Source organism: Leisingera sp. ANG-M1 (assembly GCF_000813745.1).
Lineage (GTDB): Bacteria > Pseudomonadota > Alphaproteobacteria > Rhodobacterales > Rhodobacteraceae > Leisingera.
Genome location: NZ_JWLC01000019.1, coordinates 1 through 57,371 on the forward strand (window position 1 = coordinate 1; position 57,371 = coordinate 57,371).

51 protein-coding genes (1 of these 51 running past the window's edge) are annotated in these 57,371 nt (G+C 62.9%); 39 read left to right on the forward strand and 12 right to left on the reverse strand.

The window, feature by feature from the left end; genetic code table 11:
• Positions 1-361 precede the first annotated feature (361 nt).
• The 10 genes from RA19_RS16045 (at position 362) to RA19_RS16090 (ending at position 9,680) form a co-directional block, all read left to right on the forward strand.
• Complete coding sequence (locus RA19_RS16045; protein ID WP_039164415.1) at positions 362-1,636, forward strand: flavin-containing monooxygenase; 1,275 nt, start codon at positions 362-364, stop codon at positions 1,634-1,636.
• A gap of 182 nt (positions 1,637-1,818) precedes the next feature.
• Positions 1,819-2,235 (forward strand): RidA family protein, encoded by a 417-nt coding sequence (locus RA19_RS16050; RefSeq protein WP_039135172.1) that lies wholly within the window; start codon positions 1,819-1,821, stop codon positions 2,233-2,235.
• A 107-nt stretch (positions 2,236-2,342) separates the two neighbouring features.
• Positions 2,343-3,017 (forward strand): DUF1028 domain-containing protein, encoded by a 675-nt coding sequence (locus RA19_RS16055; RefSeq protein ID WP_039164418.1) that lies wholly within the window; start codon positions 2,343-2,345, stop codon positions 3,015-3,017.
• 24 nt (positions 3,018-3,041) lie between these two features.
• On the forward strand, positions 3,042-4,538 hold the full coding sequence (locus tag RA19_RS16060; protein WP_039164421.1) for an aldehyde dehydrogenase: 1,497 nt from the start codon (positions 3,042-3,044) through the stop codon (positions 4,536-4,538).
• Between the two features lie 26 nt (positions 4,539-4,564).
• Positions 4,565-5,506, forward strand: coding sequence for a LysR substrate-binding domain-containing protein (locus RA19_RS16065; protein WP_039164425.1), 942 nt, complete (start codon positions 4,565-4,567; stop codon positions 5,504-5,506).
• A 103-nt stretch (positions 5,507-5,609) separates the two neighbouring features.
• Complete coding sequence (locus RA19_RS16070; RefSeq protein ID WP_039164428.1) at positions 5,610-7,679, forward strand: oxidoreductase; 2,070 nt, start codon at positions 5,610-5,612, stop codon at positions 7,677-7,679.
• An 11-nt stretch (positions 7,680-7,690) separates the two neighbouring features.
• Positions 7,691-7,897 (forward strand): dodecin, encoded by a 207-nt coding sequence (locus tag RA19_RS16075; RefSeq protein WP_039164429.1) that lies wholly within the window; start codon positions 7,691-7,693, stop codon positions 7,895-7,897.
• 4 nt (positions 7,898-7,901) lie between these two features.
• The gene (argE, locus tag RA19_RS16080; RefSeq protein WP_039164431.1) at positions 7,902-9,038 is read left to right on the forward strand and encodes an acetylornithine deacetylase; all 1,137 of its coding nucleotides are present in this window, start codon (positions 7,902-7,904) and stop codon (positions 9,036-9,038) included.
• A 10-nt stretch (positions 9,039-9,048) separates the two neighbouring features.
• Positions 9,049-9,429, forward strand: coding sequence for a cupin domain-containing protein (locus RA19_RS16085; RefSeq protein ID WP_039164433.1), 381 nt, complete (start codon positions 9,049-9,051; stop codon positions 9,427-9,429).
• The gene (locus RA19_RS16090) at positions 9,426-9,680 is read left to right on the forward strand and encodes a CBU_0592 family membrane protein (protein WP_052261828.1); all 255 of its coding nucleotides are present in this window, start codon (positions 9,426-9,428) and stop codon (positions 9,678-9,680) included. The genes RA19_RS16085 and RA19_RS16090 overlap by 4 nt, the downstream gene beginning before the upstream one ends.
• On the opposite strand, the gene RA19_RS16095 is transcribed toward RA19_RS16090, so the two are convergent.
• A complete protein-coding gene (locus tag RA19_RS16095) occupies positions 9,677-11,077 on the reverse strand; it encodes an aspartate ammonia-lyase (RefSeq protein ID WP_039164434.1) in 1,401 nt (466 codons plus the stop codon). The genes RA19_RS16090 and RA19_RS16095 overlap by 4 nt on opposite strands.
• A gap of 308 nt (positions 11,078-11,385) precedes the next feature.
• Here RA19_RS16095 and RA19_RS16100 point away from each other — a divergent pair, with 308 nt between their 5' ends.
• The 4 genes from RA19_RS16100 to RA19_RS16115 are packed head-to-tail and all read left to right on the forward strand — an operon-like array spanning position 11,386 to position 15,265.
• Positions 11,386-12,465, forward strand: coding sequence for an ABC transporter ATP-binding protein (locus tag RA19_RS16100; RefSeq protein WP_039164435.1), 1,080 nt, complete (start codon positions 11,386-11,388; stop codon positions 12,463-12,465).
• On the forward strand, positions 12,465-13,394 hold the full coding sequence (locus RA19_RS16105; RefSeq protein WP_039164436.1) for an ABC transporter permease: 930 nt from the start codon (positions 12,465-12,467) through the stop codon (positions 13,392-13,394). The genes RA19_RS16100 and RA19_RS16105 overlap by 1 nt, the downstream gene beginning before the upstream one ends.
• A 3-nt stretch (positions 13,395-13,397) precedes the next feature.
• Positions 13,398-14,207 (forward strand): ABC transporter permease, encoded by an 810-nt coding sequence (locus RA19_RS16110; protein WP_039130583.1) that lies wholly within the window; start codon positions 13,398-13,400, stop codon positions 14,205-14,207.
• Between the two features lie 23 nt (positions 14,208-14,230).
• Positions 14,231-15,265, forward strand: a complete 1,035-nt coding sequence (locus RA19_RS16115; protein ID WP_039164443.1) for an extracellular solute-binding protein — start codon at positions 14,231-14,233, stop codon at positions 15,263-15,265.
• Positions 15,266-15,331: 66 nt separating this feature from the next.
• On the opposite strand, the gene RA19_RS26615 is transcribed toward RA19_RS16115, so the two are convergent.
• Positions 15,332-16,384 carry a helix-turn-helix transcriptional regulator gene (locus tag RA19_RS26615; RefSeq protein ID WP_039164444.1) on the reverse strand — a complete coding sequence of 351 codons (1,053 nt, stop codon included), beginning with the start codon at positions 16,382-16,384 and terminating at the stop codon, positions 15,332-15,334.
• A gap of 126 nt (positions 16,385-16,510) precedes the next feature.
• Here RA19_RS26615 and RA19_RS16125 point away from each other — a divergent pair, with 126 nt between their 5' ends.
• Positions 16,511-18,559: an oxidoreductase gene (locus tag RA19_RS16125; protein WP_039164445.1), complete on the forward strand. Its 2,049-nt coding sequence runs from the start codon at positions 16,511-16,513 to the stop codon at positions 18,557-18,559.
• A 60-nt stretch (positions 18,560-18,619) separates the two neighbouring features.
• Here RA19_RS16125 and RA19_RS16130 read toward each other — a convergent pair whose 3' ends face one another.
• The 3 genes from RA19_RS16130 to RA19_RS16140 all read right to left on the reverse strand — a co-directional run bounded on the left by RA19_RS16130 (position 18,620) and on the right by RA19_RS16140 (position 22,528).
• Entirely contained in the window at positions 18,620-19,933 is a 1,314-nt protein-coding gene (locus tag RA19_RS16130) for an aspartate aminotransferase family protein (protein ID WP_039164446.1), read from the reverse strand.
• A complete protein-coding gene (locus RA19_RS16135) occupies positions 19,930-21,462 on the reverse strand; it encodes a trimethylamine methyltransferase family protein (protein ID WP_039164447.1) in 1,533 nt (510 codons plus the stop codon). The genes RA19_RS16130 and RA19_RS16135 overlap by 4 nt, the downstream gene beginning before the upstream one ends.
• Before the next feature lie 100 nt (positions 21,463-21,562).
• Positions 21,563-22,528 carry a LysR family transcriptional regulator gene (locus RA19_RS16140; protein WP_052261829.1) on the reverse strand — a complete coding sequence of 322 codons (966 nt, stop codon included), beginning with the start codon at positions 22,526-22,528 and terminating at the stop codon, positions 21,563-21,565.
• Positions 22,529-22,627: 99 nt separating this feature from the next.
• On the opposite strand from RA19_RS16140, the gene RA19_RS16145 reads away from it, so the two are divergent.
• The 3 genes from RA19_RS16145 (at position 22,628) to RA19_RS16155 (ending at position 28,153) form a co-directional block, all read left to right on the forward strand.
• Positions 22,628-25,015, forward strand: a complete 2,388-nt coding sequence (locus tag RA19_RS16145) for a GcvT family protein (protein WP_039164448.1) — start codon at positions 22,628-22,630, stop codon at positions 25,013-25,015.
• Positions 25,012-27,426, forward strand: coding sequence for a GcvT family protein (locus RA19_RS16150; protein ID WP_039164450.1), 2,415 nt, complete (start codon positions 25,012-25,014; stop codon positions 27,424-27,426). The genes RA19_RS16145 and RA19_RS16150 overlap by 4 nt, the downstream gene beginning before the upstream one ends.
• 79 nt (positions 27,427-27,505) lie before the next feature.
• Complete coding sequence (locus RA19_RS16155; RefSeq protein ID WP_039164453.1) at positions 27,506-28,153, forward strand: GntR family transcriptional regulator; 648 nt, start codon at positions 27,506-27,508, stop codon at positions 28,151-28,153.
• Positions 28,154-28,155: 2 nt separating this feature from the next.
• Here RA19_RS16155 and RA19_RS16160 read toward each other — a convergent pair whose 3' ends face one another.
• From RA19_RS16160 to RA19_RS16170, 3 genes are read right to left on the reverse strand one after another with little or no spacing between them, the layout of a single operon-like run.
• On the reverse strand, positions 28,156-29,292 hold the full coding sequence (locus tag RA19_RS16160; protein ID WP_039164460.1) for a mandelate racemase/muconate lactonizing enzyme family protein: 1,137 nt from the start codon (positions 29,290-29,292) through the stop codon (positions 28,156-28,158).
• Positions 29,293-29,348: 56 nt separating this feature from the next.
• Positions 29,349-30,887 (reverse strand): BCCT family transporter, encoded by a 1,539-nt coding sequence (locus RA19_RS16165; protein WP_052261830.1) that lies wholly within the window; start codon positions 30,885-30,887, stop codon positions 29,349-29,351.
• A gap of 51 nt (positions 30,888-30,938) precedes the next feature.
• The gene (locus RA19_RS16170) at positions 30,939-32,303 is read right to left on the reverse strand and encodes an FAD-dependent oxidoreductase (RefSeq protein WP_052261831.1); all 1,365 of its coding nucleotides are present in this window, start codon (positions 32,301-32,303) and stop codon (positions 30,939-30,941) included.
• Between the two features lie 166 nt (positions 32,304-32,469).
• On the opposite strand from RA19_RS16170, the gene RA19_RS16175 reads away from it, so the two are divergent.
• The 20 genes from RA19_RS16175 (at position 32,470) to RA19_RS16270 (ending at position 52,598) form a co-directional block, all read left to right on the forward strand.
• Positions 32,470-33,612, forward strand: coding sequence for a mandelate racemase/muconate lactonizing enzyme family protein (locus RA19_RS16175; RefSeq protein ID WP_052261832.1), 1,143 nt, complete (start codon positions 32,470-32,472; stop codon positions 33,610-33,612).
• Between the two features lie 158 nt (positions 33,613-33,770).
• Positions 33,771-34,706 (forward strand): aminotransferase class IV, encoded by a 936-nt coding sequence (locus tag RA19_RS16180; RefSeq protein ID WP_039164462.1) that lies wholly within the window; start codon positions 33,771-33,773, stop codon positions 34,704-34,706.
• A 224-nt stretch (positions 34,707-34,930) separates the two neighbouring features.
• Positions 34,931-35,917, forward strand: coding sequence for an NADH-quinone oxidoreductase subunit NuoH (gene nuoH, locus RA19_RS16185; protein WP_039164463.1), 987 nt, complete (start codon positions 34,931-34,933; stop codon positions 35,915-35,917).
• A gap of 15 nt (positions 35,918-35,932) precedes the next feature.
• The gene (locus RA19_RS16190; protein ID WP_039164464.1) at positions 35,933-36,511 is read left to right on the forward strand and encodes a 4Fe-4S dicluster domain-containing protein; all 579 of its coding nucleotides are present in this window, start codon (positions 35,933-35,935) and stop codon (positions 36,509-36,511) included.
• 63 nt (positions 36,512-36,574) lie between these two features.
• Positions 36,575-37,018, forward strand: a complete 444-nt coding sequence (locus RA19_RS16195; protein WP_039164469.1) for a CBS domain-containing protein — start codon at positions 36,575-36,577, stop codon at positions 37,016-37,018.
• Positions 37,019-37,074: 56 nt separating this feature from the next.
• Positions 37,075-37,626 (forward strand): NADH-quinone oxidoreductase subunit J family protein, encoded by a 552-nt coding sequence (locus tag RA19_RS16200; protein ID WP_039164471.1) that lies wholly within the window; start codon positions 37,075-37,077, stop codon positions 37,624-37,626.
• Positions 37,623-37,925: an NADH-quinone oxidoreductase subunit NuoK gene (gene nuoK, locus RA19_RS16205; RefSeq protein ID WP_039164473.1), complete on the forward strand. Its 303-nt coding sequence runs from the start codon at positions 37,623-37,625 to the stop codon at positions 37,923-37,925. Before RA19_RS16200 ends, nuoK begins: the two co-directional genes overlap by 4 nt.
• Positions 37,926-37,944: 19 nt before the next feature.
• Positions 37,945-39,420, forward strand: a complete 1,476-nt coding sequence (locus RA19_RS16210; protein ID WP_206540280.1) for a monovalent cation/H+ antiporter subunit D family protein — start codon at positions 37,945-37,947, stop codon at positions 39,418-39,420.
• Between the two features lie 2 nt (positions 39,421-39,422).
• Positions 39,423-39,674, forward strand: a complete 252-nt coding sequence (locus RA19_RS16215; protein ID WP_039164477.1) for a hypothetical protein — start codon at positions 39,423-39,425, stop codon at positions 39,672-39,674.
• Positions 39,667-41,700: a Na(+)/H(+) antiporter subunit D gene (locus tag RA19_RS16220; protein WP_082020559.1), complete on the forward strand. Its 2,034-nt coding sequence runs from the start codon at positions 39,667-39,669 to the stop codon at positions 41,698-41,700. Before RA19_RS16215 ends, RA19_RS16220 begins: the two co-directional genes overlap by 8 nt.
• The gene (locus tag RA19_RS16225; RefSeq protein WP_052261833.1) at positions 41,697-43,196 is read left to right on the forward strand and encodes an NADH-quinone oxidoreductase subunit M; all 1,500 of its coding nucleotides are present in this window, start codon (positions 41,697-41,699) and stop codon (positions 43,194-43,196) included. The genes RA19_RS16220 and RA19_RS16225 overlap by 4 nt, the downstream gene beginning before the upstream one ends.
• The gene (locus tag RA19_RS16230) at positions 43,187-44,638 is read left to right on the forward strand and encodes an NADH-quinone oxidoreductase subunit N (RefSeq protein ID WP_206540281.1); all 1,452 of its coding nucleotides are present in this window, start codon (positions 43,187-43,189) and stop codon (positions 44,636-44,638) included. Before RA19_RS16225 ends, RA19_RS16230 begins: the two co-directional genes overlap by 10 nt.
• Before the next feature lie 225 nt (positions 44,639-44,863).
• Positions 44,864-45,226, forward strand: coding sequence for an NADH-quinone oxidoreductase subunit A (locus tag RA19_RS16235; RefSeq protein WP_039164479.1), 363 nt, complete (start codon positions 44,864-44,866; stop codon positions 45,224-45,226).
• On the forward strand, positions 45,214-45,723 hold the full coding sequence (locus RA19_RS16240) for a NuoB/complex I 20 kDa subunit family protein (RefSeq protein ID WP_039164481.1): 510 nt from the start codon (positions 45,214-45,216) through the stop codon (positions 45,721-45,723). Before RA19_RS16235 ends, RA19_RS16240 begins: the two co-directional genes overlap by 13 nt.
• 2 nt (positions 45,724-45,725) lie before the next feature.
• Entirely contained in the window at positions 45,726-46,229 is a 504-nt protein-coding gene (locus RA19_RS16245) for an NADH-quinone oxidoreductase subunit C (protein WP_052261834.1), read from the forward strand.
• Entirely contained in the window at positions 46,226-47,443 is a 1,218-nt protein-coding gene (nuoD, locus tag RA19_RS16250; protein WP_082020560.1) for an NADH dehydrogenase (quinone) subunit D, read from the forward strand. Before RA19_RS16245 ends, nuoD begins: the two co-directional genes overlap by 4 nt.
• Positions 47,440-47,949 carry a complex I 24 kDa subunit family protein gene (locus RA19_RS16255; protein WP_052261835.1) on the forward strand — a complete coding sequence of 170 codons (510 nt, stop codon included), beginning with the start codon at positions 47,440-47,442 and terminating at the stop codon, positions 47,947-47,949. The genes nuoD and RA19_RS16255 overlap by 4 nt, the downstream gene beginning before the upstream one ends.
• Positions 47,946-49,223: an NADH-quinone oxidoreductase subunit NuoF gene (gene nuoF / locus RA19_RS16260; protein ID WP_039164483.1), complete on the forward strand. Its 1,278-nt coding sequence runs from the start codon at positions 47,946-47,948 to the stop codon at positions 49,221-49,223. The genes RA19_RS16255 and nuoF overlap by 4 nt, the downstream gene beginning before the upstream one ends.
• Positions 49,217-51,604 (forward strand): NADH-quinone oxidoreductase subunit NuoG, encoded by a 2,388-nt coding sequence (nuoG, locus tag RA19_RS16265; protein ID WP_052261836.1) that lies wholly within the window; start codon positions 49,217-49,219, stop codon positions 51,602-51,604. The genes nuoF and nuoG overlap by 7 nt, the downstream gene beginning before the upstream one ends.
• Before the next feature lie 94 nt (positions 51,605-51,698).
• Positions 51,699-52,598, forward strand: coding sequence for a complex I NDUFA9 subunit family protein (locus tag RA19_RS16270; protein WP_039164485.1), 900 nt, complete (start codon positions 51,699-51,701; stop codon positions 52,596-52,598).
• A 61-nt stretch (positions 52,599-52,659) separates the two neighbouring features.
• Here RA19_RS16270 and RA19_RS16275 read toward each other — a convergent pair whose 3' ends face one another.
• Genes RA19_RS16275 through RA19_RS16290 form a run of 4 tightly spaced genes read right to left on the reverse strand, consistent with a single transcriptional unit; the run spans position 52,660 to position 57,029 of the window.
• Positions 52,660-54,837: a xanthine dehydrogenase family protein molybdopterin-binding subunit gene (locus RA19_RS16275; protein ID WP_039164487.1), complete on the reverse strand. Its 2,178-nt coding sequence runs from the start codon at positions 54,835-54,837 to the stop codon at positions 52,660-52,662.
• A 1-nt stretch (position 54,838) separates the two neighbouring features.
• Positions 54,839-55,300, reverse strand: coding sequence for a (2Fe-2S)-binding protein (locus RA19_RS16280; RefSeq protein WP_039164489.1), 462 nt, complete (start codon positions 55,298-55,300; stop codon positions 54,839-54,841).
• 35 nt (positions 55,301-55,335) lie between these two features.
• Positions 55,336-56,175 carry an SDR family NAD(P)-dependent oxidoreductase gene (locus RA19_RS16285; RefSeq protein WP_039164491.1) on the reverse strand — a complete coding sequence of 280 codons (840 nt, stop codon included), beginning with the start codon at positions 56,173-56,175 and terminating at the stop codon, positions 55,336-55,338.
• Positions 56,176-56,213: 38 nt separating this feature from the next.
• A complete protein-coding gene (locus RA19_RS16290) occupies positions 56,214-57,029 on the reverse strand; it encodes an SDR family oxidoreductase (RefSeq protein WP_039164493.1) in 816 nt (271 codons plus the stop codon).
• Positions 57,030-57,192: 163 nt separating this feature from the next.
• On the opposite strand from RA19_RS16290, the gene RA19_RS16295 reads away from it, so the two are divergent.
• Positions 57,193-57,371: the 5' portion of an AraC family transcriptional regulator gene (locus RA19_RS16295; RefSeq protein WP_039164495.1), read on the forward strand. The gene runs 712 nt beyond the window's last position; only the first 179 of its 891 coding nucleotides appear in the window; the start codon lies at positions 57,193-57,195; the stop codon falls past the right edge of the window.

Sequence of the window (57,371 nt, forward strand, 5' to 3'; positions counted from 1 at the left end):
CCACGGCCGCGAAGGCGGCCTGCAAGCCGCCCTCGACTACACAAAAACTAAAGCCGTATGGCTCAGAACATCAGACGAACAAATCCCGGACCCATTCGTCATGCGCTGACCCTCCTCGCGCCGGTTTCCAATGCAAGGCGCGTCCTAAGCCGTTCTGCCCTGTACCTGGCAGAACGGCTTTTCCTTTTGCTGCAAGCGGCCTGTTAAGCTTCTAATTTAAAACGATGAAATCCTGCTTAGCTCTACGCGAACCAGAGGTAAGCCATAGATTTCTTTTTCCTGTCCAGGGGATGTGGAATTCCTGTTGAGGAAGACCGGTGATGGCACAGGCCGCGCCGAAGTGTCAGGAGAGGGTTTGGAAATGGCGATTGAAAAGGTAGACACGCTGGTTGTTGGTGCAGGCCAGGCCGGCGTGGCCATGAGCGAGCATCTGACCAGCCACGGCGTGCCGCATTTGGTGCTGGAGAAAAACCGGATTGCCGAAGCTTGGCGCACCGGGCGCTGGGATTCCCTGGTGGCTAACGGCCCGGCCTGGCATGACCGGTTTCCGAACTTGGAATTCACCGGAGCCGACCCTGAATCTTTTCCCGCCAAAGAGCGGGTTGCGGATTACATGGTCGAATATGCCGAGCGCTTCAATGCGCCGATCCGCACCGGTGTCGAAGTGAAGAAGGCCGAGCGCATCAACGGCACCGGCGGTTTCCGGGTCGAGACCTCGGACGGGGTGATCGAGGCGCAGCGGATCGTTGCCGCCACCGGCGCCTTCCAGCATCCGGTGATCCCGCCGGTGGTGCCGCAAGGGGCGGCAGTGAACCAGCTGCATTCCTTCCACTACCGCAATCCCGAACAATTGCCTGAGGGCGCAGTGCTGGTTGTGGGCGCGGGTTCTTCGGGAGCGCAAATTGCGGATGAGCTGAACCGGGCGGGCCGCAAGGTCTATCTGTCAGTTGGCCCACACGACCGGCCGCCGCGCATGTACCGCGGCCGTGATTTCGTCTGGTGGCTGGGGGTGCTGGGCCTGTGGGACCAGGCGGCGCTGGAGCCGGGCAAGGAGCATGTGACGATCTCGGTCAGCGGCGCCTACGGCGGCCAGACCATGGATTTCCGCCGTCTGGCAGGCGAGGGCGTAACCCTGCTGGGCCTGACGGAAAGCTATGATGGCGGGACCATCAAATTTGCGGGCGATCTGCAGGAAAACATTGCCAATGGCGACGCTGATTACCTGAAGATGCTGGATCTTGCCGACGAATATGTGGCGCGTACTGGCATTGATCTGCCGGAAGAGCCGCAGGCGCGCGAGGCTTTTGCCGATCCAGACAGTCTGACCAATCCGATCGGCGAGTTGGATCTGGCGGCGGAAGGCATCACCACCATTCTCTGGGCCACCGGCTTCCGCCAGGACTTTGGCTGGATGAATGTGGATGCCTTCGACGAAAAGGGCCGCCCGCAGCATCAGCGCGGGGTGTCGGTGGAGCCGGGGATCTATTTCCTGGGCCTGCCCTGGCAGTCGCGGCGCGGGTCGACCTTTATCTGGGGCGTTTGGCATGATGCCAAGCATGTGGCTGACCAGATCGCCATTCAGCGCCACTATGAAACTTACCGCGGTCCCGGCGAGCGCCGGGCGGACGAGGCCTGAGCGCCCAAGTTCCCGCGCAGCCTGCACCGCCCCGTCCCCCTGGGGCGCGTGCAGGCCTTGTTAACCTGAGCCGAAGCAAGGCGTAGCCAGAAGGTAATTTGGCCCGCCCGCGGTTCATGAAATCTTTGGCGGCAAACACAGCCTGTGGCCGGATCGCCGCCCCGCCATGCCAGGAGGACACCATGGCCCATACCCGTATCCGCAAGTTCAATACCGGCGTCACCTATCCGGAGCAGAACCTGGACAATGACCTGTGCCAGGCGGTGGTGACGCAAGGCGGTAAGACTGTTTATTTGCGCGGCCAATGCCCGCAGAACCTGGATGATGCCGTCAATATCGACAGCCATGATCCGGTCGAGCAGACCCACAAGGTGATGCAGAACATCAAGCAGTTGATTGAGGAAGCCGGCGGTTCGATGGAGCATCTGGTGAAGGTGGTCGTTTACATCACTGACGTGCGCCACCGCGAGGCAGTCTACCGCACCATGGGCGAATATATCAAAGGCGTGCATCCGGTCTCGACCGGTCTGGTGGTGCAGGCGCTGGCGCGGCCAGAGTGGCTGGTGGAGATCGACGGCACCGCGGTTATTCCGGACTGAATAACCGATTGCGCCTGGGGTTGAGGGCGGGAACGAGGGGGCTGCCTGCCCCCTCGCGCTCCCCCGGGGGTACTTTTAACCAGAAAGAAGCAGCAGGAGGCTAGCTCATGACCTTTTCGCTTGTGGCACGGTGCGCAGAGACGGGCATGTTCGGTATTGCGATTTCCTCGTCCTCGCCTGCAGTGGCGGCACGCTGTTCGTTTGCCCGGGCGGGTGTCGGCGCGGTGGCGAGCCAGAATGTGACTGATCCGAGCCTGGGGCCGCTGGCTTTGGACTTGATGGAACAGGGCATGACCGCTGCTGCAGCGGTGGCGAAAGTGCGCGAGATTGGCCGTTTCATTGAGTACCGGCAGGTGCTGGCGGTGGACAGCATTGGCGGCACTGCCATTCATTCCGGGCCGAACAGTTTGGGGATCTGGACGCAAGCTGAGGGCAAGGACGTCGCTTCGGGTGGCAATCTTTTGGCCAATGACGGTGTGTGCCAGGCCATCGTGGAAGGGTTCACGGCCTCTTCGGGGCATTTGGGCGACCGGCTGATTGCCGCGATGCGTGCCGGGCTGGCGGCTGGCGGCGAGGCCGGGCCGGTGCATTCAGCCGGCATGAAGATCGTCGACAAGGTGAGCTGGCCGGTGGCGGATCTGCGCTGCGATTGGACTGAGGACTGCCCGATTGAGGCCATCGCCACCGCCTGGGACATCTACAAGCCGCAGCTGGACGCCTATGTCCAGCGCGCGCTCGATCCGCGCGAGGCGCCGTCTTACGGCGTGCCTGGGGACGAATAAACGCGGCGCATCAGGGAGAGAAACATGCTGGACTATACTCACGACGATTGGAAATCCCGTGCCGCGGCGCTGAACTTCCGCGGCCAGGCTTTCATTGACGGAAAGTTTGTGGATGCGGCCTCGGGCAAGACTTTTGGCAGCGTCAACCCGGCAACGGGTGAGGTGCTGGCGCAGGTTGCCGAATGCGATGAAGAGGATGTGAACCGTGCCGTGGCGGCGGGCCGCCGTGCGTTTGAGGACGGGCGCTGGTCGCGGATGGCGCCGGGCGAACGTAAGGCGGTGATGCTGAAGCTGGCAGACCTAATCCGGGAAAACCTGGAGGAGATGGCGCTGCTGGACAGCCTGGACATGGGCAAGCTGGTCACTGATGCCGCCACCGTGGATGCACCGGGGTCTGCGCATTTCTTCCAGTGGTACGCGGAAGCCATCGATAAGGTTTATGACGAAGTGGCGCCGACCGGGCCGGGTGACCTGGCGCTGGTGTCCCGGGTGCCGTTGGGCGTGGTCGGGGCGGTGACGCCCTGGAACTTCCCGCTGGACATGGCGACCTGGAAGGCTGCGGCGGCATTGGCTGCAGGCAACTCGGTGGTGCTGAAACCGGCGGAGCAATCGCCTCTGTCGGCATTGCGGCTGGCGGAGCTGGCAGCAGAGGCTGGGCTGCCGGACGGGGTCTTCAACGTGGTGCCGGGCTATGGCGTCACTGCAGGCAAGGCGCTGGGGCTGCATATGGATGTGGATTGCCTCGCCTTCACCGGCTCCACCGGCATTGGCAAGATGTTCATGCAGTATTCGGGACAATCCAACCTGAAGCAGGTCTGGCCTGAAACCGGCGGCAAGAGTCCCAATCTGGTATTTGCAGATTGCGAGGACTTGGATGCCGCCGCCGACATGGCTGCCTTTGGCATTTTCTTCAATCAGGGCGAGGTCTGCTCGGCCAATTCGCGGCTGTATGTGGAGCGCTCGATCAAGGACGCCTTTGTCGAGAAGCTGATTGCCCGCGCTGAGGCCACCCAACCGGGCGATCCGCTGGATCCGGCCTCGAAAATGGGCGCCATTGTCGATGAGAAGCAGACCGAAGGCATTATGCGCTTTGTCGAGGCAGGCAAGGGCACGGCCAATCTGGTGGCAGGCGGTGAGCGTGTCACCGTCGAAGGCAAGGGCTGCTTTGTGCAGCCGACGATCTTTGATGACGTGAGCCACGACAACCCGCTGGCGCGGGATGAGATCTTTGGCCCCGTCCTGTCGGTCATTCCGTTCGACAGCGAGGATGAGGCCGTCGCCATGGCCAATGACTCGATCTATGGTCTCGCCGCGTCGGTCTGGACCGATAACCTCAGCCGTGCCTGCCGGGTGTCGGACAAGCTGCAGGTGGGCACTGTCTCGGTCAACACCGTCGATGCGCTGTCGGCGCAGACGCCCTTTGGCGGCATGAAGCAGTCCGGCTTCGGACGGGATTTGTCTTTGCACTCGCTTGAGAAGTACACTGCTTTGAAAACAACCTGGATCAAGTACAAGGCTTGATCCCATCAGCCCGGGAGAGCCTGCCTTTGCCTGTCAGATACACGCTGCGCCAGCTTGAGTATTTTGTGGCAGTCGGGGAGGCGGGCTCAATCGCGCTGGCCTCGGACAAGGTGAATGTGTCGTCGCCGTCGATCTCGGCGGCGATTGCGCAGCTCGAACAGGAGTTCGGGCTGCCGCTGTTTGTGCGCCAGCACGCGCAAGGGCTGGCGCTGACCCAGGCCGGGCGGGTGATGCTGGAGCAGGCCCGCACCGTCTTGCGCGAAGCGGACCGGATGATGGATATCGCGGGCGATATCTCCGGCCAGGTGCGCGGGCCCCTGGCGGTGGGCTGCCTGCTGACTTTTGCCCAAGTGGTGCTGCCCTCGGTCCGGCGCGGGTTCGAGGACCGGTATCCGGATGTGAACGTGCGCCAGATCGAGCTGGACCAGGCAGCGATCTTCAGCGGCATCCGGCGGGCCGAGATCGACATCGCGCTGACTTATAATTTGGATATTCCTGCGGACCTGCGCTTCATCACTTTGGCAGAGCTGCCGCCTTATGCGCTGGTTGGCGAGGACCATCCGCTGGCGGACCGCGCGGATGTGACGGTTAAAGAGCTGCGCGAGCACCCGATGGTGCTGTTGGATCTGCCGTTCAGTGCCGAATACTTCCTGTCGTTCTTTCATGAGGCCGGAGTCAAACCCAATGTCGCCGAACGCACCCGCGACATGGCGGTGATGCGCAGCCTGGTTGCCAATGGCTATGGCTACTCCATCGCCAATATCCAACCGATCAATGACCAGTCGCCGGACGGCAAGCCACTGCGGTTCATTCCGATCAGGGGCGATCTCCGGCCGATGCGGATGGGGTTGCTGATGGCGCCGGATTCCGAGAACTCGATCACCATCCGCTCCTTTGTCGAGCATTGCTCGGAGCTGGTGGAAGAAGGTGCGCTTCCGGGGTTGAAGACGGCGCCGGAAGGCGGCTGAGCCGCGGCTTAGCTGCAGGCTAATCAACGCTTTCGCAAGCTGAACTTTAGCAACGCGCTCAGTCCTGTACCCTTTTGGCACTCTTGCACGAAGGAGATGGAAATTGCGCGATCCCCGCTATGATATTCTGTTCGAGCCGATGAACATCGGCCCGCTCACAGCCAAGAATCGCTTTTATCAGGTGCCCCATTGCAACGGCGGCGGCTACCGCGACCCGTCTGCAGCTGCGGCGATGCGCGGCATCAAGGCCGAGGGCGGCTGGGGTGTCATCTTCACCGAACAGTGCGAGATGCATCACACTTCGGAAATCACCCCCTTCATCGAACTGCGCCTGTGGGAGGACAAGGACATACCGCAGCTGCGCAAAATGTCGGAGCGGATGAAGACCCACGGCGCGCTAGCCGGTATCCAGCTGGCCTATTCCGGGATCAACGGCCCGAACCTTTACACCAAAGAGGTGCCACTGGCGCCGTCTGCGCTGCCGATCCGCACCTTTACCAATGACCCGGTGCAGGCGCGCGCGCTGGACAAACAGGACATCAAGGACCTGCGCCGCTGGTTTGTGAACGCGGCGAAACGCTCGAAAGAGGCCGGGTTTGACCTGATCTGCCTGTATGGCGCGCATGGGTTCGGCATCTTCCAACACTTCCTGAGCCGCGCTACCAACCAGCGCTCGGATGAATACGGCGGCAGCCTGGAGAACCGGTCGCGGTTCAGCCAGGAAGTTATCGCGGACATGCGCGATGCGGTGGGCGACACGATGGCGATAACCCTGCGGGTGTCGCTCGATGAGACCATCGGCGAACTGGGCTTCTCCAATGCTGAGGTGCGCGATTACATCGAGATGAACAAGGACCTGCCGGACCTTTGGGACTTGGCGCAGGGGACCTGGGAAGACTGCTCGGGCCCGTCGCGGTTCAAGGAAGAGGCGGCGCAGGAGCAGTTGGTGCGCGGCATTCATGAGCTGTCGGACAAGCCGATTGTCGGCGTCGGCCGCTTCACCAGCCCGGATGTGATGGCCAAGATGGTAAAATCCGGCACGCTGGACTTCATCGGCTGCGCGCGTCCGTCGATTGCCGATCCCTTCCTGCCCAAGAAGATCGAGGAAGGCCGCATCGAGGACATCCGCGAATGCATCGGCTGCAACATCTGCATCACCGGCGACATGACCATGTCGATCAGCCGCTGCACCCAGAACCCGACCTTTATGGAGGAATGGCGCAAAGGCTGGCATCCGGAGAAGATGAACACCAAGGGCGACAGCTCCAACGTGCTGGTGGTCGGCTCCGGCCCTGCAGGTCTGGAAGCCGCCTGGGCACTGTGCCGCCGCGGCTACGACGTGGCGGTGGCCGAGGCCAAGGATGTGATCGGTGGCCGGGTGACCCGCGAACGCACTCTACCGGGCCTCAATGCCTGGGGCCGCGTCGTCGACTACCGCGACTACCAGCTGAGCCAGCGCCCGAACGTCGAAATTTACCGCGAAAGCCCGCTAGACGCGGACAGCATTCTGGAATTCGGCTTCGAGAACGTCTGCATCGCCACTGGCTCCACCTGGCGCCGCGACGGGGTCTCGCGCCAGCATGTGGTGCCGATGCCGATTGCCGAAGGCGCCAAGGTCTATACCCCCGACGATCTGATGGACGGCACCATCCCCGAGGGCCGCGTGGTGGTTTATGATGACGACCACTACTACATGGGCGGCGTGCTGGCCGAGCTGCTGGCCTCGAAGGGCGCGCAAGTGACGCTGGTCACGCCGTCGGCCTATGTCAGCGATTGGACCAACAATACGCTGGAGCAGGTGGCGATCCACCCGCGCCTGGTTGAGGCCGGGGTGGAGATCGTGCTGAACCGTGGCGTGACTGAAATCCACGCGGGCCACGTGGTCAGCAACTGCACCTACACGGACCGCACCTGGAACATCGAGGCGGATGCGGTGGTGATGGTCGCTTCCCGCACCGGCAATGACAGCATCTACGAAGATCTCCTCACCCGCGAAGCGGAATGGCTGGACGCAGGGATTAAATCGGTCAAACTGATTGGCGATGCGAACGCGCCGGGGCCGATTGCTTGGGCCACCTATGCAGGCCACCGCTATGCGCGTGAGCTGGATGGGCCGGATATCGGCGATGCGCTGCCCTTCCGCCGCGAAATCACCGAGCTGGCCGCAGACTGAGGAGGAAGGCCATGAGTGATGCAATTTACAAGACGGTTGATGTGGTGGGCAGCTCCACCGAAAGCATTGAGGATGCGGTGAGCGGGGCCATTGCCAAGGCCTCCAAGACCATCGACCACATCGGCTGGTTCGAGGTGGGCGAGATCCGGGGCCATGTCACCGATGGCAAGGTTGCCCACTATCAGGTCGGCATGAAGATCGGGTTTCGGCTTGACTGAGACCATGCAGACGCTGGACATCCTGGAGCGGCTGATCGGATTTGACACGGTCAGCTGCAACTCCAATCTGGAACTTGCCGCTTATGTTGAGGGTTTCCTGGCCGAGCGCGGCTTTGCGGTGATGCGGCTTCCGTCGCCGGATGGGTCCAAGACCGGGCTTTATGCCGAGAAAGGCCCGGCGGGGCGGGGGGTTCTGCTGTCAGCGCATACCGATGTGGTGCCGGTGGACGGCCAGGACTGGAGCCGCGATCCTTTCCGGCTGACCCGCGACGGTGACCGCGTCTATGGCCGCGGCACCACCGATATGAAGGGTTACGCGGCCAGTGCTTTGGCGCTGGCAGACAGGGCGGCGAAGGCGGATCTGAAAGAACCGCTGAAAATCGCGCTGTCTTATGACGAGGAGGTCGGCTGCGTTGGCATTCAGGAAATGCTGGAGCGGCTGGCACCGCTGATCGGACAGCCGCGGGCCTGTTTCGTCGGCGAGCCGACCGAGATGGAAGTCGCCATCGGCCACAAGGGCAAAGCGGCTCTGCGCGCCGTGTGCCACGGCCAAAGCGGGCATTCGGCCCTTGCTCCCAACTTCACCAACGCTTTGCACCTTGCCGGGGATTTCCTGGCCGAACTGCGCACGCTGCAGGAGGATTTCGCCGCCAATGGCGCGCGGGATACGGCTTATGCGGTGCCCTATTCCACCGTGCATGCCGGCAAGATGAGCGGCGGCACCGCATTGAACATCGTGCCGGACCGCGCCGAGCTGACATTCGAGTACCGCCATCTGGCCGCCGACCGGGGGGCGGACATTCTGGCCCGCATTCAGGCCGCTGCTGACCGTGTCAGCGCCCGCTACCCGGCGGAGGCCAGCGTCGAGGTGGAGCAATACAACGCCTATCCCGGCTTGGATGTGCCTGCGGACAGCCCGGTTGTCCCCTTTGCCCAGAAGCTGGCCCAAAGCAATAGCACCACCAAGGTCGCCTTTGGCACCGAGGCCGGGTTCTTTGACCAGCTGGGGGTGCCCACCGTGGTTTGCGGCCCGGGCTCGATGGAAGGGCAGGGGCACAAGCCCGACGAATATCTGGAACTGAGCCAACTCGCCGCCTGCGACGCGATGATGGACCGGATCCTGGAAGATCTGACTAATTGAGGAATACAGCATGACAATGACAGCCTATCTGCAAACCATGGAGCGAGGAGACCTGGACGCCTGGGGCACGCCCGAGGATATCGGCTCCGAAACCGTCGAAGGCGCGCCGGAATGTGCCGGCAGTTTCGATCTGGGCAGCCCGGACGATCCGGTGTTCGGAGGTTTGTATTCAGTGACCAAGGGCAAATACCGCGTCACCTATGGCTTTCACGAGCACGCAACCCTGCTGGACGGCGAGGTGGCGCTGACCAATGAGGCGACCGGTGACACCGTGGTTTATGGCCCCGGCGACAGCTGGATCATTGCCAAGGGTACCCCGGTGCTGTGGGACATCCGCAGCGATGTGGCGCGCAAATCTTACCTGGCAGTGACGACAGATCTGCCCGGGTGATTACAGAAATCGCCTGGTATGACGCGCTTGGCCTAATCGGCTCGGTGGTCATTGTCGTGGCCTATTACATGGCCACGCGCAATTTTCTGCCGGCCGACAGAATTCCGTTCAATGCGGCTAATATCGCGGGCGGGGCTTTGGTGATGATTTCGCTGGTCTACCGCCCAAACCTCGGCGCCATCGTGATTGAGGTGATGTTCCTGCTGATTGCACTGCTCGCCATCTGGCGGAACCTGCGGGCCAGAGCTTAACGCTCCGGCCCGTTCAGCATTGCGGCATTGCTTAGAATTTTATTTGTTTTGTCAGCTGACAAGCTGCCGGTTTCCGCCAGCACCGCGCTGATGCTGCGGCCAGAGGCCAGCGCTTCCTTGGCGATCCTGGCGGCGGCGTCATAGCCCAGATGCGGGGCGAGGGCTGTGGCCAGTACCAGGCTGTTGTCTAGCAGCGCTGCGCAGCGGTCTTCGTTGGCAGTGATGCCGGTCACGCATTTCTCTGTCAGCACTTCGACAGCGTTTTTCAAAATCCGGATCGATTCCAGCAGGTTATAGGCCACCACCGGCTCCATCGCGTTGAGCTGAAGCTGGCCAGCCTCGGCGGCCATGGTGATGGTCAGGTCATTGCCGATCACCTGGAAGCAGACCTGGTTGACCACTTCGGGGATCACCGGGTTGACCTTGCCCGGCATGATCGAAGAGCCAGCCTGTACCGCCGGCAGGGTGATCTCGCCAAAGCCGGCACGAGGGCCGGAGGACAACAGTCGCAGGTCGTTGCAGATTTTCGAGAGCTTCACCGCTACACGTTTCAGGATGCCGGAATAGGCGACAAAGGCGCCAAGGTCCGAGGAGGCTTCGATCAGATTGCCCGCCTGTTTCAGGTCAAACCCGGACAGCTCGGACAGATATTGCAGCGCCAGCGGGGCATAGCCGGGTTCGGCGTTTACCCCTGTGCCGATGGCGGTGCCGCCCAGGTTCACTTCGGTCAAGAGCTGGCTGATATCGCGCAGCCGGTCGATGTCCTCGCCCACCGTAACAGCAAAGGAGGCAAACTCCATCCCCAGCGACATCGGCACTGCGTCCTGCAGCTGGGTGCGGCCAACCTTTGCGATGCCGTCAAAGGCCCTGGCCCGTTCGTCAAAAGCTTGCTGCAGCGCGTGCAGCGCCTCACATAGCGGCGCGGTGCTGGCCAGCACCGCCAGCCGGATTGCGGTCGGGTAGACGTCATTGGTGGACTGGCCGTGGTTCACATCGTCGTTCGGGTGCAGATGTGCGTAGTCCCCGGGCTCGCGCCCCATCCATAGAAGCGCGAGGTTGGCGATCACCTCGTTGGCGTTCATGTTGGTCGAGGTGCCGGCGCCGCCCTGGATCATGTCGACGCTGAAATGCGCGTGATGCTGATCCGCGACGATGCTGGCACAGGCGGCTGTGATTGCGCCGGCCTTGTCCGGTTCCAGCCCGCCGGTTTCCGCATTGGCGCGGGCGGCGGCGGATTTCACCATTGCCAAGCTGCGCACCAGCGCCGGGAAATGTGACAGCGGCACGCCGGTGATCGGGAAGTTCTGCCGGGCGCGCTCGGTCTGGATGCCGTGCAGGCTGTCTGCGGGCAGCTCAACCGGGCCGATGGAGTCCTGTTCCTGGCGTGTGGTTTGCATCGTCTTTGGTCCTGGCCGCTGTGAAACTCCGCCCTTGCCTAAGAGCTGCCCGGCAAGCCGGTAAAGACGCGGTTTCCTTGCCACCGGTTAGGATTCTGCAAAGCTGCGCCGACGACATTTTCAGAGCTATTCACAGAGCGGTCAGCAGGTTGTTCGAATATGGATAAGTTGCAGAAAATAATAAGTTTTCAAAGGTTAGGCAGAGACTAACATTTGCTGAGGGAGTCAATTCTTAATGCGAACCCCTGCGCTTCCTATGCTGGGACAAACGTCAAGCGGCATTGAGGGAGGCGCAAGTGTCGGAGAGGATGTCAAACGCGATTGATGTGCGTAACGCGGTCAAGCGCTATGGGGACTTCACGGCCCTCAAGCGGATTTCGCTGACCATCAAGGATAATGAGTTCTTTACCCTGCTGGGGCCCTCGGGCTGCGGCAAGACAACGCTTTTGCGGATGATCGCAGGGTTTGAGGATGTGACCGAGGGCGAGATCCTCCTTTACGGGGATGAGATCGAGAAACTGCCCCCGCATCAGCGGCCGGTGAACACGGTGTTCCAGAACTATGCGCTGTTCCCGCATATGACCATTCTGGAAAACGTCGCCTTTGGCCTGGAGATGCGCGGCAAGTCCAAGTCCGAGGCGCGCACCCGCGCCGGCGAAATGCTGGAACTGGTGCAACTGTCGCAATTCGCTGCACGCAAACCGTCTCAGCTCTCAGGCGGCCAGCAGCAGCGTGTGGCGCTGGCGCGTGCGCTGGCGCCACAGCCTAAAGTCCTGCTTCTGGACGAGCCGCTGTCGGCGCTTGATCTGAAGCTCAGGAAAGCCATGCAGCTGGAGCTGAAGCACCTGCAGCGGGAAACCGGGATCACTTTTATCTTTGTGACCCATGACCAGGAAGAGGCGCTCACCATGTCCGACCGCATCGCGGTGATGTCGGCAGGCGAGATGCAGCAGCTGGGCAGCCCGACCGAGATCTATGAACAGCCGCGCAATATGTTCGTGGCGGATTTCATCGGCGAGACCAATCTGCTGGAGGTCTCGGTCGATCAGGTGATGAACGGCCGCGCGGTCTGCCATCTGGGCGGCGGCCATGCGCTGACCTGCAACTCGGTCGAAGGCATCAATGTCGGCGCCAAGGTGCATATGTCGGTGCGGCCCGAGCGGCTGTTCACCACGGATGTGCCGGTCGAAGGCGAAGCGCTGAAAGGCCGGGTGGTCGAGAACATCTTTGTCGGCACCGACATCAGCACAATTGTCGATCTGGCCGAGGGGCCGCAGTTCATCGTGCGGACCTCGAATTCCGAGCGCGGCAACAAGCGCATCTTTGAGCCGGGCAGCGAAATCTTTGTCAATATGGAGCTGGGGGCCGGGCGCCTCCTGGTGGACTGATGGCAGCAGGTGCAGCAAGCGGCGGCAGCGCAACAACAGACACATACAAGGAAGCACGCAACTGGCTGTTGCTTCCCTCCTGGGCGGTTCTTGGGATCTTTGTCCTCGCGCCCGTATGCATGATGCTGGTCTATTCCTTCCTGACCAAGGAATTCCGCGGCGGGGTGATCTGGGAACCGTCGCTGGCGGCCTATGATCAGTTCTTCTTTGACCGCGGGCTGTTCGGCGACGAGCCGGCCAAGATCGAATGGACCTATATCACCATTTTCTGGCGATCGATCTGGCAGGCCGGCGCGGCGACGCTCCTTAGCCTGGTGATCGGCTTCCCGACTGCCTACTTCATTGCCACGCGGCCCGAGCGCGTGCGCCCGTTCTGGGTGTTCCTGATCACCATCCCCTATTGGGTGAACCTGCTGATCCGCACCGTGTCGATGAAGTTCCTGCTGCGCGACCAGGGGCCGCTGAATGACTTCCTGATCGGCACCGGCCTGATCGACAGCCCGATCCATATCGTCAACACCAACTTTGCGGTGCAGCTGGGGCTGTTCTACTCCTACCTGCCGTTCATGGTGCTGCCGATTTATGCGGCGGTGGAACGCTACAACTTCTCGCTCTCCGAGGCGGCGGCGGATCTTTATGCGCCGAAATGGGTCACGCTGCGCCGTATCGTGCTGCCTGCGATCAAACCGGGCGTCATCGCGGGGTGCATCCTGGTGTTTGTGCCTTCGATGGGCTCCTTCCTGGCTCCCGACCTTCTTGGCGGCGCCAAGAACTTCATGATCGGCTCGCTGATCGAAGAGCAGTTCAAGGGCAACGCGGGCAACTGGCCCTTTGGGGCGGCGGCGTCGATGATCCTGCTGACCATGGTGCTGATCATCCTGCTGATCTTTGCCCGCCAGCAATCCAAAGCCGAAAACGGAGGGAGCTGAGCCATGGCAACCGTCAACAATGACATCAAGACCTACAAGGGCTTCCGTGCCATCACCCTCCTGTGCCTTCTGGTGCTCTATGCGCCGCTGGTGATCGTCACGATTTACAGCTTCAACGCATCAGCCTCGATCACCAACTGGGAAGGCCTGTCGTTCCGCTGGTACGCCGATGTCTTCACCGGCCCGGAAAGCGACAAGTTCAAGGTGGCGGCCTTCAACAGCTTCACCATTGCTATCATGGCGGCCACGGCGTCGACCACCATTGCCACATTGGCGGCCACCGCCATGGTGCGCGGCGGCAAGTTCAAACTGCGGACCGTATCCTTTGGCCTGATCTCGCTGCCGCTGATGGTGCCCGAGATCGTGACCGCAGTTGCGACGCTGATCTTCTTCAACTCGATCGGCTTCACCCGCGGCTACCTGACCATCCTGGTTGCCCATATCGCCTTCTGCATCCCCTTTGCCTACCTGCCGATCTCGGCCCGGATGCAGGGTATCGAGGACAGCTTTGAACAGGCGGCAATGGACCTTTACGCCACCAAGCGCCAGGCCTTCACCAAAGTGCTGATGCCGCTGATGGCACCGGGGATCATCTCGGGCTTCCTGCTGGCCTTCATCGTCTCTCTGGATGACTTCATCATCACCAATTTCGTCAAAGGCGCCGGTGTCGAAACCCTGCCCACCGCGATCTTCGGTTCGGTGAAACAGGGGATCAAACCCAACATCATGGCGATCTCAACCATGCTGCTGAGCTTCTCCATCGTGATGGTCACCATCAGCTATTTCGTCAGCAAATCAGACAACACCAAGTAAGTCTCAACACGGAGGAAACGGAAATGAAAACCATGCTGAAAACCACTGCTGCCGCACTGGCGCTGACGGTCGGCGCAACGGCAGCAGCCGCGGAAGAGAAAGTGGTTCTTTACCATTGGTTCGAATACATGCCGCAGGAGCTGCTGGACAAGTTCACTGCCGAAACCGGCATCAAGGTCACCATGGACACCTTCGACAGCAACGAAGCCATGCTGGCCAGCCTCAAGGCCGGCGCCATCGGCACCTATGACCTGTCGGTGCCCGGCGACTACATGGTGGCGATCCTCAAGAACCAGGGCATGCTGGACACCATTGCGGATGGCGAACTGAAGAACAAAGCCAACATCTCCGACCAATGGCTGGACGTTGATTTCGACCCGGGCCGGATGCACTCGATCCCTTATCAGTGGGGTTCCACCAGCTTTTCAGTGAACCGGGATGATTACCAGGGCGATATCCAGTCCACCGACATTCTGTTCAACCCGCCGGAAGAGCTGAAGGGCCGCATCAACGTTCTGGACAGCCAGGCAGATGTGCTGGCGATGGCCTCGCTGCACTTGGGCATCCCGCAATGCACGAATGACCGTGAACAGCTGAAGGCACTGAACGCGCTGGTGCAGGGTGCCAAGGAGAACTGGACCTCGTTCAACTCGGACACCGCCAAGGAAGTGCTGGTCTCGGGCGACGTTTCGGCGGGCATGATCTGGAACGGTTTCTCGGCCAAGGCCCGTGCGGAAGGCGCCAACGTGGAATACGCCTATCCTGAGCAGGGCATGCTGGTATGGATGGACAACATCGTGCTGCTGAAGGATGCGCCGAACCGCGAGAACGCGCTGAAGTTCCTGGACTTCATGCTGGAGCCGGAAAACGTCGCGGCGCTGACCAACTGGACCCAGTATTCGGCTGGTGTGGACGGGGTTTCCGACCATCTGGACGAGGCCCTGCGCACATCGCCTGAGAACAACCCGCCGGCCGGTGTCTCCACTGCCTTCATCCAAGTTTGCGATGAGCAGACCCAGGCAGTCTATGACACCATCTGGACCAACCTGAAAAAGTAATACCTCCCCTGGTAGTCCGTCAGGACAGCCTGCCCCGGGTGCTGCGTGCCCGGGGCTTTTTTGCGGTCAATCCGGCGGGCTGCCGATGTGCTGGAGCAGCATCAGGAACAATTCCCGTTCGGTGGTGATGTCGAGCTTGCGGTAGATCCGTTTGCGGTGGTTCTTCACGGTGCCCGCTGAAATGCCCAGGGTTTCCGCGACAGTGACCGTCGGCTGGCCGCGCAGGATCAGCCCGCAGATGGCCGTTTCGCGTTCTGTCAGCCGTTCGCGGAACAGTTGCTGCAGCGCGGTTTCGAGATCGAGAGAAGCCTCTGCGGCCGGGCGCCGGATCAGGAAGGTGATGCGCCCGCCGGGAGCCAGGGCAAACTCTTCGTCCAAAGGTTCGCACAGGACCTGCGCCTGACCTGCAGAAACCGGAGTTCCGGGCGCGCGGCGCGCGGTTTCGACCGCCTCTGAGACCGCCAGATCCTGTCCGGCCATTGTGGACCAACTGGCATCGGCAAAGGCGGGTTTGCCTCTGCTGTCTTCGATCAAAAAAGCGTCGGCATCCGGAAATCCTGTTTCCTGTCCGGCCCCGTCCTCCAGCTGTGCCAGTACCAGTTCCTGATTGCGTTTGTGTAGGGCGTGCAGGGTGGGAAACAGCGTTGACAGCAATGCCAGTTCCATCTCCGTGAAAGGCTCTTGCCGCAAGAAGAAGTAGTTGTCTGCGTGTCCCCCGATCTTAGGGCAGATCAGGGCGATTTCATCCGCCATCCCGGTGCGTGGCTGGAAACTGGCCACGTAGCTTTCGAGGCTTTCCCGGATCCGGTCCGAGGCTTTGGCCAGAGAAGCCAGGCTGAGCAGTCCCGTTTGCCCGGTCTCGCGCCAATGGCGGAAGAAGGGGTCGAACCGGTACGCCCCAGCCAAGTAGGCGGAAATCTCCTGATCCGGCACGTTGTCATGGATAAAGTAATGCGGCACGGCATAGCGCGAATACTGCAGGACACCGCTGGTATCGGCTTGCAAGAACCGGCCTAGCGCCTCTAGCAGCGCCCGCTGGAACCCAGGTCGGCCGCAAAGCCGCACCGGCTCCGCCAGATCGGGGAAGGACATCGGCGGCGGTGCAGGATTGTCGTGCATGGGCAAAGGCTTCGCAGGTTCGAGGAGGGGTCCCTTTAGGGACCCTACTGCGGCAGGCCGCCTTGGGTAAAGCTGGGTTTGAAACGGCTGCGGCAGTTCGCAGGCAGCCAGCAAGGGAGACCCAGCATGACACGTGACCCGCGCTATGACATTCTGTTCGAGCCTGTGAAAATCGGCCCCGTCACCGCCAAGAACCGCTTTTACCAGGTGCCGCATTGCTCCGGCACCTCGGACAATGCGCCCGATGCTAATACCCGCATGCGGGAGATGAAGGCCGAGGGCGGCTGGGGCGTTGTCTGCACCGAGATCGCCGAGATCGCCAATACCACCGAATTCTGGCCCTACCCCTCGCTGCACCTGTGGAGTGACGACGACATAAAGCGCATTGCCCGGATGCCAGAGGCGGTGCACCGCCATGGTGCCCTGGCCGGGGTTGAGCTGGGTCATGTCGGCCTGGCGGCGGGCAACCGTGCCTCGCGCACGCCGCCCTTGGGGCCGGGCTCGTTTCTGACACTGGAGTCGGTGGAGCCGTTCCAGTCCAAGATGATGGATAAGCAGGACATCAAAACCGTCCGCGAGCAGCATATCGCGGCGGCGGTGCGGGCCAAGAAGGCCGGGTTTGACATTATCTATGCCTATGCCTCGCACGGGCTGTCGATCTTCAGCCAGTTCCTGCAGAGCAAGTATAACACTCGCTCGGACGAGTACGGCGGGTCCTTGGAAAACCGTGCCCGGCTGCTGCGGGAGGTGCTGGAGGGCATGAAAGAAGCTGTTGGAGACACCAGCGCCGTGGCCTTCCGCTTTGCCGTTAATGAAGTCGACGGCGACCTGACCCAGGGGCAGGAACTGGTGGAAATGCTGAAGGATATCCCGGACCTGTGGGATGTGAACCTGTCGGACTGGCCGGAGGACAGCCAGACCTCTCGTTTTTCCAAGGAAGGGTTTCAGGAAGAGCAGATCGCCTTTGTGAAGGAGATCGTGAACAAGCCGGTGGTGAGCGTCGGCCGCTTCACTTCGCCCGACACGATGCTGAGCCAGGTGAAGCGAGGGGTGCTGGATCTGGTCGGCGCAGCGCGGCCGTCGATTGCTGACCCGTTCATTCCGAACAAGATCAACGAGGGCCGGGTCGATGACATCCGCGAATGCATCGGCTGCAATATCTGCGCCTCAGGCGAGCTGTCTTATGCACCGATGCGCTGCACTCAGAACCCCACGGTGATGGACGAGTACCGGCGCGGCTGGCATCCGGAGCGGGTGGAGCCAAAGGGCTCGGACGACAGCATTCTGATCGTTGGCGGTGGCCCTGCCGGGCTTGAGTGCGCCAATGTGCTCTCCAAGCGCGGCTATGAGGTGACGGTGGCCGATGCCCGCGCCGAACTGGGCGGGCGGGTCAAGCGCGAGGCCGGCTTGCCGGGGCTGTCGGAGTGGATCCGGGTGGCGGACTACCGGCTTTATGCGCTGCAGCAGCTTGGGAATGTCAGTCTCTACACGGAATCGCCGCTGACAGCGGAGGATATTCTGGACTTCGGAATGGAGTATGTCGTTCTGGCCACCGGCGCCAAGTGGCGCCGCGACGGGGTCGGGCGTTGGAACCAAACGCCGGTGCTGCGCGGGGATGAGGTGAATGTGCTGACACCGGATGATCTCTTGGACGGGGCAGGGGTCTCGGGACCGGTGGTGATCTATGACGAGGACGGTGCCTATATGGGCAACGTGCTGGCGGAAAAGCTGGTGAAGGAGGGGCACCAGGTCACCTATGTCACCCCGGCCAACGAGGTCGCGCCCTACCTGGCGCTGACCATGGAGCAGCACAAGGTGATTGCCCGGCTGATGCAGCTGGGGGTGCGGATCGAACGGCTGAAGATGCTGGAGAGTGTCTCCGAGGGATCGGTCAAGCTGGCCTGCGTTCACGGCGGCGAAGGGCTGGAACTGCCTTTGGGCACCATTGTGCTGCTGACGTCAAAGCTGCCTGAAGACACGGTTTATCAGGAACTGATAGCCCGCGAAGCGGAATGGGCCGATGCGGGGATCAAATCGGTATCGCAGATCGGCGATTGCGTTGCCCCCAGCATCATTGCGGCGGCGGTGCATTCCGGCAGCAAATGGGCGCGGGATCTGGACCAGGACGAGGTGCCGGTGCCGCCCTATCTGCCGATGCCGGTCAATCCGGTCTAAAACACGAAAAGAAGGACCGGAGCTGGAAAGCTCCGGTCCTCTTTACCTAGGGACCGGGGTTCAAAGGCTGCCAAAGGCTCGGTCGAGGCCGTCGTGCACGTGGTCAACATCCTCCAGCGACAGGCACATCGGCGGCACCATGCGCAGGCAGGACTGATAGGCGCCGGACTTCGACAGGATGATCCCGCTTTCGCGCGTCGCCTCGAACACTGCGGCGGTGGTTTGCGGGTCGGGCTCCTTGGTCTTGCGGTCCTTGACCATCTCAATCGCCAGCATCAGACCGCGGCCGCGCACATCGCCGATTGCCGGGTACTTCTCTTTCAGCGCATGCAGACGTTCCAGAAGCGCGGCACCAACGGTGCGGGCGTTCTCCTGAACGTTGTCTTCTTTCAAAACCTGCAGCACGGCACGGCCGGCGGCGCAGGAGGTCGGGTTGGCGCCATAGGTGTGGAACATAAACTTCTCGGCCATCGGAGCGGCGATTTCCTTGCGAGCCACCACGGCGCCCAGCGGGAAACCGTTGCCGATGCCTTTGGCCATCACCACGATGTCGGGGATAACGCCATCGGCCTCGAACCCCCACATGTGGTCGCCGGTGCGCCCGAATCCGGCCTGCACCTCATCGGCGATCAGCAGCCCGCCCGCAGCGCGCACCCGCTCGGCGGCGCCGGTCATGTAGCCCTTAGGCATTTCAACGATGCCTCCGTAGCCCTGCACGCTTTCGATGAACATGCCCGCAACCCGGCCGGAAGTGGCGGTGTGGATGGTGCGCTCGATCTCATCGAGATAAGGCTGGGCCCCTGCCTTCTCGCCAAAGATGCCGCGGTACTGGTGCGGCTCGGCGACAAAGGCGACGTTGCCGGGCATGCCGGGATGGCGCCAGCCGGAGATGCCGGTGATCGACTGCGCCGCTGCCGTGGGACCGTGATAGGCCGAGCGCAGCGCCAGCAGGTCCAGGTTGCCGGTGTAGCTGCGCGCCATGGTCATGGCGAGGTCAACCGCCTCAGACCCCGAGTTGGTGAAATGCACAACCCATTCAATATCGCCGTTCGGGTTCGGCATGGTGGCCGCCAGTTCCTCGGCAAAATGGGCGGGCACCGGGTGATAGAACATGGTGGTGCAATGGGTCAGCTCCTGCGCCTGCTCCATCGCCGCGGCAACCACCTTGGGGTGGCTGTGGCCGACTGAGATACAGACATTCATGCCCAGAAGGTCGGTGTATTTGCGCCCCTCCACATCCCACAGGTACTGCATCGAGCCCTTCTTGAAGACCATCGGGGCCTTGAAGGGGATGAATTTGCGCTGGCTTGCGGCGTAGTAATTGTCGCGCCGTTCGGCGGTCTCATTCAGGGTCCAATCCGTGTGCAGGGTCATGTCTTTCCTCCCTCGATCTCCTTGGTGCGGCGGGCGACGAAGTCGTCCAGCGCGTCGCGTGTTGCGATGTCCATTGTTGGTTGCTGATAGTCGTTGAGCAGCTGCTTCACCCGGGCGCTGGCACGTTCGTGCTGCCATAGCGCGCCCTCGGCGTTCCACTGCTCGTAAGTGCCGTTGTCGGACATATCGCCCATCCAAAAGGCGGTCTGGTAATTGTCCTGGGTGTGCTGGGCGCCCAGGAAATGGCCGCCCGGCTCTACCTCGAAAAATGCGTCCATCGCCTGTGCCGCTTCCGAGAAATCAACGCCCTTGATAAAGCGCTGCATGGCCGAGCAGCGGTCGGCGTCCATCACGATCTTCTCGTAGCCGGTGGTCAAGAGCCCCTCCAGGCAGCCGGTGGCATGGATGATGAAATTGACGCCGGCCAGCACCGCGCCCATCAGCTGCGCCTGGCTTTCGTAACCGGCCTGTGCGTCCGGCACCTTGGCCGCGGTCAGCCCGCCGACTGAGTGGAAAGGCAGGCCGAGCCGGTCCGCCAGCGTCTTGGCGCACATCTGGAACTGGGTGCCTTCGGGCGTGCCGAATGTCGGCGCGCCGGTCTTGAGGCTGATCGGCGAGAAGAAGGTGCCAAAGGCCGCGGGTGCGCCGGGGCGGATCAACTGGATCAGCGCGACAGAGGCCATCACCTCGGCCAGAACTTGCGCCAGGGTAGCCGCGACCGAAACCGGTGACATCGCACCACCCAGAACAAACGGCGAGACCACAGTGCATTGCCCGGCCTGGGCATATTCCTTCAAGGCCCAGAGCATGGTTTCGTCCATCACCAGCGGCGCGTTGGTGTTGACCACGGAATAGAGCACGCAGTTTTTGTCGACGAACTCCCGTCCCATGGCGATGCGGCACATGTCGATAGTGTCGCGGGCGCGTTCCGGGGCGGTGACGGCGCCCATGAAGGGCTTGTCGTTCATCGTCAGGTGCGTGTGCGCCATATGCAGGTGGCGCAGTTCGACCGGCACATCGACGGGTTCCACCACCACCCCGCCGGAGTGGTTCACCGCGCCAAGGCTGTAGTGCAGTTTGGTGATGTTCTTGAAATCCTCAAGCGTGGCGTAGCGGCGGCCCTTTTCCATGTCGTGCACGAAAGGCGGGCCGAAGCTCGGGGCATAGACCTGCGCATCGCCGCCGATCTGCACCGAACGGGCCGGGTTGCGGGCGTGCTGGGTAAAAACGCTGGGCGCCGTCTTGATCTTCTCGCGGCACCAGCCGGGATCGAACCGCACCCGCTCACCGTCCACCCTCGCGCCGTGCTTCTTGAACAGCTCCAGCGTTTCCGGGTCGCCGCGGAAGTCCATACCGATCTCATCCAGGATCCGGTCGGCGTTGCCCTCGATGATGGCGACGGCTTCGTCGCTGATCAGGCTGACCAGCCCGGTCTGCCGGATCGTATATGGCGCCGCCAGCGTGCTTTGCGCGGTGCGGGCAGCCATGCGCTCTTGCCGTCCAGCGCGGCGGGTGGATGTGCGGGCCATGCAGGGCCTCCGTTGCGGTCACGTCTTGTATCAGACATGGCAAGGATTTTGCGGCCGGCACAGCAAAACCACGCAACATTAGCTGCATTAATGATGCGGATTAGGAAGGGTAGATAACGCTGCCCGCCGCCTGCGGCATCAGCCGTTCAAAGCTCTGCCGCATCAGGCGGCCGCTTTCCTGCGCAACTTTGGCCGGGATATCCCCCAGCTGCCCGGCGCGCGAAATTGCCACGATGGAGCGTTTGAACCCGGCAAAGGGCAGCGGCGCGATGCGCAGCGCCATGCCTTCGGCAATTGCGTCGATCAGCAGCGAGGGCGTCAGGATGGCAAAGCATTTTCCGGTGATGACGCCCGCGACAACCATCGAGGCCCGGTCTGCCTCCATCGACCGCGGCAGGTCCAGGCGGCAGCGCTGCAGGTGCTGGTCGGTGCGCCGCCCGACCGGTGCGTCGGCGCTGAACCGGACCATGGACAGGCGTTCGCTGATGGCGTGAATGTCATTGGTGGGGCCGTCGTAATTACTTGGCAGAACGAGGAAAAACGGTTCTTCCAGGATCGGGGTGCAATCATAATCCGTAAGATCAAACTGCGGGTCCGAGGTGATGGCGATGTCGATGCTGCGGGCATTCAGCGCCGCCTGATGATCTGTTGCCAGTCCGGCCGAGAGGCTCAGCTCCGGGATGCCCAGCCCGCTGCGCACCATGTCCAGCAGGCCGGGGGTGAGGGTGGTGGCAATGGAGGCCAGCAAGGCCACCCGCAGGATCGGCATTGAGCTTGATTGCAGGTAGCGCAGCTCGGAGCGCAGATCCTCCACTTCGCTAAGGATCCGGAAGGCACGGCGGCGCAGGATTTCGCCTGCGTGGGTCAGCTCCAGCGGGCGGCGGGAGCGGTTGAACAGTGGCGCATCCAGTGCCCATTCCAGCTTTTTCAGCTGCTGGGAGACCGCGGACTGGGTCATCCCCAGCGTCGCCGCCGCCGCGGTGACATGGCGGGAATCGGCCACGGCCATGAACACCTCCAGCGCGCGCAGCAGGTTAACATCCGATTCCGCCTGCGTTTTCTTCATTATTTCTGACTTTCATTAGTCTTTCTAATTGTCGGAGCAAATTCTTGTGCTGCACCCGCGCACAAGTCAATCCTGCGTCAAACATCGAAGGGGCCGTGCATGGCGCAGATCATCATCATTGGCGGCGGGGCGATCGGGTTGGGGCTGGCCTATCATCTGGCCGGGCGGGCCGAGGTCACGGTGCTGGAGCGCAACCAGCTGACCAGCGGCACCAGCTGGCATGCGGCGGGTATCGTCGGGCCGCTGCGGGCGACGCCGAACATGACCGAGCTGGCGATGTATGCGGGAAAGCTGTTTCCGACGCTGGAGGAAGAGGCAGGCCTGTCGACCGGCTACCGCCAGACCGGCGGCTACTGGATCGCCCGTGAAGAGGTCCGGATGGATGAGCTGCACCGGATCGCTGCGCTGGGGCGGCATTTTGGGCTGACGCCCTCCATCGTCGGGCCAGACGGGATCGACGTGCCCGGACTGAACCTGCAAGGGGTCGTGGGCGCCCTGCGGGTCGAGGAAGACGCCAATGTGAACCCGGTCGACCTGTGCATGGCCTATGCCAAGGCCTCCCGCGCCAAGGGGGCGATGATCCGCGAAGGTGTGCAGGTCGAGGCGCTGCTGGTGGAGAATGGCACTTGCAAGGGCGTGCGCCTGGCGGATGGGACGGAGCTGCTGGCAGATCAGGTGGCGCTGTGTGCCGGGGCCTGGTCGAAACGCCTGGCCGATGCTGCCGGGGTGGCGCTGCCTTTGCAGGCAGTGGAGCACATGTATGTGGTGACCGAGGCGATGCAGGGTCTGCCCAATCCCTATCCGGTGCTGCGCGACCTGGACCGCGGCATCTATGTGAAGGGCGACGCGGGCAAGCTGGTTTTCGGCGGCTTTGAACCGCAGGCCAAGGTCTGGGATGCCTACGGCCCCGAAGGCGACCGCCCGTTCCTGGAAATGCCCGAGGATTGGGATCAGTTCATGCCCTTCATGGAGGCGGCGCTGGCGCTGGTGCCGGGGCTGGAGAGCGCTGGCATACAGCATTTCATGAACGGGCCTGAGAGCTTCACTGCCGACACAAGGCCCTTGATCGGTCAGACGCCGGAGGTGGACGGGCTTTATGTGGCGGCGGGGATGAATTCGGTTGGGGTGATGTCCTCGGCCGGCGTGGGCCGGGTGCTGGCGGATTGGATGCTGGCAGGCGAGCCGCCGATGGACCTGTGGGAAGTGGAAATCGCCCGTGTTGACCCGTTGGCCGCCGGGCAGGCTCATATCGAAACCCGGATGGAAGAGGCGGTCAGCGATGCTTTTGCCCTGCATTGGCCTTTCAAACAGCCAAAGGCGGGCCGGGGGCTGCGCAAGTCGGCTTTGCATGACCGCTGGGCCGAGGCAGGGGCGCATTTCGGTCTGACCGCAGGCTGGGAGCGCGGGCTGTGGTACGCGCAGGACGTCCGCGAGCGCAGCCTGCCCTACTCGGTCGGCGATCAGCCCTGGTACCCGATTGCCTGCCGCGAGGCAGCGGTGATGGATGCGGGCGCGGTGATGCTCGACCTCTCCCCATTCGGCAAGTTTGATGTGCAGGGCCCCAAGGCCGTCGCACTGATGCAGTATCTGGCCGCGGGCGACGTGGACGTGGAGCCGGGCCGGGCGGTCTATACGCCGATGCTGAACGCCAAGGGCGGGATCGAGGCGGATGTGACCATCACCCGCCTGGCAAAGGATCGTTTCCGGGTGACGTCCGGGGCGGCAACCCGGCGCAAGGACCTGGCTTGGCTGCGCCGCCATGCGGTCGGCCGCGATGTGCAGGTTACGGATGTAACCGAAGAAGAATGTGTGATCGGCGTCATGGGCGCCGGCGCGCGGGCGGTGCTGGAGGGGTTAAGCTCTGATGATTGGTGGGCTTTTCCTTTCTCCACCGCCCGCGATGCAACGGTTGCCGGGCAGGCGCTGCGGGCCACACGGGTGAGCTTTGTTGGCGAGCTCGGCTGGGAGCTGTCGGTGCCGGCGATCTCCGCAGGCACGGTGTTCGACGCGCTGAAAGAAGCCGGGGTGCGGCCGATGGGCCATTTCGCGCTGGAGGCCTGCCGGATCGAAAAGGGTTTCCGCGCCTGGGGCCATGACCTGGGGCCGGAGATAACACCGCTTGAGGCCGGGCTGGGCTTCACCGTTGCTTGGGATACGGATTTCTTTGGCAAAGACGCTTTGGTAACCCAGAAAGCAAACGGCCTAAGCCACCGGATGGTCTTGTTCAACCTGCCCGGCCATCCGTTGGTGCTGCATGACGAGCCGGTTCTGGAAGAGGGCCGCGTCGTGGGCTTCACCACCTCCGGCGGTCGCGGCGCGCGCACTGGCCTCACCCTGGCGTTGGCGCTGGTGGAGATGCAGCCAGGCGAGACCCTGGCACAGACTTGCGCGCGGCAGTTTGAAATCGAAATCGCAGGGCAGTGCTACGCCGCCGAGGCGCTGCGGCGCCCGCCCTTTGACCCCTCTGGCGAACGGATGAAAGCATGACCACCACAAACGCAAATGTCCTGATCATTGGCGGCGGCGCCATGGGGGTGTCACTGATGTACCACCTGGCCAAGGCTGGCTGGACCGATGTGGTGCTGACGGAAAAGAACGACCTCACCCACGGCTCCACCTGGCATGCGGCTGGCCTGTGCACCCATTTCGCCCATAACCCGACCATCCAAGAGCTGCGGGCAACCTCTGTAAGGCTGTACCGGGATATCCTGCCGGAGGAGACCGGCGATACATGCGGCTTCCACCGCTCGGGCGCGATGCGGATCACCTCGAACCCAGACCGGATGGATGAGTTTGCCCATGTGGCGGGGCTCAGCCGCTTTACCGGCTATGACCTGCAGATGCTGACGCCGGATGATGTTGAGCGGCTGCACCCGCTGGCCCGCACCGAAGGCATCCTTGGAGGGATCTACGAGCCGGACGACGGCCATGTGGACCCCTCGCTGGCGACCAATGCGATGGCCAAGGCGGCGCGGGCCAATGGCGCCACGATCCTGCGCTACAACCCGGTGTCGTCGATCCGGCGCGAAGACGGCGTTTGGGTGGTGGAGACCGAGAAGACAACCATCCGCGCGCGTCACCTGGTCAATGCGGCCGGCACCTGGGGTTGGGAAGTGGGGCATATGATGGGGCTCAACATCCCCTCGGTGCCGGTGCTGCACCAGTATCTGGTGACCGACACTGTGCCTGCGGTGGCGGACCGCATCGCCAAGGGCCTGCCCGAACTGCCGATGATCCGCGATCCGGAGGAAAGCTGGTACGTGCGCCAGGAGCGCGACGGGCTGATCCTTGGGCCTTACGAGAAAGACGCTCAGCCTTGGTCGATCGACGGCTGCCCGCCGGACTTTGGCGCCGACCTGATGCCGCCGGATCTGGACCGGGTCGAGCACATCATCATGGCCGCGATGGAGCGCATCCCGGCTCTGGAAACCGGCGGGGTGAAATCGGTGGTGAACGGCCCGATCACCTTTACCCCGGATGCCAACCCGCTGATCGGCCCGGCACATGGGCTGGAGAATGCCTGGCTGCTGACCGGCTCGTCGATGGGGGTGATGGAGGGCGGCGGCGCGGGCTGGTTTCTGGCCCATTGGATGACGCACGGCGCGCCGCCAATGGATGCGCTGGCAGTGGACAGCCGCCGCTTCGGCAGCTGGGCCGACCGTGATTACCGGGTGGAGAAAGCCATCGAATGCTTTGGCCTGCAGTTTGGCGTGCATTACCCGCATGAGGAACGTCCCGCGGCCCGCGGCAAACGGCTATCGCCGATCCATGATCTGATGGTGGAGCGCGGCGCGGTAATGGGCGCGGCTTATGGCTGGGAACGGCCGAATTGGTTTTCGGACAAGCCGGGCGACGAGGCAGTGCCCAGTTTCCGCCGCTCCAACTGGTTTGAACCGGTGGCGCAGGAATGCCGGACCGTGACTGAATCCGTGGGCCTGGCGGATATGTCGGTGTTCTCGAAATTCGACGTGACTGGCCCGGGTGCGCGCGCTTTTGTCGACTCGATCGGCGCCAATCGTACACCCAGGGCAGGGCGGATCGGCCTGACCCACGCTTTGACCCCGGCCGGCGGGACGCAATCCGAGTTCACGGTCTCGGTTCTGGCCGAAGATCATATCTACCTGACCTGCGCAGCCGCTGCCGAGGAAATGGACGGGGATCTGCTGCGGGCGCGCTCCGAGGGGTTCGACATAACAATCACCCGGGTGACCGAAGACTTTGGTGTGCTGGGGCTGATGGGCCCGAAATCGCGCGATGTGCTGGCCGGTTTGACTGACGCAGACCTTGGCGAAGGTTTCCCCTGGCTGTCCGTGCGCGAGATCACAGTTTCCGGTATTCCGGTGCGCGCTCTGCGGGTGTCTTATGTTGGCGAGCTGGGCTGGGAACTTCATGTCGCAGCAAGCCGGATGCAAGACCTGTTCCTGGCGCTGGAGGCCGCAGGCAAACCGCACGGGCTGGGCTTCTTTGGCGCCTATGCGATGAATGCGATGCGGCTGGAGAAGGGTTACCGCGCCTGGGGCGCTGATTTCACCACCGAGCGCACTCCGGCCGAGACCGGCGCGGACTTCATGATCAAGATGGATCATGCGTTCACAGGCAAGGAAGCGCTGGCGCAGCGGATGGAGGCGGACGACCGCTGGGACATGGTGTTGCTGGAGGTCGAGGCCAAGGATGTGGATCCCTATTATGCCCATGGCGTGCTGCAGGGTGATCGGGTGGTGGGCATTGTAACCTCAGCCGCACATGGCCACCGAACCGGCAAGACACTGGCGCTGGCCTATCTGCGCGACCGCAGCGCCCGCGAGGGGCTGACGGTGGAATTGCTGGGAGAACGCTTGCCTGCGCGGGTGCTGGAAAAGCCGCCATTTGACCCGGAGAACAGCCGGTTGAAAGGATAAATCCAGCCTGGTCTGGCGGCTGGCCTCCTGACGGGGTAAAGGTGGGGCTCCCTGATATATGAACTGATCGGAGTCCTGCTTGACCGACACAGAAAAGGCCTATGAGGCGTTGGAAGCCATGGTTGTCATCGGCCAGTTGGCCCCCGGCAGCCTGCATACCGAACGCGAGTTGGGGGAGATGCTGCAGTTGGGCCGCACTCCGGTGCGCGAGGCGTTGCAGAAGCTGGCGCATGAGGGGCTGGTGGAGATCCAATCGCGCCGCGGCATCTTTGTGCCGCCGGTCAGTGCCGAGGATCAGCAGAAGCTGCTCAGGGTGCGCCGGGCGGTTGAGGCGCTTTGTGTCGAGTCCGCCTGCGAGAATGCCACCGAGGCACAGCGCCAAGCGATGGCTGCGCTGGCCGCCGCAATGCCGGAAGCTGCGCAGAATGTCGGCAACCGAACCGATTTCCTGGCCAGTCTGCGCGCGGCCCATCTGGCCCTGACAGACGCCGCCGAGAATCCGTTCCTGTTACGCGCCATGCGCCCGGTGCAGGGGCTGTCGCGGCGGTTCTGGTTTTTTCACGCCACCTTTGAGGATTACCAGAAGGCCGCTGCGCTGCATGCCGCGGTGCTTGAGGCGGTGAGCCGCGGCGACAAGGCCGCGGCAGGCGCGGCCTCGCATGCGTTGATCGACTATCTGGAAGGCTTCACCCAGGCCACACGCGGCCTGCGTCCGGCGGCGGGGTAGGGTTAGGGACGGAAGGCCTCGATCCGCTCCCAGTCGATGCGCATGCCAAGGCCCGGCGCTTCGGGCACCGGCAGGTGGCCGTCCGCGTCAAAACGGATGTCCTCGCGGGTCACCGCCCACCGCAGCGGTGAGTTCGAGGTGGAGAACTCGGCCATCTCCAGCGGATCGCGGCTGGCCAGCACATGCAGGTTTGCGGCCAGCGTCAGGTTGGAGTTCCAGCCATGCGGCGCGATCCTTGTGCAGCCATTGCGCGCCGCCATTGCCTGCAGCTTGACCAGCCCGGTCAGCCCGCCGATGTGCGACAGGTCGGGTTGGGCGATGTCGACAATGCCGGCTTCAAAGAATGGCCGCCACTCCAGCGGCGCGGTGAGGCCCAGATCACCCACCCCCACCGGCAATCCGCAGCCCTTGAGTAGCGCGTGACCGTCGATGTCATCCAGCGGTAAGGGCGCCTCCAGCCAGTGGATGCCGCAATCATGCAGCACCGGCAGCATCCGGTTCACGTCCTCGACCGTGTCAAAGGCGGTGATGGCGTCGACCATCAGCGGGAAATCCTTGCCCAGATGGTCCCGGGCGGTGCGGATCAGCAGCTCGGCCAGCGCCGGGTCCTCGTGCCAGAATCGGTCGGCAGCGATCTTGATGCCAACAGGGTTATAGGCGGCAACCGCGCGGTCCAGCTTGCGCCGTGCGTCATCTGGGCAGCGGCCGAGCGGGTAGATGGTGACATAGCCGGGCACCCGGCTGTGCTTGCGCCCGCCCAGCAGTTCGGAGACGGATTTGCCCTCGGCCTTGCCCTTCAGATCCCAGAGCGCGATGTCGATGCCGGAGATCGCATGCATCACCAGCCCGCGGCGGCCGATGAAGCTGGTCTGCTCCAGCATGTCCTGCCAGCGGGCTTCAATATCCGAGGCGTCCTTGCCGATCAGGATTTCGCGCAGGCCCCGCTGCAGCGGCGAGCGGGTCGGGGCGGAGATGATCGCGTTGGCGATCGAGGGGATGGTGTCGATTTCGGCAATGCCCATCAGCCCGTCATCGGTGCTGATCCGGATCAGGCAGGTGGAATAGGCCGTGTCATGCGCGTCCTGGCCGTCGGGCTTGGCCGCGTAAAGTTCGATGACGCCGATGTCGGTGATGCGCATGGGGGTATCTTTCGAAAAGGTCGCGGGCGGTCCGAAGGCCGCCCGGTTATCTTAGCTCATTCGGCCGGCTGAACGGCTTTTTGCGCTGCAGCCTGCGCCTGAGGCGCGGTGCCCTTCAGGTCGCGGATGAAGCTCAGCACCATCACCAGCAAGAGAACGATCATCGGCAGCGCGGTAATAACCGAGGCGCTTTGCACCGACTTCAGGCCGCCGACAAACATCAGCGCCATCGGCAAGAGCGCCACTGCAAAGGCCCAGAACAGGCGGTTCCAGCGCGCCGGGTGCTGATCCTCTTCCAGGTTCTGGCTGGTCACCGCGGCCAGGGTGTATGAGGCGGAGTCGAAGGTGGTGGCCAGGTAAACCAGCGCCACAATGCAGAAGACAGCAACCATCACGCCGGAGAGCGGCAGGGTGGCGATCACGTTGATGATGGTCGCCGGGCCGCCGTTTTCGCCGAGCGATTTGGTAACGTCATAGGCGCCGGTCAGCTCCAGATCCATCGCGTAGTTGCCGAGGATGGCAAAGTAGACCGCGCAGCCCGCGGTGCCGAAGAACAGCATGCCGCCGATCAGCCCGCGGATCGTGCGCCCGCGCGAAATCTTGGCCACGAACAGCCCCATGAACGGGGCATAGACGATCCACCAGGCCCAGTAGAAGATGGTCCAGCCCTCGGGGAAGCCCGACTGGGTGACCGGGTCGGTCCAGGTGTTGAGGCGGACAAAGTTCTGCAGCATCAGGCCGATGGCATTGGTGCCGGTCTTGATCATGAAGGCGGTGGGGCCGACGATCAGCACAAAGGCCAAGAGCGCCAGGGCCAGGCCGGTGTTGAGGTTGGACAGGAGCTTGATGCCCTTTTCCAGGCCGGACCAGACGCTTACCGCAAAGATCGCGGTGCAGGCCAGGAGCACGGTCAGTTTCAGGCCGAAGCTGTCCTCGATCCCGGTCAGATGGGTGACGCCGGCCGCGATCAATGGGGTGCCGAGGCCTAGCGAGGTGCCCGCCGCGCCCAAGAGGCCGAACATGAAGATGATATCGATCAGCTTGCCCAGCGGGCCGTCGACCAGACCGCCCAGGAAGCCGCGGCACACCTCGGAGATCTTCAGCACGTGGATGCCGCGCACATAATAGCTGTAAGCGATGATCACGGTGGGCACCGCATAGAAGGCCCAGGCGGTCACGCCCCAGTGGAAGATGCCGTACATTGCCGCCCATTCGGCGGCGCGTTCGCTGCGGGCCTCGATGCCCAGCGGGGGCGAGTTGTAGTAGTAGTTCCACTCGATCACCGACCAGTAGAGGATGCCGGAGGCGATACCTGCGCAGAACAGCATCGCTGCCCAACTGAAGGTCGAGAAATCGGGGGTGTGCTCGCCCAGGCGGGTGCGGCCGTGCTGGCCGAACGCCAGCCAGCTCAGGAACACCAGCGAACCAAGTCCGGCCCACAGGTAGGTCACGCCAAAGGTCTTGGTCATGAAGTTGAACAGATCGCCCAGCACGGCGCCGCTGGCGTCGGGCCAGAGGATCAGCGGAACGCAGATTGCGAACAGGGCTATGAACGTCGCCGCAAAGGTGATGCGGTCGAGCTTGGGGGTCGGCATAAGGTTTCTCCTCCCTAATGCGCGTTTCGGGGATGGGGGTAGAGGGCGCCGTTACAGGCGTGCGCCCTCCTGGTTCAGCAGGGTGCGGATGTCGGCGCCCTGAATGTCGCGGATGGCGATGTTTTCCTTGATGGAAAGGTCCGCAGCCAGCGCCGCGGCGTGGCCGTAACCGAAGCACTGTGCCGTCACCCGGGCCGAGGCCAGGGCCTCATGCTCAGCCGACAGGCAGCGGCCCGCCACGATGATGTTCTCGCCCTTCACCGGCACCAGGGTGCCATAGGGGATTTCGTAGGTATCATCGAACAGCCATTCGACCTTGGGCTTGGTGCCCGCGTGCAGCTCGATCGGCCAGGGCGAGCGGGCGATGGCGTCGGCGGATTTGGCGCGGCCCAGCACGTCGTCATTGGTCAGCGTGGCGATGCCGGTGACGGTGCGGGTCTGGCGGATGCCGATCTCGACGCCGGTGTCGTTCACGTAGCCCTCTTCGCAGCCGGGGATGTGGCGGCGCAGGAAGTCGGCGTATTCGCGCACCTGCAGGCGGGCGACCAGCTCGCCCTCGGAGTGATCCACCGGATTGGTCACATCGAGGTCGCGGCCGTCGAAACCGAGGATGCGGGTGGCGTTGACCATCAGCTCGCCGGGGCGGGTGGTCGGGAAAATCCAGATCTTCTTGCGCGGCAGGCGGGCACCTTCGGGGTCGGCAGCGATCAGCTGGTCGATCACCTTTTGCGGGCTGATGGTGTCTTCGCCCCAATATTCGCTGAAGCGGTCCACATCGATGCCGCCCATCCGGAAAATCATCGTCGGGTTCTGGATCGCGCCGTTGTTGCCCTTGGTGGTCTTAAAGCCTGCGCGGTGGATCACGTCGCCGTCGCCTGATGCATCGATGATCCGCTTGGCACGGACCTGCGCCAGGCCGGATTTCGAGTTGACGATGACGCCGCCAAAGGCATCGCCCTCCATCAGCACGCCAACGACTTGGGAGTGGTAGAGGATCTGTACGCCGGCCTCGCACAGGAAACCGTCGGCGACCTCGCGCCAGACCAGCGGGTCGTGGGTGACGGTGAAGGTCTTGCCATAGCGCTGCGGGCCGCTGACGCCATTGCGGCTCTCAAGCGCGGCGCGGAATTTCTCGGCCCAGCCGAAGATCACCTGTTCGGGCGCTGCCTTTTCGTTTTCTGTCGACAGGAACATGCCGCAGATGGTGCCCGAGAGACCCGCCACCGCGCCGCCGCCGCAGAAGCCGTAGCGCTCGATCAGCAGCACCGAGCGGCCCTTGCGGCCCAGGGTCTCGGCCGCGGCAACACCGGCCGCGCCGCCGCCGACCACAACAACGTCGACATCGGCAAACACCGGCAGGCCGCTTCCGGCCTGCTCAACATAGGTGCGCTGCCACTGGCTCTCAAACTCACTCATCGGGCTCTCCCTGGCTTGCATCCGGGGCCATTGGGCCCGCCGGACAGGTTGGATCAATTGGCGCATTAACTGATATATCTATTGATGGGCAAGATGTTTTGTCATAATTGGAAAGCGCGCCCCAGCGGCGCACCAGGTTCACCATGCCGCATGTGAGGGCGCGTAAATGACTGAAATGACAGAAGATCGTTTTGGCAGGATCGAGAGAATCCAGGTCTATGTCGTGAAGACCGGGATCCCGAAATTCTCCTGGTCGCCGACCATGCCGGCGCTGCTGACCACCAATACCATCGCCCGAATCACCACCTCGGACGGCTACGAGGGGGCAGGCGGCGTATTCTCCTGCACCGAGCATGATTTCGACCGCGCCGTGGCCGAGGGCATGCGGCCGCTGTTGAAGGGCCTCCTGGGCCGCCAGGCGCTGCGGCGCGAGGACATCTGGAAATGGATGCAGCTGCGCCGCCTGTCGATCCCCAACACCTCAATAGCCGGGCTGGACATCGCGATGTGGGATCTGGCCGCGAAACGCGCCGACATGCCGCTCTATATGTTCCTTGGCGGCGCCCGCGACCGGGTCAAGGCCTATGCTTCAATGCAGGTGTTCGACGGGCCGGAACCCTATGTCGATCACATCAGCGAGCTGCAGGAGCAGGGATTTTCCGCCTTCAAGTTCCACTACAAATGCGAGCCGGATGCCGACATCGAAATGATGCGCCGGGTGCATGAGGCACATGGCGGCAAAGGGCTCGACTTCATGTTCGACGCTGATGCCTACTACAGCCACAAGGGCGCGCTGAAAGTGGCCCGGGCGATGTATGAAATGGGCTATGTCTGGCTGGAGGCGCCGTTCCCGGATCACGATCTGGACGGCTACCGCGAGCTGCGCCGCCGTACAGAACTGCCGATCCTGCCGGGCGGCAATACCATCGTCGACCTGCCCAGCATCGCCCATGCCATGCGGCACGATTGCTGGGACGGGGTGCGTATCGATGCAACCACCGCAGGGGGCATCACGCCCTCGCGCAAGGTGATGGCGCTGGCCGAGGCCAACAACTTCAACGTCGAATTCCAAAGCTGGGGCTGCGCCCTGTCGATGGCCGCCAACATGCATCTGATGCTGGCGCATGATAACTGCGACTATTTCGAGATGCCGGTGCCATATGCCGATTTCCAGGTCGACGCGCTGGGACGGATCGAAGTGGACAGCGAAGGCTATGTGAATGCGTCCTCGCTGCCGGGTCTGGGGCTGGAAATCGACTGGGACGCGGTCGAGGACATGACAATTTTCAAGATCGATGTGCATGAGTGAACGGCACCAGGGAAGGCGGAGCTGACCAGCGGCTTCGCCTTATAAACATGGCAAAACACCGGAGACTGAAAGAGGAGCGTCATTCCTGCCGCAAACGTGCCTGATTAGGGGCGTGCAACCTGCTGATTTGGAACAGCCTGGCAGAGAGGAATGCGCATATGTCTGAACGGTTTGCCTATGTGAACGGCGAAATCCTGGCGGAAACAGAGGCCTCTGTCTCGATCCGGGACATGGGGCTGGTCTATGGCGACAGCGTGTTCGACACTGCGCGCACCTTTGGCGGCATACTGTTCAAACTCGCCGAGCATGTCGACCGGCTGCTGGACAGCCTTGCCTATGCGAGGATCGATGCCGGAATGAGCCGGGCGGAGTTCATTGATGCCACCGAGCGCCTGGTGGCGGCGAACCTGCCGATGCTGCGCGATGGTGAAGATTACTGGGTAACGATCCGTGTCACCAGCGGGTTGCAGAGCTTTGACGGAGAGCCTGCGCGCAATACCGGCGCCACGGTCGTGATCGACTGCATCCCGATCCCGCTGAGGGCGCGGGCGCCCTTCTTCAAACATGGTATAGAGGCGCGTATTGCAGAACGCTGCCGGATTGCGCCGCAGGCCATCTCGCCCAATGCCAAGACGAACAACTACCTCAACATGATCCTGGCGCAGAAGGAAATTTCGGCTGCCTATCCCGGCGCCTGGGCGCTGATGCCCGACCAGAATGGCAACCTGGCCGAAGGCGCAGGGTGCAATTTCTTTGTGGTCAAGGATGGCGAGGTGATGACACCGGCAACCGAATTCGTGCTGGCCGGCGTCAGCCGCCAGGTGGTGAGTGATTTGTGCCGGGATCTGGGCATTCCTTTGCGCGAAACGGATCTGCCGCTGGAAACCGCCCTGCAGGCGCAGGAGGCGTTCTTTACCTCGACCAGCCTTTGCGCCTGCCCGGTGGCTTCGCTGAACGGACATGCATTTTCATCGGGTGTGCCCGGACCGGTCACGCAGCGCATCATGGACGGTTTCGCCCAAGTTGCCGGCATGGATTACGTTGCCCAGTACCTGAATTTCCTGTCGGATAGCGTGCCCGGTACCGGGCTGTAGAATCCCGGCCTGGCCGCCGCCGGGATGCGTGCATCTGGCTCGGTTTTGCAAAATCGCCGTAAAATTGCTATTATCAGTCCCGTTTTAATGGATTTGTTCGCAAACCTCTGCGGCAATTTCAAAGACTTGCCTTCCTCTTAGGCCTCTGGCCCAAGGCGCTGCCGCACATTCTGACAGCGGACAAGCCTGCGGTGCAACACCTGCCGGGAGAGAAGGAGCGTGCAATGGACAGCCTCCTGACGCTTTTGCCAATGCTGGTCAAAATGGCCATCGTGGTGGGCGTGCTGCTGCTGCTGCCGCTGCCGCTCACTTGGATGGAGCGCAAAATTGCCGCCCATATCCAGCAGCGCCCGGGGCCGATGCGGGTGGGATGGCACGGGCTGCTGCAGCCCTTGGCCGATGCGCTGAAGCTGCTGACCAAAGAGGACCACATCCCGGCCGATGCCGACCGCCGCCTGTTTGCCATGGCGCCGGTGGTGGCGCTGGTGCCGCCGTTCCTGGTGTTCACCGCCATTCCCTTTGGCACGCCGGTGCAGCTGTTCGGGCAGGAGGTCACGCTGATGATCTCGGACATGAACGTGGGGCTTTTGTTCATCCTGGCGGTTTCCGGCATCGGCGTTTTCGGCACCATCCTGGCGGGCTGGTCGTCGAACAGTAAATACGCGGTGCTGGGCAGCCTGCGGTCAATCGCGCAGATGATCTCCTATGAAATCCCGATGGGGTTTTCGGTGATCGGCGTGGTGATGCTGGCACAGTCCATGAACCTGAGTCAGATCGTGGCGGCGCAGGAAGGCCTGTGGAATATCGTACTGCAGCCCATCGGCTTCTTCGTTTTCTTCGTGGCCGGTCTGGCCGAGGCGCAGCGCATCCCCTTTGACTTGCCCGAGGCCGAGGGCGACCTGGGCGCGGGTTATCACACCGAATACAGCGGCATCCGGTTTTCGCTGTTCATGCTGGCGGAATACCTGGTGGTGGTGATGCTGGCGGCGCTCAACGTACTCTTGTTCTTCGGCGGCTGGAACGGCGCGCCGCCGTTTGTGCCGGAGCCCGTGTGGTTCCTGCTGAAGGTTGGCTTCTTTGTCTGGGTGTTCATGTGGTTCCGCTTCACCTTCCCGCGCTACCGCTATGACCAGCTGATGACCATCGGATGGAAGGTGTTGCTGCCGCTCTCGCTGCTGAACATCCTGGTCAGCGGCCTGTGGATGCTGTGATCCGGAGAAAATGAAATGGCACGGACATCGGTGAAAAAATCAGGCTGGATCGGCAGGATCTTCTTTGCCGATCTGCTGGCTGGGCTGCGTTTGACCTTGCGCTATATGTTCTCGCACCCGGTCACCCACCGCTACCCGGACCACGAAAAATGGGTGCCGTACCCGCGCCACCGGGGCCATCACTTCATCAAGACCAACGAGGAGGGCGACGTGAACTGTGTGGCCTGCGAGCTGTGCTCGCAGATCTGCCCCTGCGATTGCATCACCGTCATTCCCTTTGAAAACGAGAAGGGCGACCGGCGCCCGCAGGTGTTCGATATCAACCTGGCACGCTGCCTTTACTGCGGGTTGTGCGAGGACGCCTGTCCGGCGGACGCAATCAAACTAGGTCAAGAATATGAGGTCGCCTGCGATGACCGGCCCAAGCTGGTGGTGCATCTGGAGGATCTGGTGGCCGCGCCGCGCAAGGCAGAGGACGGCGGCCAGCTGCGGCCTGCCCGTCTGCAGCCGGATGGAAGCGGGCGTTCGGTGGAAGCTGCAGGGGCGAAGTCGCAGGGCCAAGACTGGTGGCGGCACATCCGGAAGGGAAAGTAGATTTGGTTGCGGCGGGCGTCTTTTGAGACGGGCGCGGCCGCCGCAGTAAAGAGGGGGGCGCAAATGTATGTCAAAGCGGTGCTGGGGGCCAAGGGGTTTGAAACCTATACAGTGGCCCCGGACGACAGCGTTCTGACGGCGCTGCAGCTGTTCAATGACAAAAAGATCGGCTTTGCCGTGGTCAAAGGTGCGGGCGGCGAGCCGCTGGGCGGAGTTTCGGAACGGGAAATCTGCAAGGCGCTGGCCGACCCGGACAGCGCCGGGCGGCAGACGCCGGTGCGCGATGTGATGACCACCGAGGTGGTTACCTGCGCGCCGGATGACAACCTGATCAAGATCATGGCTTTGATGACCAAAAAGCGCAGCCGCCACATGCTTGTCTGCGATGCCGAAGGGCTGTGCGGCGTGATCAGCATCGGCGACGTGGTCAAGCATCGGCTCGACGAGATCATGCGCGAGGAAGAAGAGCTGCTGAAATACATCGACGGCACCGGCTATAGCGCCTGAAGACTGCGTGGGTGGGCAGACAGAAGAGCGGGAGATCACATACAGGGAGGGCATTGATGGAACAGGCATTTTTTCTGCTGCTTGCGGCGGTGGCGGTGACGGCGGCGCTGCTGGTTGTGCTGGCCCGCAACCCGATCCACAGCGCCCTGGCCCTGGTTGCCTGCTTAGTGCAGATCGCCGCGCTTTACGTGCTGCTGGGGGCGCCCTTTCTCGCCGTTATCCAGATTTTCGTTTATGTCGGCGCGGTCATGGTGTTGTTCCTGTTTGTCATCATGATGCTGGATGTGCGCAAAGAGGCGCAGGTGCGGTTCCTGCGCGGCCCGCTGCTGCCGGGGCTTGTTGTGCTCGCTGTGCTGGCGGGCGAGATGATTGCGCTGCTGCTGCACAGCACCCGGCTGCATGCGGTGATGGGGCCGGGGCAGCCGGTTCTGGAGCAGCCCTCGGTGGCGGATCTCAGCTTGTTGCTGTTCCAGGAGTATCTGCTGCCGTTTGAAGTTGCGTCGGTGATCCTGCTGGTGGCGCTGATCGGCGCGGTGGTGCTGGCGCGCGAAGACGGCGCAAGCGCTGCAAAGGCGGCGCGCAAGGAGCCGCGCGGGGCGGCGCGATGATCCCCACCTCCTGGTATCTGATCCTGGCCGCCGTGCTGTTTGTAATCGGCGGCGCCGGGGTTCTGCTGCGGCGCAATGTGCTGATTGTGCTGATGTCGCTGGAGCTGATGCTGAACAGCGTGACCATCAACCTGGTCGCCTTCGGCCATGTGCTGCAGGACCTGCGCGGCCAGATTATCGCGATCTTTGTCATTGCGATCACTGCTGCCGAGGTGGCGGTGGCATTGGGGATTCTGGTCGCGCTTTTGCGCAACAAGCATTCGCTGGAAGTGGATGAGCTGACTGTTTTGAAAGGGTGAACGGGTGGAGTTTCTGCTGATGATCCGGCCGCTTCTGGCCATTGCCGTCAGCCTGGCGGCCGCGGCGCTGATCCTGTGCCTGCACAAGCGCCCGGATGCCCGCGATACGGTCTCAGTTGTCGCGGCGCTGCTGAAATTCGCCGTTGTGATCTCGCTGGCGCCGCTGGTGCTGGCGGGCGGCACCCTGGAACTCACCCTGTTTGAAGTTCTGCCGGGTGTGGATTTTGCCTTTCGCGTGGATGCCCTGGGTATGGTGTTTGCCACCGTCTCCAGCCTGCTGTGGATCTTTGCCGCGCTCTATTCGATCGGCTATATGCGCAGCCTGAATGAACATGCGCAGACACGGTTCTTTGCCGCCTTTGCGGTGTCGCTGTCGGCCGCCGTTGGCGGCGCCTTTGCCGCCAACCTGTTCACCCTGGTGATCTTTTACGAGCTGCTGAGCCTGGTCACCTACCCGCTGGTCTACCACAAGGAGGACGGCGAGAGCTGGGGCGGCAGCCGCCGCTATGTCGTCTACCTGATCGGCGCCTCGAAATCCTTTCTGCTGGCGGCGCTGGCGCTGACCTATCAGCTGGCCGGAAGCCTGGAGTTCCTGCCGCAGGGGCTGCTGGCAGGCTCCGGCGCCGATGGCTGGCTGCTGAGCGCCGTCTATCTGTGTTACCTGGCAGGCTTCGCCAAGGCGGCGGTGATGCCGTTCCATGCCTGGCTGCCTGCAGCCATGGTGGCACCGACTCCTGTGAGCGCGCTGCTGCACGCGGTGGCGGTGGTGAAGATGGGCGTGTTCTGCATGCTGCGGGTGATCTTCCATGTGATGGGGGTGGATCTGATGGGCAGCCTGGGGCTGGGCATTGCCACCGCCTATCTGGTCTCCTTCACAATCGTGATGGCCTCGGTCTATGCGCTGACCCGCGACGATCTGAAGGCGCGGCTGGCCTACTCAACCGTCAGTCAGCTGTCCTACATCATTCTGGGCGCGGTGCTGCTGACGCCGATGGCGGCGGTGGGCGGCATTATCCATATCGCGGCGCATGCGTTTTCCAAGATCACGCTGTTTTTCTGCGCAGGCTCGATCTACTGCGCCTCGAAACGTCGCAATATCAGCGATCTGGCGGGCATCGGGCGGCGGCTGCCCTGGACCATGGCGGCGTTTTTTATCGGCTCTTTGGGGATGATCGGCATTCCGCCTTCGGGCGGCTTTGTCAGCAAATGGTATCTGGTGCTGGGCTCGGTCGAGGGGCGGGAGATGGTGTTTCTGACGGTGCTGCTTGCCAGTGCGCTTTTGAATGCTGCCTATTTCCTGCCGGTGACCTACACCGCGTTTTTCGAGCCGGAGAAGCCCGGCATCCCCGGCGCGGTGGCGCTGCAGGAGGTGCGGGAGATCCCGATGGTGGCGGTACCGCTGCTGCTGACGGCGGCGATGTCGCTGGCGCTGGGTTTGGCGCCCGGGTTCTTTGTTGAGCTGGCCCAGCTGGTGATGCGCGCGGCGGGGGTGTGAGGATGGGCTGGCTGGTGAATTTCTTCGGGCAGCGGCGTTACAAGAAGCTGCGCTGGCGGTTGCTGGTTGCGGCGCTGGCGCTGCTTCTGGCCGCTGATTTCATGGTGCCGCGCCATCACAGCGAACACTTCTGGGATGCGATCCCCGGCTGGGGCGCGGTGTTCGGCTTTGCCAGCTGCGTGGCCATCATCTTTGTCAGCAAGTTCATCGGCCACAGCGGCGGCATCATGCGGGACGAGGATTATTATGACTGAGTGGCTGCATCCTGCCCTGCTGATGCTGATAGGCGCCGCGCTGCTGCCGCTGGTGCGCGGCACCGGCCAGCGGATGCTGTCGCTGATCGTGCCGCTGCTGGTTCTCTACGCGGTGTCGCAAATGGCGCCGGGCACGTCCGGCGCCATTGCCTTTGCCGGGGTTGAGCTCGTGCTGTTTCAGGCGGACAAGCTGTCGCTGGTCTTTGCCTGGGTCTTTGCCATCATGTCGTTGATCGGCAATCTGTATGCCTGGCATATCGAGGGCACCGGCCAGCGGGTGGCGGGGTTCCTTTATGCCGGAAGCGCCTTTGGCGTGGTGTTTGCGGGCGACTGGCTGACGCTGCTTATCGGGTGGGAGGTGATGGCTTTTGCCTCGGCCTATCTGATCTTTGCCTCCCGCAACGCCAAAGCTGTGGCGGCGGGGTTCCGCTATCTGCTGGTGCATGTGGCGGGGGGCGTGCTGCTGTTCGGCGGCATTGTGCTGCATGGGATTGAGACCGGTTCCTGGCTGGTGGGGCCGTTGGAGCCAGGGCAGGGGGGGCTGGCCGGCTGGGCCTATTGGCTGATCCTGATCTCCTTCATGATCAACGCGGCGGTGCCGCCTTTGAATGCCTGGCTCACCGATGCCTACCCCGAGGCCACCGTGACCGGCGCGGTGTTCCTCAGCGCCTTTACCACCAAGACCGCGGTTTACGTGCTGATCCGCAATTACCCGGGGGCGGAGATCCTGGTGGGGTTTGGGGTGGCGATGGCGCTTTATGGCGTGGTCTTTGCGGTGCTGGAGAACAACTGCCGCCGCCTCCTTGCCTATCACATCGTCAGCCAGGTGGGATACATGGTGGCCGGCGTCGGCATCGGCACCGAGATGGCACTGAACGGGGCGGCCTCCCACGCGTTTGCCCATATCCTCTACAAGGGGTTGCTGTTCATGGGCGCGGGGGCGGTGATCCTGATGGCCGGGCGGCGCAAGCTGACCGAGCTGGGCGGGCTTTACCGCACCATGCCGCTCACTGTTGTGCTTTACATGATCGGGGCCTTTGCGATTTCGGCCTTTCCGCTGTTCAGCGGCTTTGTCAGCAAATCCATGGTGGTCTCGGCCGCGGCGGGCGATCACCGGGCCGCTGCGGCGCTGCTGCTGACGGTGGCATCATCCGGCACCTTCCTGCACACCGGGCTGAAGCTGCCTTATTATATGTTCTTCGGCAAGGATTGCGGCCTGCGCCCGCCCGAGCCGCCGCTGAACATGCTGCTGGCGATGGGGATTGCGGCGGCATTCTGCATTGGCATCGGGGTCTATCCGCAGGCGCTTTACGCTCTGCTGCCCTATCCGGTGGACTATGAGCCCTACACGGCTGTGCATGTGACCGAGAGCCTAGGGCTTTTGATGTTCACCCTCCTGGCCTTTGTGCTGCTGCTGAAGCATCTGGACCCTGAGGACACCATCAGCTTGGACACCGACTGGCTCTACCGGCGCGGGGCGCGGGGGTTCATGTGGGTCGCCAGGCATCCGGTGCTTGCCTGGGAGCAGAGGCTGATTACCCTAGGCGACGTCGCCGGGCTGCGGCTGATGCACCATCTGTCGCGGCTCAGCCTGCTGGCCGACATCCGGGTCGTGGATGCGCTGGTCAATGGCGTGGCGGCGAGCGCCCGGCGCGGCGGGCTTCTGATGCGGCGGCTGCAGACCGGCGTGGTGTCGCATTATGCCTTCTGGATCATTGCCGGGCTGATTGCCGGGTTGGCCTGGGCGGTTGCGGGGGCCTGGCTGGCGGCGGCGGAGGCCGCTGAACCTGATCCGGCGGACTGGATGCAACGGCAGGAAACGGTAGGTTCGCGCCCGGCCCCGGGGGTGGGCGCCTTGCCGCAGGATGCAAGGGCTGGGCCAAGCGCAACCCTCGCAGTGTTTCGTGATGTTGGAGCAATTCGCGCCCGCCCTGGAGGGCGGGGCCGGGCGCGAACCGGATCGCAAAGCGATCCGGGGGCAAAACGCCTCTCAGCCGGGACAGAAGCCAAGGCAGGTGCATCATGAGCGGGCTGCCGGTTCTTAGCATTTTGATCCTGCTGCCTGCTGCCGGCGCCTTGGCGGTGCCGTTCCTGCGCGGCAACGGCCTGGTGCGCAGGTTCACCTTGGGCGTGCTGTTTGCGGATTTCCTGCTGGCGGCAGCGATCCTGGCTGCCTTCGATCCTACCACCGCAGAGATGCAGTTCCGCGAGGCGCAGCTGTGGGTGCCGGCGCTGGATATGGGCTACCGGCTGGGGCTGGACGGCATCAGCGTCTGGTTTGTGCTGCTGACCACGCTCTTGGGCTGGATCTGCGTATTGGCCTCTTGGCGGGCTATCGCCGAGCGGGTCAAGGAGTTCATGACCTGCCTGCTGGCCATCCAGGCGATGATGGTGGGTGTGTTCTGCGCGCTCGATCTGGTGCTGTTCTACGTGCTGTGGGAGGTGATGCTGGTGCCGATGTATCTGATCATCGGCATCTGGGGCGGCGGCAACCGGATTTATGCCGCCTTCAAGTTCTTCCTCTACACGCTGGCGGGCAGCCTGCTGTTCCTGGTCGGGCTTCTGGCGCTGTATTTCGCGGGCGGCCGCACCTTTGACATGCTGGCGCTGATGGATGCTGAGTACCCCTTCCGCCTGCAGGTCTGGGTGTTCCTTGCCTTCCTGGTCGCCTTTGCGGTCAAGGTGCCGATGGTGCCGGTGCACACCTGGCTGCCGGACGCCCATGTGCAGGCGCCGACGGCAGGCAGCATCATCCTGGCGGGTGTGCTTTTGAAGATGGGCGCCTATGGCTTCCTGCGCTTTTCGCTGCCGATGCTGCCCGATGCGTCCCTGTATCTGGCGCCGCTGATGATCGCGCTGTCAGCCTCGGCAATTGTCTATGGCGGGCTTCTGGCGCTAGCGCAAACCGACATCAAGAAGCTGATCGCCTATTCCAGCGTCAGCCATATGGGCTTTGTCACCCTGGGTTTGTTCACCTTCCAGCAGAACGGCATGTCCGGCGCGGTGATCCAGATGTTCAACCACGGCATCACCACCGGCGCGCTGTTCCTGTTTGTCGGGCTGATCTACGAGCGCACCCACAGCCGCGAGATCGCCGCTTATGGCGGCATGATCAAGGCAGTGCCGATTTTCGGTGTCCTGTTTGCTGCCTTCCTGCTGGCCTCGATGGCGGTGCCCGGCACCAATGGGTTCATTGGTGAGATCCTGGTGCTGGCGGGCACTTTCGGGGTCAGCGGCTGGGCTGGAACCGCCGGGGTGCTGGGCGCGCTGATCGGCGCCGCCTATCTGCTCGGGCTCTACCGGCAAGTGCTGCTGGGGCCGGTGAAAATCCCTGCAGGCTCGGTGATGCAGGACCTGCGCCGCCGTGAGCTGGCCTGCGCGCTGCCGCTGCTTCTGTTCGTGTTCTGGTTCGGCCTCTACCCTAAGCCTTTCCTGGCCATACTGCAGCCATCGCTCGATCATCTGATGACGCAGATCACGCAATCGGATGAGGCTGCAACGGAGGGGCTGGCATGGAAATGACATCCGTCACCGCCTCGGTTCTGGCTTCCGGCCCCGAGATCATCATTATCCTTGGCGCCTGTGCGGTGCTGATGCTGTCGCTGCTGCCGGGTCCCGGCCCTGTCCGCTGGCTGGCGGGGCTGAGCCTGCTGATGATCGCTCTGGCCGCGGGGATGAGCTGGGGCCTCGCCGGTCACGCGCAAACGGTCTATTCCGGCATGTTCACGGTCGACCCGTTTTCGACCTTCCTCAAGATGGTGCTGTATCTGGGAACAGCGCTGACCATCCTGATGTCGGGCGGCTATCTGGCCACCGAACGGGTGGTGCGCGGCGAGTATTATGCGCTGCTGCTCTGCGCGCTCGCGGGCGCGATGATCATGGTATCCGGTACCGATCTGGTGATTATCTACGTCGGACTCGAGCTGCAGGCGCTGTCGGTTTATGTTCTGGTGGGGTTCCTGAAAACCCATGGCCGCTCCAACGAGGCGGCGTTGAAATATGTGATCCTGGGGGCGTTTTCCTCGGGCCTGCTGCTGTTTGGCCTGTCGCTGTTCTATGGCCTGGCAGGCACCACCCAGCTGCAAGAGCTGCAGATGGCGCTGGCCGCACAGGATATCTCCAGCCCGCTCTTGGTGCTGGCGGCGCTGTTCCTGGTGGCGGGTCTGTTGTTCAAACTTGGCGCGGTGCCTTTTCACATGTGGGTGCCGGATATTTACGAGGGCGCGCCCTCGCCGATCACCGGCTTCATGGCAGCTGTGGGCAAGGCCGCCGCATTTGCCGTGGTGCTGCGGGTCCTGATGCTGGATCTGACCGCGCTCAACCCGGTCTGGCACGCCGCCGTCGCGGCAGCGGCGGTGCTGACCCTGGGGCTGGGCAGCCTGGCGGCGCTGGTGCAGGAGAATATCAAGCGGATGCTGGCCTATTCCTCGGTTGCTCATGCCGGGTTCCTGTTGCTGGGGCTGCTTGCCGGAGGCCCCGGCGGACTGGCCAGCGTGATGCTGTATCTGTTGATCTTCACCTTCATGACGCTGGGCCTGTTTGCGGTGGTTGTGCTGCTGAACGAGGGGGCGGAGCGGGGCGAGCCGATCCAAGCCTTTGCAGGCCTGGCCCGGACTCATGCGCTGCTGGCCGCTTTGGCACTGGTATTCCTGTTTTCGCTGGCGGGCATCCCGCCGACCGGCGGCTTTTTTGCCAAGTTTTACGTTCTGATGGCGCTGATCGAGGCGGGCCATGCGGTGCTGGCGGTGATTGCAGTGCTGCTGAGCGCAGTGGCCGCGTGGTTCTATTTGCGGATCATCATGCTGATGTACACGCAGGCGCCTGCCGGCCCGGCGCGGATTGCGGTTTCCGGGCCGATGCGGCTGGTATTGTTTGCGGCGCTGGCGGGCACGCTGGCGACCGGCATCCTGCCGGCCTGGTTCCTGGGGTGGGCGCAGGCGGCAGCGGCGGCGGGATTTGGTTGAACGGGGGCTTTGGTGTATGCTTGCGGCGGAGAATGCTTCGCTGAAAAGCGTGCAAAGCTAACGGAAATCGCGGAGGGCAGCGCCTGGCCCTGGGTGGGCGTGAAGCGGCCTCCCGTGGGGAGGGTCGGGCGCTGCCCGGCCTATCGGCCGGGCGGTTCAGATACCATTTAAAGCGCCGTTTCAGGGAACCAGAAAAAAGGGAACAAACACGAAAGGGGAAACAGCATGCCTATCGACTTTCTGCCGGTGTTCCTGATGGTGGCGGTGGTCGTCGCGCTGTCGGTCTTTATCCTGACCCTGTCGCGGCTGATCCGGCCCGACAACCCGTACCCGGAGAAGAACCGCCCCTATGAATGCGGAGTCGACCACGTGGGCGAAGCCTCGGGCGGGCTATTCAAGGTCCAGTACTTCGTGATCGCCATCCTGTTTGTGGTCTTCGACGTCGAGACCATGTTCCTGTTCCCCTGGGCGGTGGTGCTGAGCGACCTGGGCCTGTTCGGCTATATCGAGATGTTTGTGTTCATAGCGCTGCTGCTGGTCGGCTTTGCCTATGCCTGGATCAAAGGAGCGCTGGAATGGGTGTCCTGAGCCACAGCATGCAGGACAGCGTGCTGTTCACAACCGCAGACGACATTATCAACTGGAGCCGCAAATCCTCGCTCTGGCCGCAGACCTTCGGCATTGCGTGCTGTGCGATCGAGATGATCTCGGCGGGCTGCGCGCGTTATGACCTGGACCGCTTCGGCGTGGTGTTCCGCCCCTCGCCGCGGCAGTCGGATGTGATGATCGTGGCCGGCACGGTGACCCGCAAGATGGCTCCGATTGTGCGGCGGCTTTACGACCAGATGGCCGAGCCGCGCTATGTCATCGCCATGGGCACATGCGCTATCTCCGGCGGCGTCTACAACACCTATGCGGTGGTGCAGGGGGTCGATTGCATCATCCCCGTCGATATCCATGTTGCCGGCTGCCCGCCGCGGCCTGAGGCGCTGCTGCACGGGTTCCTGCAGCTGCAGGAGAAGATCACCGGTTCACGGGTTTTGAGAGCTGAGCCGGACGCGCTGCCTTCGGCGGAAAGGGCGTGAGCATGACGGAGATCCCTCTGGGTTCTGCTTTGGAGCAGTTCAGCAATGTGCATTTGGATGAGACCGCGGCGGATATGCCCTGCCTGATGGTACCGCCTGCGGACCTGCTGGCGCTGTGTCAGTTCCTTCGCGGCGAAGCGGCGCTGCAGTTCAATTTCCTATCGGACATTTGCGGGGTGGATTTCCATCCTGAAGCCCCACGCTTCCAGCTAGTTTATCATCTGGTGTCGATCCCGAACCACTGGCGGCTGCGGCTGAAATGCTGGCTTGGCGATCCGCCGGTTGCCCCTACTGTCACCAGCGTATGGACCACCGCCAACTGGCACGAGCGCGAGGCCTACGACATGTATGGCATCCATTTCGACGGCCACCCGGACCTGCGCCGCCTGTATATGTGGGACGAATTCGACGGCTACCCGATGCGCCGCGACTTCCCCTTGCGCGGCTACAAAGATCACATGAACCCGCTGGGCGTTGAGCGGAGGAGAAACGGGGGCGGCGCATGACCGAAGTCACCACCCTGCAGGAAGTCCCGACCGATACCGGCATGGCCCGCGAAGTGCTGATGAACCTCGGGCCGCAGCACCCCAGCACCCATGGCGTCTTGCGGCTGCTGCTGCAGATGGACGGCGAGATCGTCGAGCGGATCGAACCGCATATCGGCCTGTTGCACCGGGGCACTGAAAAGCTGTTTGAAAGCTTCACCTACACCCAGATCTTTCCGCTTACGGACCGGTTGGACTACCTTTGCCCGCCGTCGAACAACCTGGGCTACGCACTGGCGGTGGAGGCGCTCTTGGGGATCGAGGCGCCGCTGCGCGGCCAGTACATCCGCGTCATCATGGCGGAATTGTCGCGTATTTCCGGCCACTTGCTAATCACTGGCGCCTTGCCGATGGATGTCGGGGCGATGACCTCGCTCTTGTACACCATGCGCGACCGCGAGATGGTGCTGGATCTGATGGAGATGATCAGCGGCGTCCGTATGCACACATCGTTCTGCCGGGTCGGCGGCGTGCGCGAGGACCTGCCCGAGGGGGCGGAGGCGCGGATCCTGGAGTTCTGCGATATCTTCGCGGACCGGATTTCCGACTATGAAACGCTGCTGAAAAACAACCGGATCTTCCTCGCCCGCGTCGAAAACATCGGCAATATCACCGCTGAAGATGCCATTGCGTTGGGCCTGACCGGCCCCAACCTGCGCGCCTCGGGCGTCGACTGGGACCTGCGCCGCGATGAACCTTATGAAATCTACGACCGGCTGGAATTCAATGTCATCACCCGTAAGGACGGCGACTGTTACGACCGCTGGAAATGCCGCCTGGACGAGATGCGCGAAAGCCTGCGGATGATCCGGCAATGCGTTGAGCAGATGCCTGCCGGCGATGTGCTGGTCGATGATCCCAAGATCGCCTTTCCGGTGGACAAGGACCTGCTGGCCCATTCGATGGAGACCCATATCCACCATTTTGAGCTCGCCGCCTATGGTTTCAAGGTGCCCAAGGGCGAGGTGTATCAGGCCATCGAGGCGCCCAAGGGCGAGCTGGGTTATTACCTGATCTCGGACGGCAGCGAGAAACCGTTCCGGCTCAAGGTGCGCTCGCCGTCGTTTGTGAATCTGCAGGCGCTGACCGAGCGTACCACCAATATGAAATACCTCGCTGATGTGATCGCCATGCTGGGCAGCCTTGATCCGGTGATGGGGGAGGTCGACAAATGAGCGCCGCCACGGTTGCCACCATCAAGCAGGCGCTTGCTTCCCAGGTGCAGGAGGCTGCAGCGCGCTATCCTACCAAGCGCAGCGCCATTATGCCGACCCTGGAGCTGGCGCAGCAAGCTTATGGGGTTATTGATGGCACCACCTATCAGGCTATCGCCGAGCTGCTGGACGTGCCGGAAATCTGGGTGTTCGAGGTTGCCAGTTTCTACACCCTGTTCGACCGCAAGGAGATGGGGCGCTATCACCTGCAGCTTTGCACCAATGTCTCCTGCATGCTGGCCGGTGCCGAGGAGCTGCTGGAGGAGTTGCGGATGCATCTGGCGGCGGAAGGCCCGCATGAGGGGCTGTTTTCTCTTAGCGCGGTGGAATGCCTAGGCGCCTGCGACAAGGCGCCGGTGCTGATGGTCAACGCCGACTACATCGAGGACATCACCCCGGCCAAGCTGGAGGTGCTGCTGGCGGCGCTTGAGCGCGAAGCGAAGGCGGCAGAGGAGGGCGCGGCATGAGCGATCTGGTCCTTCTCAGGAACATCGAAAACCCGGATGCGCCGGAAATTGCGGTCTATGAAAGCTCCGGTGGCTATGAGGGTCTGCGCATCGTGCTACGCGATTTCGCGCCTGATCAGGTGATTGAAGCGGTGAAATCCTCCAGCCTACGCGGGCGGGGCGGAGCTGGTTTTCCCACCGGCATGAAGTGGAGCTTTGTCCCCAAGGACAGCGGCAAACCGCATTACCTGTGCTGCAACGCAGACGAGGGCGAGCCGGGCACCTTCAAGGACCGCATCCTGATGGAGCGCGACCCGCATCAGCTGATCGAAGGCATGGTGATCGCCGCTTATGCCATCGGCGCCAATACCGCCTATCTCTACATCCGCGGCGAATATGGGCTGTCGATCCGGCAATGCGAACAGGCCATCGCGGCCGCCTATGCCAAGGGGTATCTGGGTAAGGACATCCTGGGCAGCGGCTTTGACCTGGACATTCACATCCACAAAGGCGCCGGCGCCTATATTTGCGGCGAGGAAACAGCGCTGCTGGAATCCATCGAAGGCAAGCGCGGCCAGCCCAAGCTGAAGCCGCCGTTCCCGGCGGTGGCGGGGCTGTATGAATGCCCGACCGTGGTCAACAATGTCGAAACGCTGGCCTGCCTGCCGCATCTGTTCCGCCGCGGGGTGGAGTGGTTCACTTCGATTGGCCCTGAGGACGGACCGGGGCCGAAGCTTTTCTGTTTCAGCGGCCAGGTCAAGCGCCCCGGTGTCTATGAGGTGCCGATGGGGCTGCCTTTGGGCGAGATGCTGGAGGTTTACGGCGGCGGCGCCCTCAGCGGCCGGTTCAAGGCGGCAATTCCGGGCGGGGTTTCGGCACCGATGTTCCCTGAAAGCGGCTTTGACGTGAAGATGGACTTCAGCTCATTGGCGGCTGCGGGCAGCATGCTGGGCTCGGCCGGGGTGATCGGGCTGGACGAGAGTGCCTCGATACCCCGTGTCGCGCGGCGGATCACCGAGTTCTTCAGCCACGAAAGCTGCGGCAAATGCACCCCCTGCCGTGAGGGCCTCACCTGGGCCGCCAAGATCCTGCGCCGGATCGAGGCGGGCGAGGGGGCGCCCGGCGATGTCGCGCAGCTGGACATGCTCTGCGGCAGTATCTTCGGCAAGTCCTTCTGTGCCCTTGGCGATGGCGCGGCCTGGGCCCTGGGTGCGGCGCTGAAACACTTCCGTCACGAATTCGAAGCGCTGATCCCGGCTCAGGCGCAGCCGGTGCAGGAGATGCGGCTATGGTGACATTCACCCTGGACGGGCGGGAAATGCAGGTCGAACCCGGCACCACCATTTTGCAGGCGGCGCGGTCGGTGGATATCGGTATTCCTACCTTCTGCTACCAGGAGCGGCTGTCGATCTCTGCCTCCTGCCGCATGTGCCTGGTTGAGATCGAAGGGAGGGGCAAGCTGGAACCCTCCTGCGCCACTGCGGTGGCTGAGGGCATGGTGGTGCACAGCCACTCGGACCGGGTGGTGGAGACCCGGGGCGACATGCTGGAAATTCTGCTGGCCAACCACCCGCTGGATTGCCCGGTCTGCGACAAGGGCGGCGAGTGCGAGCTGCAGGACACGGTGTTCGAATACGGCCGCGGCGACTCGCGCCTGCGCGATCCCAAGCGGGTTTTCCGCAATCGGGATATCGAGCTGAACCAAGTGATTGTTTTCAACGCCAACCGCTGCATCCAATGCCAGCGCTGCGTCCGTGTTTGCGAAGAGATCGTCGGTGACGTGGCATTGGGCACCGGCGAGCGGGGGCTGGATTCCGAGATTACCGGCACCGGCAACAGCCTGAAGGACTGCAGCCATTGCGGCAATTGCATCGAGGTCTGCCCGGTCGGCGCGCTTATGAGCATTCCCTACCGTTACAAGGCCCGGCCCTGGGACCTGCAACGCACCGAGACCATCTGCGGCATGTGCGGCACCGGTTGCAGCTTGACGGTGGAAACCCGCGATGGTGCCTTCAAACGGGTTAAAAGCCGGTTCGACACGGGGCTCAACGGTGAGCTTTTGTGTGCCAAGGGACGCTTTGGTTTCGATGCTATCGATGGCGGCAACCGCATACGGGAGCCGATGGTCCGAAGAAACGGCACCTTGGAGCCTGTAAGCTGGGATGCTGCGATCCGCTTTTTGGCGGACAAAGTGCACGAAGTGCGCGGGAAAGGCAGAACAATCCGGGGCCAGATTTCGCCGCGCCAGCCCAATGAAACTGCCTTTCTGTTCCAGCGGCTGATGCGGCAGTGCTTCAAATCCAGTGAAATTCACTCCAGTTGCCGTTTTGCCGGACTCCGCACGCCGGCTGCTGTTGAGGCGCTGGCAGAGACGGCAGGACGCTTGGCGTCCCGCAGCCCCCTTGAAACTGTTTTGCAGGCCGATTGCATTTTCCTGCTGGGGTCCAACGCGGCAGAGGAAAACCCGGTTAGCTCTTACTTGATCCGTGCCGCGGTGAGAGGTTCCTTCAACCGCTTGCTTGTTGCCTCATCCCGTCCCGGCAGCCTGGATAGCCTCGCTGCGGCCACTCTGCGTCTGCGGCCCGGGCATGAGTCACAGCTCCTTGCTGCGCTGACTGGGCAGGCTGGCGTGGCGGACCCGGCAATGGCGGAATTTTGTGCTGTTGCCGCCCCTGTTGTAACGCAGGCGGAGAGTATCGCTTTGCTAATCGGCACCGAGTTCCTGCGCACGGTTGAGGCTGCCGCTGTTTTACAGTGGGTTTCTGCCTCGGCTGCGCATTTTGCAGACCACGGAAAGAGGGTTCAGCTGCAGTTCCTGTTCGACCGCCCCAACCAGCTGGGCCTGTGGGAAATGGGCTGCTTGCCGGGGATCTTGCCGGGGTGGCGGCAAGAAGCGCAGAGGCCGCATTCCGCTGATGGCGGGCCTGGGCTGCACTATGTTCTCGGCGCGGATCCGGCCGCCTACCGGTCCGGGGGCTTTGCGCAGAATAATGACTGTTTGGTGGTGCATGCCGCGCACATGTCCCGAACCGCAGAGCACGCGGATGTGCTGTTGCCTGCCCCGGCATTCGGTGAAGAAGAAGGCACGTTCACCAGCAACGAAGGCCGGGTTCAGGAGATCCGTGCCATCCGGCCGCCGCGGTTCAGCGGGCCGGAGCCAGGGCAGGTGTTCGGGCTGATTGCTGGAGCGCTAGGACAGGATCTCGGGCCTTGCAAACCTGCACCGCTGGGAGCCGTCATTGCAGCGGAGATCCCTGGCTTCGGCGCGTTTGATGCAGAGGGCGGAGCAGCAGTTTCAGGAGCCAAAAAAACAGGTCTTTTGCCGCCGGTTTCTACCACTGGTGGAAAGGCTGCCAGACAGCACTATCTGATCACTGGTGATGGTTTGTTCCAATCAGGACAACTCTCGGGGCGTTCCCGATGCCTTTCCGGTTTGACTGGCGGTGCCTATGCCGAGCTTAACCCAGGCGAAGGCTGGGCCGGTCCGGAAGGGAGCTTGGTTCGGATTTCAGCGAACGGAGCGGGCTTTACTGTGCCGCTGAAGGTGAATCCGGGTTTCGGCGATGGCGCGGTCTTTATCCCGGAGTGGTATCTGGCCCGGCATGCTGGCTGCGTTGGAGCCGGTGCGGAGTATCCGGTCACCGTTGAAGTGGAACTGATCAGCCCGGAAGGATAACCAGTGGCACTGCCTCCGGGCCCCTGCTGGTTTGCAATGCAGGAGCGGAACAACAGCCCCTGCCGCCTCTGAAACCTGACGAGGAGCACCTGCTGTGAAGACCAATGCCCGCAACGTCATTGTGCTTGGCGGTACTGGATTTCTTGGCAGGCGGCTGGTCAGCCGCCTCGCAGAGCGCGGCTGCCGGGTCAGTGTTGGAACCCGGTTTCCCGGGGCCGCTGCCCGCAGCCGCCGCTGGGGCGGGGGTGTGAATTTGGTCCGGACCAACCTGAAGAACCGCAGCGCATTGGCCAGGGTGCTGGCAGGCTGCAGCGCGGTGGTCAATTGCATCGGCTATTACGCCGAGACCCGCGGCGAAAGCTTCCAGGACGTTCACTCCGAGGCCGCCCGCAGGATTGCCCGTTTGGTTCGGGAAAACGGAGACCAGCGCCTCATCCATATTTCCGGGATCGGGGCCAGCCTGAGTTCACCCTCAGCCTATGTCCGGGCCCGTGCAGAAGGCGAGGCCGCGGTGCGCACTGCTTGCCCGGGCGCGGTTGTCCTGCGGCCCAGTGTGATGTTCAGCCGCAACGGCGCCTTCTTTGGCGATCTGCAAAAGATCGCGGCACGGCTGCCGGTCATTCCATTGTTTGGCATGGGCCGCACGCGGCTGCAGCCGGTTTGGGTCGAGGACGTCGCCGAAGCAGTTTGCCGTATTCTTGATGGCGGCCGCGTCGGCCGGAAAGTGATCGAGTTGGGCGGGCCTGATATCTTTACCTACCGGGAGATACTGCAGCGCCTGATTGTCCGCAGCGGCCGCCGCCGCTTGCTTTTGCCGCTACCCTTTGCGCTGTGGCGGATTGCGGCGGCGCTGCTCTCTCCGCTGCCGCAGCCACCGGTAACGCAGGCACAGATCGCTTTGATGCAGCGGGACAATATTGCCGGTGCCACCGCCGCGGGGTTTGCCGACCTCGGGATGGAGCCGCAGTCGGCAATCGCCATGGGATTGGTTTAGAGGGAGCAGAGCCCACCGCGAAGCGCCCGCACCGGAAGCCATTTCCGGTGCGGGCACGGGATCAAGCGAAGCTGATGCCGCTGTTGATCATCGGAAGTTCGGTCACCCGCGGACCGGAGACGGCAATGGCATTGGCCAGTGCCGGAGCTGAGGGCGGGGTGCCGGGCTCGCCGACACCGGAGGGCGCCTCGGCGGAGGGCACGATATGCACCTCGATGGCGTTGATGTCGCCGATCCGAAGCGGCTCGTAGTCAGGGAAGTTGAACTGGTCGACAACACCATCCGTCAGGGTGATCTCATTGCGCATCACATGGCCGATGCCGTAGCCAATACCGCCTTCCATCTGCGCCTTGACCACATCCGGGTTGACGGCAAGGCCGCAATCCACGGCACAGGTGACCTTCTCGACCTGCACCCCGTCATCCGCATTTCCAGAGATCTCAACCACCTCAGCCACATAGCTGCCAAAGCTCTTGTGCACGGCGATGCCCTGGCTGCGGCCTTCGGGCGCGCTGCCCCAGTTGCCCTTGTCCGCAGCGAGCTTCAGTACACCGGCCAGACGCTCTTGGTCCTTGCCGCCGCCTTCCAGCAGCGCTAGGCGGAATTCCACCGGATCGCGGCCAGCCGCGCGGGCGGCTTCGTCCATCATGGTTTCCATCACATAGGCCGTGTGGGTATGCCCGACCGAGCGCCACCACAGAACGTTGGTGGCCTTGGCCACATCGGAGAGGCCGACGAATTGCCCCTGGATCTGGTACAGGCCGTCCGGCACGCCTTCGACCGAGGTGTGATCGACCCCGTTGTGCACCAGCATCGGTTCAAAGAAGGTGCCTTTTATGATCGACTGCGCGGCGATGCGATGGTCCCATCCGGTGATGTTGCCACCGGCATCCAGCCCCACGCGCACCTTATGTGCCACTGCCGGGCGGTAGTAGCCGCCGGTGATGTCATCTTCACGCGACCAGACCAGTTTCACCGGGCGCGAGCGGTCAGTGAGGACAAAGGCCAGCGCTGCCTCGACCTGGTAGTCCGCGGTCGGGGTGGCGCGGCGGCCAAAGGAGCCGCCAGCCAGCATCGTGTTGATGCGGATCTTCTCCATCGGCAGCTGGAAGATCTCGGCCAGGGCCATATGCGGGCCGGTCGGGATCTGGGCGCCGTCGTGCAGGGTGATGCCGCCGTCCTCATTGGCCTCGATGGTGCAGGTGAGCGGCTCCATCGGCGCGTGTGCCAGCAGCGGGAAGTAGAAGGTCTGCTCGACCACTTTCTCCGCACCGTCAATCAGGGCGGCGGTGGCGGCCGGGTCGGCGCCATTGACGTTGTATTCCGGGTCGCTGTTCACCGCGTTCAGCAGTTGCTCTCGGATCTGGTCCGAGCTGCGGTTTTCGGCATTAGATAGATCCCAATCCACGGTGACCGCTTCGCGCGCCTGGAACGCGGCCCAGGTGTTTTCGGCGTACACCGCAACGCCCGCCTTGTTGGGCAGAACCGCGGCGCGGATGTAGCCTTTGACCTCCTTGGCGTCCGTATCGTCGAACCCGGCAGCCAGCCCGCCCATGCGCGGGCTGCGGGCAATGACTGCCACCATTTGGTTCGGCAGATGCAGGTCCATGGCATATTTCGCTGTGCCGTTGGTCTTGGGCAGAGAGTCCTTGCGCTTGACCTTGGCGTTGCCGATCAGGCGGAACTCGCTGGGGTCTTTCAGTCGCGGCTCGGCCGGAGCCTCCATCTGCGCGGCGGCGCCGACGAAATCCGCAATTGGCGCCTGCTGGCCTGCGCCTTTGATGATACCGTCTTCGATGGACAATGTGCTGACGTCTGCGCCCCAGGCCTCAGCCGCGGCCTTGATCAGCATCTCGCGGGCGGCGGCACCGGCCTGGCGGTACTGCATGAAGGAGTTGGCCATCGCGGTGGAGCCGCCGGTGCCCTGGAACTGGCCAAACGCCAGGTTAGCATAGCGCGAGGGGTCGGAGGGGGCGAATTCGTACTGTATGTCTTCCATCGAGACGCCAAGTTCTTCGGCGATCAGAGTGGTGAGGCCGGTGGCCGGGCCCTGGCCCTTCTCGAAGTGCTTGACGATGGCGGTGACGGTGCCGTCGGCGTCGATCCTTACGAAGGGGTTCAGCTGTGCAGGCGCAGAGCCAGCGGCCAGAGCGCCATCCGGGCGGGCACCGACATACAGTACGGCAGCAGCGGCAGCGGCGGATTTCAGGAAGCCGCGGCGGGAGGTGTTCAGGGTCATATCAGGCCTCCATCATGTCGGATGCGCGCAGGATCGCGGAGCGGATGCGCTGGTAGGTGGCGCAGCGGCAGGCGTTGCCGTTCATGTAATCGTCGATCTCTTCAACGGTTGGCTTGGGGTTCTCGCTCAAGAGTCCCACCGCGGACATGATCTGGCCCGACTGGCAGTAGCCGCATTGCACCACGTCCAGCTCTACCCAGGCGGCCTGCACCGCTTGCGCGGCCTTGGAGTTCAGCCCTTCGATGGTGGTGATTTCCGCACCTTCGGCGTCTTCGATATAGGTCTGGCAGGAGCGTACCGGCTCGCCGTCCAGATGCACCGTGCAGGCGCCGCAGGCAGCGACGCCGCAGCCGAATTTGGTGCCGGTCAGTTTCAGTTCATCCCGGATCACCCACAGCAGCGGGGTTCCGGGTTCGGCTTCGACCTCATGTGTCTGGCCGTTGAGTTTCAGTGAAAGTGCCATGGCTGTGGGGCCTCCCCTTGGCTGGAAGTTCTGGTTCAGGATTGTTCGAATTTGGCGAAGGCATCGGCGTAATCGGGATGCCAGCGCGACAAGGCCGGGCGGTTTTCTAAGACATCGCCCAAGGCCCATGTGACCCGGCGCCGGTCGCGCTCGGGTGTGACGTCATTGTCCGGGCAGAGAATATAGAAATCACCTGCCGCCATCCGGGTGAGAAGGTGATCGACGGTCTGGTCGGAAGTCCAAGCAGCGGCGGGTTTTTCCGGAATATGGCGGGCCACCATGCCGGTATATGTGAAGCCGGGCACAAACAGATGCGCCGAGATGGGTGCCCCTGCCTGGCGCAGGTCATGGGCCAGCATCTCGGTCAGCACCTTCACACCAGCTTTTGAGACATTGTAGCCGGGGTTGCCTGGCGGGGTGGTGATGCCCTGTTTCGAGCCGGTGTTGATCACCGCGGCGGGCCGCTCGGCGGCGATCATCCGCGGCAGGAAGGCCTGTACTCCGTTCAGCACGCCGAACAGGTTCACCTCGATCATCGCGCGCCAGGCGTCTGGCTCCTCCCAGCTGCCGGACGGGCGGCCGATACCTGCGTTGTTCATCAACACCGCGACCTCGCCGGTATCAAAGGCTGCATCGGCCAGCGCTTGAACCGCTGTTGCATCGCTGACGTCTGTCGGCACCGCAAGAACTGGCGCGCCAGGCTGGGCAATAGCGCGCAGTTTCTCTGCGGCCTGCGCCAAAGCCTCGCTCGGGAGATCAGCCAGAACGATACCGAGACCGCCTTGTGCAAACCGTTCGGCGGCGGCATAGCCGACACCGCTGGCGCCGCCGGTTACAACCGCTAGTCCGCCTGCTGCAAGTGCTTGTCCGTACATAGCTTTCCCTCCCAGATTTGGATTGTGAGCAGGAGCGGTTACAGCCCCATGCCTGCCTTGATCCCGCCGATGAAGGTCTCGTCATCATGCGCTTCGCGGGCACTCAGCAGTGCCTCGGCATCCGCTCCGGCACGGTAGCGCAGCCGGGATGTGCCGTCGGTCACGGCGGTGCGGATCACCTCTGCAACCAGTTCAGGCTCAGAGGCCTGCGCGCCGAATGTGCCCATAGCAGCCTGCATCCCGGCCACGACAGGCATGTATTCTGGCATGCTCTCATCCACGGCAAAGTCAAAGGAACGGCCGCCGAAATCAGTATTGATCATGCCCGGCTCGACGATCTTGACCTTCACACCGCACGCTTCGAGCTCGTAATGCAGAGCTTCGGACAAGCCTTCGACTGCGAACTTAGTGCCATGATACAGCGTGCCCAGCGGAAAGGTCATTTGCCCGCCGATAGAAGAGACATTGACGATAATGCCGGATTTCTGAGCCCGCATATGCGGCAGCACCGCTTTGGTCACCGCCAGAAGGCCGATCACATTGGTGTCGAACTGGCGTTCGATCCGCTCCATCGGGAAAGCCTCCAGCGGGCCATAGGCGCCATAGCCAGCATTGTTCAGCAGCACGTCGATTTGCCCGAAAGCGCTCAGCGACTTGTTCACGGCATCCGCGATGGTGTCCGGCTTGGTCACATCCAGCGCCGTCACCAGGACATTGGCCCGCTCCGCCAGATCCCCGGCATCTGCAGGATTGCGCATCGTGGCAATGACATTCCAGCCGTCTTCGGCAAACAAGCGGGCCGTGGCTTTGCCGATCCCTGAAGAGGCCCCGGTGATAAGAATGGTCTGCGGCATTTCTCAGCTCCAGCAATTCGGTTGCCACCAAGGTAGAGCGGACGCTGCTGTTCCCCGTGCCCGATCCTCCGGATGATCTGCCTGATCCTCCGAAGCTTCGGGATTTGAGGTTCTGTGCCGCCGTCGCAGCGACTATAAATCAAGGGCAACAGGAGGAACGCCCATGGTACCCCAGGACCTGATTTCCGAAGTCGCTGAATTTGTCCGCGCACGCGGCGGGCTTGAAACCGGCTGTGAAACCGGGATCGAGGGGCTGTTTGCGTTTTGCAGCGAGAGGCGGACCGAGTTTCAGGCAATGATCTACGAGCCGGTCATGTGCCTTGTTCTGCAAGGCGCCAAAGA

Bases quoted from the DNA above. Each gene is read 5' to 3' on its own strand.
- RA19_RS16045 (WP_039164415.1), top strand. From the start codon at position 362: ATGGCGATTGAAAAGGTAGACACGCTGGTTGTTGGTGCAGGCCAGGCC.
- RA19_RS16050 (WP_039135172.1), top strand. From the start codon at position 1,819: ATGGCCCATACCCGTATCCGCAAGTTCAATACCGGCGTCACCTATCCG.
- RA19_RS16055 (WP_039164418.1), top strand. From the start codon at position 2,343: ATGACCTTTTCGCTTGTGGCACGGTGCGCAGAGACGGGCATGTTCGGT.
- RA19_RS16060 (WP_039164421.1), top strand. From the start codon at position 3,042: ATGCTGGACTATACTCACGACGATTGGAAATCCCGTGCCGCGGCGCTG.
- RA19_RS16075 (WP_039164429.1), top strand. From the start codon at position 7,691: ATGAGTGATGCAATTTACAAGACGGTTGATGTGGTGGGCAGCTCCACC.
- argE (WP_039164431.1), top strand. From the start codon at position 7,902: ATGCAGACGCTGGACATCCTGGAGCGGCTGATCGGATTTGACACGGTC.
- RA19_RS16085 (WP_039164433.1), top strand. From the start codon at position 9,049: ATGACAATGACAGCCTATCTGCAAACCATGGAGCGAGGAGACCTGGAC.
- RA19_RS16095 (WP_039164434.1), bottom strand. From the start codon at position 11,077: ATGCAAACCACACGCCAGGAACAGGACTCCATCGGCCCGGTTGAGCTG.
- RA19_RS16100 (WP_039164435.1), top strand. From the start codon at position 11,386: ATGTCAAACGCGATTGATGTGCGTAACGCGGTCAAGCGCTATGGGGAC.
- RA19_RS16105 (WP_039164436.1), top strand. From the start codon at position 12,465: ATGGCAGCAGGTGCAGCAAGCGGCGGCAGCGCAACAACAGACACATAC.
- RA19_RS16110 (WP_039130583.1), top strand. From the start codon at position 13,398: ATGGCAACCGTCAACAATGACATCAAGACCTACAAGGGCTTCCGTGCC.
- RA19_RS16115 (WP_039164443.1), top strand. From the start codon at position 14,231: ATGAAAACCATGCTGAAAACCACTGCTGCCGCACTGGCGCTGACGGTC.
- RA19_RS26615 (WP_039164444.1), bottom strand. From the start codon at position 16,384: ATGCACGACAATCCTGCACCGCCGCCGATGTCCTTCCCCGATCTGGCG.
- RA19_RS16125 (WP_039164445.1), top strand. From the start codon at position 16,511: ATGACACGTGACCCGCGCTATGACATTCTGTTCGAGCCTGTGAAAATC.
- RA19_RS16130 (WP_039164446.1), bottom strand. From the start codon at position 19,933: ATGACCCTGCACACGGATTGGACCCTGAATGAGACCGCCGAACGGCGC.
- RA19_RS16135 (WP_039164447.1), bottom strand. From the start codon at position 21,462: ATGGCCCGCACATCCACCCGCCGCGCTGGACGGCAAGAGCGCATGGCT.
- RA19_RS16140 (WP_052261829.1), bottom strand. From the start codon at position 22,528: ATGAAGAAAACGCAGGCGGAATCGGATGTTAACCTGCTGCGCGCGCTG.
- RA19_RS16145 (WP_039164448.1), top strand. From the start codon at position 22,628: ATGGCGCAGATCATCATCATTGGCGGCGGGGCGATCGGGTTGGGGCTG.
- RA19_RS16150 (WP_039164450.1), top strand. From the start codon at position 25,012: ATGACCACCACAAACGCAAATGTCCTGATCATTGGCGGCGGCGCCATG.
- RA19_RS16160 (WP_039164460.1), bottom strand. From the start codon at position 29,292: ATGCGCATCACCGACATCGGCGTCATCGAACTTTACGCGGCCAAGCCC.
- RA19_RS16165 (WP_052261830.1), bottom strand. From the start codon at position 30,887: ATGCCGACCCCCAAGCTCGACCGCATCACCTTTGCGGCGACGTTCATA.
- RA19_RS16170 (WP_052261831.1), bottom strand. From the start codon at position 32,303: ATGAGTGAGTTTGAGAGCCAGTGGCAGCGCACCTATGTTGAGCAGGCC.
- RA19_RS16175 (WP_052261832.1), top strand. From the start codon at position 32,470: ATGACTGAAATGACAGAAGATCGTTTTGGCAGGATCGAGAGAATCCAG.
- RA19_RS16180 (WP_039164462.1), top strand. From the start codon at position 33,771: ATGTCTGAACGGTTTGCCTATGTGAACGGCGAAATCCTGGCGGAAACA.
- nuoH (WP_039164463.1), top strand. From the start codon at position 34,931: ATGGACAGCCTCCTGACGCTTTTGCCAATGCTGGTCAAAATGGCCATC.
- RA19_RS16190 (WP_039164464.1), top strand. From the start codon at position 35,933: ATGGCACGGACATCGGTGAAAAAATCAGGCTGGATCGGCAGGATCTTC.
- RA19_RS16195 (WP_039164469.1), top strand. From the start codon at position 36,575: ATGTATGTCAAAGCGGTGCTGGGGGCCAAGGGGTTTGAAACCTATACA.
- RA19_RS16200 (WP_039164471.1), top strand. From the start codon at position 37,075: ATGGAACAGGCATTTTTTCTGCTGCTTGCGGCGGTGGCGGTGACGGCG.
- nuoK (WP_039164473.1), top strand. From the start codon at position 37,623: ATGATCCCCACCTCCTGGTATCTGATCCTGGCCGCCGTGCTGTTTGTA.
- RA19_RS16210 (WP_206540280.1), top strand. From the start codon at position 37,945: ATGATCCGGCCGCTTCTGGCCATTGCCGTCAGCCTGGCGGCCGCGGCG.
- RA19_RS16215 (WP_039164477.1), top strand. From the start codon at position 39,423: ATGGGCTGGCTGGTGAATTTCTTCGGGCAGCGGCGTTACAAGAAGCTG.
- RA19_RS16220 (WP_082020559.1), top strand. From the start codon at position 39,667: ATGACTGAGTGGCTGCATCCTGCCCTGCTGATGCTGATAGGCGCCGCG.
- RA19_RS16225 (WP_052261833.1), top strand. From the start codon at position 41,697: ATGAGCGGGCTGCCGGTTCTTAGCATTTTGATCCTGCTGCCTGCTGCC.
- RA19_RS16230 (WP_206540281.1), top strand. From the start codon at position 43,187: ATGGAAATGACATCCGTCACCGCCTCGGTTCTGGCTTCCGGCCCCGAG.
- RA19_RS16235 (WP_039164479.1), top strand. From the start codon at position 44,864: ATGCCTATCGACTTTCTGCCGGTGTTCCTGATGGTGGCGGTGGTCGTC.
- RA19_RS16240 (WP_039164481.1), top strand. From the start codon at position 45,214: ATGGGTGTCCTGAGCCACAGCATGCAGGACAGCGTGCTGTTCACAACC.
- RA19_RS16245 (WP_052261834.1), top strand. From the start codon at position 45,726: ATGACGGAGATCCCTCTGGGTTCTGCTTTGGAGCAGTTCAGCAATGTG.
- nuoD (WP_082020560.1), top strand. From the start codon at position 46,226: ATGACCGAAGTCACCACCCTGCAGGAAGTCCCGACCGATACCGGCATG.
- RA19_RS16255 (WP_052261835.1), top strand. From the start codon at position 47,440: ATGAGCGCCGCCACGGTTGCCACCATCAAGCAGGCGCTTGCTTCCCAG.
- nuoF (WP_039164483.1), top strand. From the start codon at position 47,946: ATGAGCGATCTGGTCCTTCTCAGGAACATCGAAAACCCGGATGCGCCG.
- nuoG (WP_052261836.1), top strand. From the start codon at position 49,217: ATGGTGACATTCACCCTGGACGGGCGGGAAATGCAGGTCGAACCCGGC.
- RA19_RS16275 (WP_039164487.1), bottom strand. From the start codon at position 54,837: ATGACCCTGAACACCTCCCGCCGCGGCTTCCTGAAATCCGCCGCTGCC.
- RA19_RS16280 (WP_039164489.1), bottom strand. From the start codon at position 55,300: ATGGCACTTTCACTGAAACTCAACGGCCAGACACATGAGGTCGAAGCC.
- RA19_RS16285 (WP_039164491.1), bottom strand. From the start codon at position 56,175: ATGTACGGACAAGCACTTGCAGCAGGCGGACTAGCGGTTGTAACCGGC.
- RA19_RS16290 (WP_039164493.1), bottom strand. From the start codon at position 57,029: ATGCCGCAGACCATTCTTATCACCGGGGCCTCTTCAGGGATCGGCAAA.